Below are 57,474 nucleotides of genomic sequence, written 5' to 3'. Positions count from 1 at the left end.
GATCCCCTCCCCTTTGTCCATAGGACAAGGCCAATCAAGCCTGGGGCGACCGCCCTACGACCCGCCGGCCAGGTTACGCAGATCGGCGCATGCCGGAACGCGGCTCAACGCCATGGCGTTGGACTGCCAGTTGCGAATGGCTCTGCCTTGAACGTCCCGGAGGGCTTATCGTGAGTGCACCCGATATCAAGAGTCAGTCCATGCGGGATGGGAAGGAGCGTCAGTCTTCGGAGTGTCCTCCAGACACGAAGCTGCCTGAGAATTCACAGCAGAACCTCGATGCAAGGCTCGACCATGCCATCGAGGAGACGTTCCCGACCAGTGATCCGATCTCAGTCACCATCACCAAAGGACCAGAGCCTGAGCCTCCTGATCAGTCAGCTGGGGTCTCAACGCCAAGTGGCACACAGGCACAGCAAGAGCAGGATTCAGCCGAGAATGTTCTGGATCAGGTCCGAGAAGCCCTGCACGACGTGTCAGAGCAAGCGTCTGGCGCAGCCCGTGAGGTGTACAGCCGAGGCAAGCGCTACGTCCGACACGCCGGCGAACACTACCCGGAGGCAGAGCGATACATTCGCGCGGGCCGGCAAGCCGTAACGCACCGGGTAACGGAGAGCCCGTTGCTCGCGCTGTTCATGGCAGGAATTGCCGGATATGCGCTGGCATGGCTGATCCATGGTGCAAAGCAAGACCGGCGACCTGATGTGCTGGATCATGCTCGAACCAATCGCGGGTATGCGTCGCACCGAGGGCGACACCCTTCTTAGCGGTGGCGAAGCGGATGAACTACTGTTCCGTGAAGAAGGTCAGCACCACCTTGTCATGATCGCTGAGGAGGCAGACGAAGCGGTTGGGCTTGTCGGACTTGTCGCGCTGGAGATAGGCGTCGCCCATGACTACCATCGTAATCGGCGTATCGCCGACCTTTGTTCTGGCTTTAGAGACGGCCAGTGATTCCATATCGAGCGTGATCTGATCAAGGGAGGGCGAGCGCTCCTTGATCGCGGCCAGTCCCGACAACCGGCAGGCCTCGACCTGCGCTGGCACTTGGGCAGAGGCGAATGAAGACGCGACGAGTGATGTCGCAAGAATTGCGAAAGCAAGCCGCATGGCAGCACCTCGATTGGAGTAGAACGCCGGTCATCGTCGCATCCGGCCTGTCAAAGGAAGTCGGGTGCAGCACTGCCAGTTCCTGCCCTCCGAGAGGATACAACCCACATCAAGCCCATTCCGCAAAACACGGTTAGCATACAGTTAAGGGATGGGGTTCTTGGCACTGTTGGCCAGCCGCCATCACATGATAGGGTAAGGTGGCCTTCGAGACTGCGAACCCATGAGGCAAGTGATGATCCGCGCTGCCTGCCATACGGCCGACAATGCCCTTGCACTTGAGTTTGATGCGACGCCATGGTTTCGCGAGGCCGATCCGCAGAGCGTTCTGCACCTTGCCGCGCAGGATTGGTCCAGCGTCTGGATTGCCGATGCCCTTGAGACGCGGCCGGGCTACGAGGGGCTGCACCAACTGGTCGCGTATGCCGCCACCCGTCTCAGGGACGAGTCGCTGGAAGATCCCACCTGGGATGCCCTCACCTGTGTCGTCAACTCATCTGATGCCCAGCAATGGCTCGCAGAGAACCGGCCGGAGATTGCGTCCGTAGTCGAAGGGCGGCAGTCAGCCTCGTGGGTTGTCGAAGCCGCATGAACCGCTAGCGAGCCTGATCGGATAGGCGGCCGCCGATGCCCTCAGCGCCGCCGCACACTGCCTAACGGCATAGGCCAATTCCCCAGCACGTTGAGGAAAAGCCGGCCCGAGGGCCTAAAGATCACGCGTCCTCGAGGGTAAATCCCGCCTTGAGCACGACCTGATAATATCGGACCTCCCCGTTCTCGATATGCCCGCGGGTTTGCACGACCTCAAACCATTGCAGATTTCTCAACGCCTGGCCGGCACGCTTGATCGCCGTCTGGATGGCATCCTCGATACTGGTTTCAGAGGAGCCAACAAGTTCGACGATCTTGTAGACATGATCCGACATCACATGCCCTCCACATTTCATCCAAGATTACACGTAGGGCAGACGATATCGCCTGCGAGGCCATCCCATTCTCGATTGTCCTTGGCGCCGGATGCGCTTCTGCGCAGAAGCGACGTGCCGTTCACATCCTGCCTCTGCCTCGCTTGCGGTGAACAAGGCCCCACGATTTCGCCAGATGAAGCGGGGACGACAGGCCCACATCCAGCATGAAGTGCTCGGCGCCTCGCGCGCTGGCCTGCGCCTTTGTCCGGCGCACCGGCGTGCCATGACCCATGCCCTCGATGAGGCACAGCTCGACAACCGCCTCCCCCTTTCGGTTCGACCAAGTCCGGTGGCGGTGGCCTGCCAGTGACGCTTGCCTAAAGACGTCCTCGTCGACGCCATGCACGTTTGTCCATTGGCTGAGCAAAGCGGCTGCATTGGCGGCTGCAACGGTCCGATCCGCCGTGCCATGCCAGATCGACACCGTCGGCCGCGGGCCTGTGTGAGATGACGCCGAGCGGACAAGATCACCCCATTGCTGGGCGGTGCGCGCCTGCGGCTTCTTCATGGCAGTCACGACCTGGCGCAGACTGGACGCGGCACCGTAGGGCAGACCGGCGATGATCCCGCCCCCGGCAAAGACCTCGGGATAGGTGGCCAGCATCACCGAGGCCATGGCGCCGCCCGCCGAGAGCCCGGTGATAAAGATCCGACCAGGGTCGATGCTGTGGCTCCGTCGCATGCGGGTGATCATCTGGCGGATCGACAACGCCTCGCCCGAGCCCCGTCGGGCATCGTGGGACTGGAACCAGTTGAAACAACGGTTTGGGTTGTTGGTGCGGGACTGCTCGGCATAGAGAAGGAGAAAGCCGTGCCGCTGGGCCAGCAACGACCAGCCGCTGCCCTCGTCGTAGTCGCGCGCCGTCTGTAGGCAGCCATGCAGCACGACAACCAGAGGCGCTCTGGCGGGTAGCAGCGGTGGAACGTAGATCAGCATTCGGAGATTGCCCGGGTTGGACCCGAAGGAGACAATCTCGACGAGCCTACTCTTCTTAGGTTTGGTCTTGCGCGGCTTGACGATGAGCTTGCGCGAGGTCGCGGTCACCGTGCGAAGGGTCTTCTTCGCCCACCGGCGCTGAGCTTTCAGAAGGCGGGTAATCGGAAGCTTCGGTCGCATGCTCACCAAGTCGGAGGTTTTAGATGCAGGGGGTATCTCACGTAAGGAAACGTAGGCGATCACGGCGACTTCGGTTGAAGCAGCGCCTCGATCCATATCGCACCCATCCTGTGACAGAATGGGATAAGCAATGCTGACATGACCAATCACGCCAGCGCTTAAGGCATCGTTGGAGATATTGTCGAATTGGTGAGCCCGAGCCACAGCGATGGAGCTTGTCACTCTGTCGCTCGAACAAGCCTCTCAGCCGAACAGTAATGGGACCGGACAGTCCGCCGAGGGTCATGCTTCAACCCGGTCAACCATCGGCTGCGTGATCAGGCAGATGCCGCTGTCGGTGCGCCGGAAACGCCGCGCGTCAAAATCCGGATCCTCTCCAACCACCAGACCCTCCGGGATCCACACGCCGCGATCGACAATGACTTTCGTCAGCCGGGCCGATCGGCCGATCTCGACGCCGGGCAACACAACCGCCTGCTCCAGATGGGCGCCGCTGCAAACCCGTGTGCGCGTGAACAGGATTGAGTGCCGCAAGACGGCCCCTGATACGATGCAGCCACCAGACAGGAGAGTGTCCGTTACCTCCGCTCTTTGGTCGTCATGGGTCACCTTCGCCGGCGGAGTGATCTCGGCATTGGTCCAGATCGGCCACTCGTCATCGTAAAGATCCAGACCCGATTGGGCCTGGGTCAGGTCGATGTTGGCGGCCCAATAGGCATCGAGCGTGCCGACATCCCGCCAATAAGCCTCCGCCTCGCCCGAGGATCGGACGCAGGAGGTCGTGAAGCGGTGTGCTATCGCTTTTCCATGCGTGACCAAGTATGGGATGATGTCCTTGCCAAAATCCCGGCTAGAACCCTCCGCGGAAGCGTCCCGCCGGAGCTGGTCGGCGAGGACTCGGGTCGAGAAGACATAGATCCCCATGCTGGCCAGCGCCATCTCCGGGTTGTCCGGCATGCCGGGCGGGTCTGCAGGCTTCTCCAGGAATGAGACGATACGGTCCTGCTCGTCCACCGCCATCACGCCAAACGCACTGGCCTCGGCTCGCGGCACCTCGATGCAGCCGACCGTCACGTCAGCGCCTTGGCTTACATGATGCTGAAGCATGACCTCGTAGTCCATCTTATAGATATGATCACCCGCGAGGATCACGATGAACTCGGGGTGATAGCTCTCGATGATGTCGATGTTTTGGTAGACCGCATCGGCCGTGCCCTCGTACCACATCGTCTCGGAGACGCGCTGGCTCGCCGGCAGAATGTCGAAGCTCTCGTTGCGTTCGTGCCGAAAGAAGTTCCAGCCGGCCTGCAGGTGCCGGATGAGGCTGTGGGCCTTGTACTGGGTGGCCACGGCGATGTGACGGATGCCGGAATTGAGGGCGTTCGAGAGGGCAAAGTCGATGATGCGCGATTTCGCGCCGAAGTACACCGCGGGCTTGACCCGCTTGTCAGTCAGCTCGAGGAGGCGGCTGCCGCGGCCTCCGGCCAAAACATAGGCCATGGTACGGCGTGCGAGCGGGGCAGAGGCAGGGATCTGGGACATCGGCATTTCCTCTCCTGTCTCGCTTGGCTCTTCTCGACCGCTAAGCTTCTATGCTCAAAGATGAGCGGAGGTTCCTCAGGGGCAAGGGCGAGCATCCGCCAGAGCCGGCGCGCTACGCCAACAGGATAAGAAACGAGGTATCACCCGCCCTCGGCTCTTGTGTCAGGATGTGTCGATTTCCAGGCCACGCTCCGAGGCGGCTCCCTTGGTCCACCCGCGAGCGCCTTGGCGTAAACCAGGCGACAATGCAAAGGGCACCAGCTCGATCCCTCTTGTGTCTCGCCGCCGCAGAAGATCGCCTCGGATCGCTCGTCGGAGACGATGAAGCGGCACTGTCGTGCTCGCAGCTTGAGCAGGGTCGTTCGGGTCCGCGGTGAGGGCTCGCTGATCTCAGGCATGACTCTGACATCCGATCCATGGACCAGAGCAACACCATGAGGGCCTGGGTGAGTTCCATGCCGATGCGGGCTATCAACAGCTTGATGGAAACCTAAAGCGGTCGTCCTACGGCAGCTGCGTGCAGATAGCGATGACAGCAATCGCAGCGGACGCTGCGGCGGCCGTCAGCCAAAGATCGATGGCCTGCTGCTGGACGGAGACAAGACGCTTCATGCGGGTGAAATTCAATCAATGTGGTGAGATGCAATAGGGTTCTAGCGGGGAGTACGGCCCAGCCGTTAACCCAGGGACACCGTCATGGTTCCGCGACCGATCGCAATGGTGTCAACTGACCACCATCGCGCTTCGTCACCGGCAGGCTGGCTCCGTCGTCCGGTCACCCCTTTGACATGCCATCGATTAACGCGTCCGAGGCGACGCCGGTCGCTTCCCGATCGGGCCCCTGACTAAAGTCGAAATTCCTGCCGCCGACCCTTTCGATAAGAAGCCTCACCGGCCGCGATGGACCCCATAAGAAAAAGCCGGGCGCGAAGCCCGGCGAAAGTTAAGGTCCGACAAAAATCGAAACCTTCCAGAGGGAACGGCCGATACGGCAGCGCCGGGAGGAAGAAGGCGGTGCCGCATGAAATCAGCCTCAGCTGATATCGGCGGCATCGCACCTTTTTGCAATGCAGCATGCCTCATGAAAGGGCTGCGTTGAGAACATGGCTTGGCGATGGGTCGCTTGACGCTCATCCCGTCACGAGCATCCGATCCCCATCTGAACTCGGACCAGCTCAGAATCTTTTCTGCGCGGGTGCTGTCTTGTTGTCGCCGAAGGTTCACTCTTGCGAAGGCGTTGAACAAGTGTCTGTCGCTCGGTGCGTGCATATCCTCACGGCGTGACCCCTGCCGCTTTGGCCCGACGGCTGACGCCGTCGAATGGTTGTAGTCGATCTGCCGATCATCAAACCCATGGGCCCTCGCCGTGTGAGCCCCGTCGCTCAAGCAGATGCTGAAGCTCGGGCTAGGCCGCCAGCGCAAGGCGTGCGTCGGTGATCTGGAACAGGTAGAACCCGTTGAACCGCACCCCAGCCTGGGCGCCCCGCTCCTCAAAGCCCGCAGGGCTGAGGTCCGACGGACGCAACGCCCGCTCGAATCTCCACTCGCCACGAACAAGAAACCCGGGAACCGGACGGTCTTCTGGCACGGCACAGAACGAGGCAGCTGCCATGCGGTCGAAAGGGCAGCCAGTTCAAACCGGCTTTGAGCGCTGATGACCTTGCCAGGATGCGGGATGGAGGCGTCGCTTCCAGCGCTCGCTGCGCGGCAGGTGAACAGCGGCATCCAGACGCTTGGTCAACCTACGCTCGTTAGACCTCGACAGGACTGTAGTTGACGGTTCGATCATCTCCGCATGCCATGTTGGTTCTACTTCTGGCGCTGGCTCGAGCGCTTGCGCCGGTTCGACAGGTGTGGGCATCTTCTTCCTGACTGCCCGTGCGTTGGATTTCGTACTCTCACCCGAGGCAGGCTGGACGTCATGACTCGACGTTGCGCCCTTTTCAACAGCGGCAGCGGTGGAAGTCGGCAAGTCGACCTCAGCATGCACAGGCGCGTCCGCATGTGCGTCCTTCTCGTCTTCAGAGACAATTCTCAATTCGAACTCCATCTGTCCGCGCTTGGACTCCCCTGATGAGCGCTTGCGGCGGGCGGGCTCAGCGGGCTCCGATTGACTCCACATCGGCGCGACAATGCTCGGCAGAATGCGAGGCGCCGAGATCGGTTCGGCGACTTTTGGCATGGCTTCAGTCTGGAGGATCGGGCGAGCCTCAGCCGCAGGAGGCACAACCTCGAACAGGGGCCGTGGCGGAAGGTGGGGACGCTGGCCTTGCGTGCGGGATTTCTTGATCTCGACCGAAAAGGAGGTTTGCTGACGCTTCATCTGAACAATGACTTTGGACTGGAAACGACTCTGATATGGGGGCTGGGCCGGTAAATGACAGGGAAGGCTCGCCTGGCGGCGCGAACCGTCATCTGCGGTAACCTTTTCACCGACTCGGACTCGATGATGAGGCCTTGCCCGTACCGGCAAAGAGAAGCGCCTCGTGCAATCGCAGAGGCGCTTCCCTTCCAGGGAGAATCGGCCCCCCAGCCGTTCCTTCAAGGACCGGGACAGAATGCCTGAAATCAATCGCATTGGCTGTATCGCAACGGGCACAGGCGCCTGAAAGATACGCCCTCAGAGCCTGGCCAGCAGCAGGCTCAGGCCAATCAGGGCGGCAAAGGCGACGACAAACCGGACGGCGGCCTGCGTGAATGTCGGGGCAGGCGTCGGGGCAAAGACAGGTGCTGCGACCTCTGTCGGCGGCATGATGAAGACCTTCGATGAATTCGGCGAGTTCTGGAAAATGGGCGGAAGCGGCAATCACATCATGTCGCTTCGCCTGCGTGATGTGTCCGATTTCTGCGCTGATGTCTGTAGCTGGCAGGTCACACGGCGGGCCTTGCTGCGCCTGATCGGTGGTCATCGAAAGCAGCATTGCCGAGCGCTCAGGATGGCCTACATCTCAGGTGTGCGTCATTCCCTTGGCACACCAGCGCCCCGGTCGAGGTTTCAGACAGCGCCTTGATCGGGGCGCTTCTGTCTCACGCGCCCTGCGAGGCGGTGTGGCGGTTGTTGGCCTTCACCGGTGGATGGCCGAGCCAGGCACACAGCTCCTCCAGCGACGGAAAGCTGTGCTCGATCTCCCAGAAGGGCGACGGCCGCTGGCTTCGCGGCAGATCCTCGAGTAGTTCGGCCGTCCAGGTATAGGGCTGGCGCAGGCCGCTCCTGACCACGCTGGCGATGACGGCATCGTCGAGATAGAGGTCGTAGGCGCCTGGTGCCAGCTGGATCAGGTTATAGCTCATGGTGCTCATCGCAGGTCCGCTGTCGATCAATCCACCCGCGGCCATTCATGGCGGGCTGACTGTACTGGCCATCACCATCTTTTCAGGTGATTGATCAAGGGCCAAAGTGTCCCGGACAGGGTCAGCGCCTCTGCGGCTGCAACGATCGGGCGAGGTCCCGGATCACGCTGTCCTCGATACTGAGCCCATCGAGCTCCTGTTCGTCCTCCGCATCGAAGGGAGCCTCGGACGATGCCGGCGCCTGAGCCTGCCGGGTTGGGGACGGCTCGACCTCGCGGTCGCGGTGATCGAGGGCGTCGAGCAGGCTGGCGAGGGCGGCATTGGAGATTTCCACCTCCGGCACGGCCGGCCGACCGGTGAGGGCGATCGTGCGGAGGCGATAGCTCGGATCTGCGCTGACCTCGGGACCGCACCAGGCCGGCGGCTGGAACTTGCGGGCCGTCTTGTCGTCCCTGAACGCCATGCTGATCAGATCGAGCGGTCCCGGGGTGAGGAAGCGCTGGATGGTGGTGGCATGCGGGCCGACATCGATGGCGACGCTCAGATATTCGACCTGTCCGGCAGACAGCGCGAGCAGGGTTTCGGCCTGTGGCAGGGAAATCTCGGCCGCGTCCTCAACCGGTCCCGTCGCGGAATGAGAGGCCAGGACCAGATGGCCAGCATCGCCTGTCAACTGCACGTGAGTGCTCCGGTCAGGATGCTCGGGAAAGTAGCCCTGCCGGACGCGGTCGCCGGCCCTGTCCCGCTCGATCAGCCGGGCCAGGGCCGGGGACAGCAGAAAGACACGGGTGGAACTCATCGGTGTCGGCCTCTCATCCTCGGGCAACAGGGACAGATTAGGTTCTTGGGCACGGGCCAGGAAAGGCAACCCGCCCCTATCGTCGACCCAGGCCGACGGTTAGCCATGGTTCCCAAGCGCTTGGCAGCCCATGACAGACGATGATGATCCACGTGTTTGGTCTCTTTGCTCTGACGGGCCGGCGCTTTGCTCCACGCCTTCGTAATCTCAAGGACCGGAAGCTCCATACCTTCGAGAAGCCGGAGACCTACCCCGCACTCCAAGAGCATATCGGCGTGCCGATCAACACCAGTCTGATCATGGAGTACTGGGATGACCTGCTTCATCTGGCGGCCTCGATTCAGACGCGGACCGTCGCACCCTCGACAATCCTCAAGCGGCTAGCGGCCGCTCGCAACCCCAGCCAGTTAGCTCGTGCCTTACGCGAACTCGGTCGCCTTGAGCGCACGCTGTTCATGATCGAATGGTACTGCGATCCTGCACTCCGACGCCGTTGCCAGGCGGGTCTGAACAAGGGTGAGGCAGCCCACAAGCTTAAACGGCGTCTTCTTCCATGAGCGCGGCGAAATCCGGGATCGCTCGTTCGAGAGCCAGGCCTTCTGAGCATCCGGGCTGAACCTGGTCGTGAGCGCCATTGTTCATTGGAACACGGTCTATCTCGGACGCGCCGTGGATCATCTCCGTCGGCAGGGGCGGATCATTCCCACTGATGTGCTCAAACACGTGTCCCCTCTGAGCTGGGAGCATATCAATCTCACCGGCACTTACGCATGGGGCGAGGAGCCTTCGCTGGTCGATGGCTTCCGCCCCTTGCGCCTGCCGCAGCCCTTGGCTCAAGCCGCATGATCCGATTGGGCATAGATGGAGGTTCTTTGTTCGTTCTAGCTTAGCGTGTGTTTGGAAGCAGTTCTTGTTCCGACCCCTCTCTGGTGTCGGATCCAAGGAATTTCGGCGGCCTGCAATGGTACGCTATCTGCTCAAAGACCGGACGGCGGGTGCGGGTGCTCTATCGTCCGCTCGGAGCAGCCTATTTTGCCAGCCGGTATGCTTGGGGCCGCAGGGCTGCCGATGCCTCACAGTTCCTTGACCCAATCGGTCGGGCTCGGCGCACCAAGGCGAAGGTGAAAGCGACTCTCCTCGGAGATGAGGATCCGGACGAATGGGATCTGCCGCCTAAGCCGAAGGGGATGCGCTGGGCGACCTATGAACGGTGGGTGGCCAAGTATGATGCGGCTGAGGAGATGCTAGACACCCATCTCGCCATGGCGGCGGCACGACTGATGAGGCGGCTTTGAGTTTGGTGCAGTGTCAGTCCAACCAAGGCTGAAGCAGCGGCTTGGCGAGTTGCAACTGCCGTACAATCCCTTGGTGGGGAACACCTTTTTGCTGCAGAAAGCCTTGGATCTGCTGCTTGGCCTCCTCCCATGACAGCCCCTGTTGATAGCAGCACTCCAGATACTTTAAAGTTCGCTCACGGTTCAACTCAGGAACCGCGAGTGGCGCCTGCTCATCCAAAAAGCACGGCGCGACCAAATCCTCGCACGTCACGGTGGATCTCGCAGGTTAGAATGCGGTCTCAGCCTCAGGAAAGAAGCGAGACATCCGATGAAGCGGCTGTAGAGAAGGCTGCTTGAGATACGGACATAGTGAAGATGCTCTGCCCGTCCTCGTTCAAGACTACAACGCGATGGTTCTGCGAGGGACTAGACAAGACCGGGTCGAGAGCGACCAACCCATTGCTCATGCGGGCGAACTGCCGGGCATCTTCGTCACTGGGACAATCATAGCCCGAGGCATCTTCGGAGATGCGTTGCGCCCCCTGATAGAGGTCGAAGTAGTACCTTGGCATGAGCAATGTCTCCTCACAGGACGAAGGTTAAGGTCTTTCTTGCTACTTTGACTTAATTTCCTATTGAACGTCAAAGAATGCCCTTCGCTCCAATTGTTCAGCGAGCGCTTGCAGACGGTCCGGGATAGGTTCCTTTATCACATCCTCGTAATGGCTCCGAAGGGAATGGCCGAGGAAGAAGGTGATCCGCTGTTGCTGGACAGTGGGGCCAATCAGCGCTGATCCGGTGCAGTTTCTTTTATCGTCCGGCAGCATGGATCTCCTCCATTGCGCTATCGGTGCACTTCGTCTTGCATATTCCAGCCGAAACTCACGGACCGGTGAACTGGTTTCAGCGAAGCTATAAGAAACCTCGTGGCCAGCCGGGCACTCGCTACGAACTTTTCTTTTCAGCCCCGCTGAAACCAACTCCAGGGCGAGGGCTTTGGGGTTGTGTGATGGGTTGATGTCTCGCTCTGAAATGCCCGTCACCAGCACGCCGACTGGCCTGACTGCTTCTGCGGGTTCCCAACGGCAGCCAATCACGAGGTTCCTTGGACCGAGCCCCTGCCACGGCCCTGAATGGATGGAGGCCACGATACAGACACCACCTGGGAAGCAGACCTCCAGCCGTCAGCCGAATGTCGGAGGTATCCTTCCGCTCGACAATCTGATCCAATCAGCGGGACAACAACCCGGATAAAGCGCGACTAGCGAGTGACTGCGTGTCACCTCGGGCCCTCTCCTCAGGATGGGGCCCGTTTGTTTGAACAGGTATGGGTCGGCGGCAAGTGCACGTTGAGCTCGGAACTCGGGCTCCTAAGCTGCGTTAAGGGTTGGTTGCGTAGCGTATGCGTTCCCCGACCACCTTGCTGGGGCACACACGATGCTCAGACAGACGATTCATGGCTTTCCAAGCGCGTTGACGACACCGTCGCTCGTGCAATTGCCATCCTCCAGCAGCCACCGGACGTCACCGCCAAACCAGAGGCTCCTCCGGTACCAAGCAGTAGCAATTGTCCGAAGACAACCTGAGCGATAGTCAGCGGCCTGAGCAGATTGATGCGCCTCAGGGTGTGGGACGGATCTGCAGTAGTTTGTGATGCTAAAATAGCTCTGAAACTGTGGAGGTGAGCTGATGCTCGTTTGGGCTGCCCTTCCCATCCTGGTGTTCGCGGCTCTCGCCAGTGGCCCCTTTCGCGACAGTGTGCCAGCGGCTGTCGAGGCCTTCGCCCAACTGGCTGCCGTTCTCAGTCTCTTCTTCTTGGTCTGCGCCGTGGAAGCCGGAGGACGCAACAAGGACAGTGGTAAATAGTGGCGCAATCGAGCAGGCAACCGCAGGCAGATTGGCGAGCGATGAGCTTGGGTGGCAATTGCACGCTGGTCTTGGCTTGAAGGTGATTTTCTCAACCAAAATTGAGAATGACCCATGCGCATACGCCTATCGCCGGGAGCAGGCCCATCCATTCGAGAGCCCGCTCCGACCGGTCGTTGCTAGTAGAAGCACTCGCAGGCTTCATTGAATCTATTTCGTATTTCACAAGCACCCTCCTATGAGGCGCAACGCAATATGGCGTTCATGAAGTGCTAACTTACCTGTTGCCTCGGGGTCTTTACCATCTGCACCAACACATCAGGCTAAAGGAGCGGCGTACTTTTCAGAGACTAGCCAGCAAAAGGCTTGCTCCAATGAAGGAGCCGAGCGAGGCCACAAAAAGAGCAGATGCACGCTGAAATGACGGGTCAGAATTGGTCACACCGTTGGGTCCGAAACCTTGCCGTGAACAGTTTCTGAGGTGTGCGGATCAGCCACGGGCCACTCCTGCTGTCGGATAATGTCTTAGGCATATTAACGGAGGCAGGTACGGATTTATTCCATCACGGAATTTTTCAGAATATTTCGATTGCAGCACAGGAATGCAGCCCTACGTTAGAAAGTGGGAGGGCTGACGATGACAGGGTGTGAGGTTGAAGCCGTAGCAGCAGAGTTGGCCAAAGCGGGAGGTGTGTCCTGGCATTCAGGGCAGGAGCGAGGCCCACTGAAGTTGGTCATGGACCGGTACCGGGACCGCGCCCGCCTTGCTATTGCGGCTCTCGATCGCGTCCGGGCCGCTGAGCAGAGTATCTCTCGCGTTCGCATTAGGGGCGAGCAGTCCCGACCAAGCGCACAGGCCGCCCTTGAGCCGGTCTCCAGCGATGTCGTCTCTGAGGGGAGCCTGGTTTTGTACCGCCCTCCGGGAGACAAGAGAGCCTACCCATGTCGCGTTGAGAAGCTCGATGGAAGCCGCGCTTACCTTGTCCCTGAGATCCCAACCTGCACCGGCTGGGTGGATCTTGAAAACCTCGCCTCTCCAGCAGTCCAGTAAGGTGTCCGAGCCATGGTAACTTTCACGAATGGCAAGCAGGCACCTGCTGAAGACGCTGTCGAAATTGATCCGCCAGCCGGATCTTCGGCTGGATCCGCTACAGGTCTTTCGGCGCCAGCGCGTTACTACTTCAATCTCACTGATGGCGACAGCATGATCCGCGACGAGGAGGGCATCACGGCGTCCAGTCTCCAAGCCGCCGTGGTCTCCGCGATGGAAGCCGTCGAAGAGCTTCGGGCCCAGGATCCCTTGAACTCGGATGAGTGGCAGGGATGGCAGCTGGAGATTGTCGATGCCTCGGGTCAGGCAGTGCAGGTCATTCCGCTTGATGCTCTCTCGGCTCATTAGTCAGACTCGGAGCGGCAGCGGCGCGGCTGATGAAGCGGCTGTTGCTGGGAAATTGCCTGACCAGGCATTCATTGCGGCGGAGATTACTGGCTGTTCTGAGTACCTATGTTGCTCTGTTCTGCCGTTGAGCCTCGCGAGTTACTCTCCTACACTCAGTTCCAAAATAACCTTGAATGACAGCGGGGGCTCTCATTGTGCAATCCACACCACGCCAGTGTCTGCCTCGTGTTTGGACTTCTGTTCCTTCCTGCTTCGGCTTTAGCACAGGCGCCTTTAGCCGATTTCCCGGATTTCCCACTGCCTCCCGTTATTGAGGGTCTCATCGGGATGCCTCAAGCCTATACACCTGGGCGTAAAGCTCATCTTGAGACAATCAGGCGTGAAGCCGAGCAGGTGGGGCTTCCTCCTGATGTCGCGGATGCGGTAGTGCAGGTCGAGAGTGCTTATGACCCTGGTGCTGTTGGAGGAGTTGGTGAGGTCGGCCTCATGCAGATCCGTTCTACAACGGCGGCCATGCTGGGCTACAGAGGCACGTTGGCCGGATTGTTTGAGCCGGAGACCAACGTCCGTTATGGCATCGCGTATCTTGGTCGCGCGTGGCAGCTTGCTGACGGTGACCTGTGCCGCGCGCTCATGAAGTACCGGGCAGGACACGGCGAGGAGCGCATGACACCACTCTCGGTGGAGTACTGCCGACGTGTTCGAACCCACTTGGCAGCTATCGGATCCCCTATTGCTGCAGGTGGTAACGCACTCAGCGTTTCAACCTTGGGCTCATTATATGCTTCGAAGCCCGCCCCCAGGGCCACTGCCGATACAACAGCCAAACTCTCCCCATCCAGCCCATCTCACCGGATGAAAAGCGCGGCGGTCGGTATCAAGGTTCTGCCCCCGCAGCGACTAATGAAAGGGTTACGGGTCGCTGCCGCAGTGCCTTCTACCGAAATGCGTTCACTTTCTCTCGCGCAGGAGAAGGAGAAGAGGCGGAAGACGAAAATCCGGCAGATGTGGGCTGCCCATGACGCCCGCATGCAATCCATTTCCGCGAAGTTGAGGCCAGAGAGCCTCCGGATTTCTACCGGAATATGAATATTGCTGGCACCAGCAACGGCGCGGCTGATGAAGCGGCTTTAGCCAAGAGATTTCGCTTCAGAAATCAGGAGGCGTATTGCGTTTCTCCTTTTGGCAGACATCCTAATTGGTCTCCAATAATCGCAGGGAGGACATCTGATGTCCTGTTTCGTTGGTCCACAAGCAATGCTTCTTGGTGCTATCGGGCTTATTGGGTCTTTCGCGACGAGTAATGCAGGACCATGCTCAGCCCAGATTGATGCTGTCCAGGCCCAGGTTGATGCTACGGCCTGTTAGCGCTTGAGCCAGTCGATTGCTGCGGCGAGGCAGAGCACGCCCATGAAGGATCGTGCGGTCTTCTCGTAGCGGGTTGCAACGGCTCGCCACTCTTTGAGCCTGGCCCAGAGCCGCTCGACGACATTGCGGTTGTTATAGATCCAGTCCGGACAGGCCACCGGCGCCTCATTGGACTTAGCCGGGATCGCCGGCTTCGCACCGATGCTCCAGATGTGCTCGCGGGAGCTGTGGCTTGAATAACCGCGATCGGCCACCACCCAGCTGGGCACACTCGGCAAACTGTGAAGCAGCGGAATGGCGTCAGGCAGCTCGTGCGCCTGACCGGGTGCAATGCGAAACGCGATGGCGCGTCCGAGCCCGTCGGCGATCACGCAAGCCTTGGTGCCATAGCCGCCACGAGACCGACCAAGCGCTTCACGATGGTCTCGTTGAGCTTGAGAGCCCCTTTTCGACGAGCCCCGGCGGCCTTCTGATGCGCGCGCACGCTGGTGCCGTCGAGGAAGGTCATCCCGAGCTGGATGCCGCACTTCTGTACCAGGTTGAGCAGGCGCTCCCAGACACCCAGACGGGCCCAGCGGATGAAGGTCTGAGCGGCGCGCCACCACGGCCCCAATTCAGCCGGCACGGCGCGCCACTTGGCGCCGTTCTCATGGCGCCAGAGAATGGCCTCGAACGTCCGACGCAGATCCTGTGGCGGTGTCTTGCCCTTGGGACGGCATTGCTCCACCAGTGGCTCCAGCATGGCCCATTGTGCTTCCGTTAGCATGGCTCCTCCTCAGACAGGACGAGCAAAACGCCTCCAGGTGCAAAGGGTTCAAGTCATAACAGGCCGTAGAGCTACGGCTATAGCGGGGGCTGGCCCGGTAGCGCCCGAAAGCACAGCGGCACTGCTCCATCGAGAGCCCACTCCCGGTTCAATCGCGCGTGCCGCGGAGAGCCTTGGCGAGGGAGCCTCTATTACAAAAGCACTGTCGGCACTGGAGCGGGCGCGGGAGGCTGACCAAGGCGGCAAAGAGGGAAGCTGCGAACAGGCCCTTGCAGAAGCACGTCGCGCGATTGGCCCCTAGTTCCAGCCAAAGCTCAAAGGGCATGCCAGACCGGCAGATAAGCCCCGATTGGTGGTTCCGTTAGGGATGCGTTTACCTTTCGGGCGCAGCCTCTTCCCGTGCCCTATGGCACGGTCGTTCTCCCTGGATGGTCGCACTGGCGGCCCACCTAGAGCGCCAGTCGAATGGGCGCTCTTTCTTTGCGGGATCCAGGGACAAACGTCATTCGTTCTGGGCAGCCTGAGAGGCTGAAGCCCTATGCTTAGCGCTGCGACGTTGGCGTACCTCTAGGCCTCAGAGCGGGGCCTAACGAGCGGCTGAGCCGAACCGACCAACCAACGCGGGCGCATGCTGCAAAGCCCGAAAGCCTCTTATGGCGCTGATCCTTAATCCGCTGACTGGCTTGAGCGTCTCGCTCGCCTCCCAGTCGGACATGCTCACTCAGGATTGGGTGGAACTCGCATAAAGAGTCACACGTGAAAGGCCCACATCAGGAGCAATCCTCCGATCCCTATGATCGCGATCCCGATCATAATGGCCCAGAACCGTCTTCGCCCTGATGGGAAGTCGCCGAACATGGTCGCCTCCAGACCGCATGCATCTCGCGCGTCTACAGTGAGCTAGAATTTAGGCCGAAACGTCTTGATGCGCATCCTCGACCCTCGCACCGGCTTGAGCGTCTTGCTCGCCTCCCAGTCCGACATGCTTGCCGAGGACTGGGTGGAGCTGTGACCCGCCAAGTGTCATCAGCATCATTCTAAGAAAAAGAGAGTCATAAACGCGCAGACGCCAAGTCCGGCAAACAAGCCGATCCATCTGAAGATCGCCTCAGACGGATCGGATGGACGCGGCGGTTTAGGCCCCGCTGGAATGGGATCGTCATCGTCGTCATATATGGCTACGGCCCCCCAGGCTGAGTAGGCGGACTAGAATCCTGATCCAATTCGAAGAGTCGAATCCTCTTCTGGATTATCCACGAAAGGATGCGGCTCATGGGGCTGTCTGATGCTCATCCTCGACCCTCGTACCGGCCAGGGGGGTGGAGCCCGCGTGCTCGATGTTCCCATCCAAATCTGCGAAAAGAGTTATATCGCGAAGGAACATTGCTCCTAATGTCGCGAAGGGACATTATCCTGCTGGTTGTCCACTGATGTGGTACTATGCAGGCCCTCGCTATAGCCGCCCTTTATCTAGGCACTACTCTGGCTGCCTTCGTATTGGCTGTGGATGTACTTGACGTCGTAGATCCCCTCAATAGGTTGATCGCTCACTAGATTGAGCTAGTCTCTCATAGAAATTGCCTCCGCGACCCGGGGAGATCCAACTACTGCTGATAAGGTTTTCAAGTCAGCAGAATGATTCTCCTCACTGCGATATTGCCTATCTTGGCCAGTGTACTGATTGCGGCTGCCACCGGATTCCTGTGCGCCGAATTCGCTCTTGCCCTCCTGAGCGGATTTTGCGCGGCCGCCATTGCGCTGGATCGTATGCTCGACTGGCGCGAAAGACGAAAATAGCTACGCGCTCGCCAGCCTGATCCCTGAAATCTCCCATGCCCCTGACCGACAAGCAGAAGCGGTTCGTCGAGGAATAAATCGTGGACCTGAACGCCACGCAGGCGGCAATTCGTGCGGGGTACAGCGCTAAGACGGCCGAGCAGCAGGCGTACCAGCTCCTTCAGAAAACTTCAGTCTCCGAGGCGATCGCAGCAGCCCAGGCAGCACGCTCTGAGCGAACTGAGCTGATGCAGGATTGGGTGCTCGACCGTCTCTGCGAGGTCACGGAACGGTGCATGCAGCACGAGGCGCTTCTCGACCATGAGGGCAATCCAACGGGCGAATACAAATTCAACGCCTCAGGTGCCAACAAATCGATCGAGCTGATCGGCAAGCACCTCGGCATGTTCAAGGACAATCTCAAGGTAAAGCTCGAGGTCAGCCACGAAGATACACTCTCAGAGCTTGAATGAACGGGAACGGGAGATCCGCCGGTGTCTGAAGGATGACTTCGAGCACTACGCCTCTCGCTGCCTCTGGATCTGGCCGCTGGTCCGCTTCAGCCTGAACAAGGCCCAGCGCTATATCCACGAGGAGCTCGAGGAGCAGCGCCGGCTGATCGGCCGGGTTCGCGCCCTCATCCTGAAGGGACGGCAGCAAGGCTGCTCCACCTCCGTCGGCGGACGCTTCCATCACCGGTCAGCCACTCGAAGGGCCTGAAGGTCTTCATCCTCACCCACGAGGAGCAAGCGACCCTCAACCCGTTCGAGATGGTGGGGCGGTACCACGAAAACTGCCCCGAGCTAGCGAGGCCATCGACCAGCGCCGCGAACGCCAAGGAGTTGAAGTGCGACCGGCTCGACAGCGCCTACGCTCACGCGCATCAGCGGCAAAAGCGAATTGGCCAAGGCGATCCGCTATATGACCTCCCGCTGGAAGGCTCTCACGGTTTACGCCACTGACGGGCGGCTTGAGATGAGCAACAATGCCGCTGAGCGGGCAATCAGACCTTTGGTGAAGCAGGTTTCATTGTGCACTCCATATTCAAGTGTCTGTAAACATTGGAAGCGTACCCGCATCAGCAGCGCGACACGGGCGGCCCTTCCGGGCCATCGCAGTTTTGATCGGCTCTGACGCCAGATCGTCGGCTCGGATTTGATACGGTGCACCGGGGACAACCTGAACAGCCGGAAGCACGCCCGTTTTGATGAGGCGACGTATCGCGTGGTTTGTAACGCCTAACGCCATTGCCGCCTCGGTCATGGTCAGCCATTCGCCGTCTTTCTCCGCGGATCGATAGGCGTGGATTCCGCGAACGCGCCGAACGGAAGAGACGCGGTGCGCCGTCCAGGTTTTACCTTGGCCGGTAGGCAAGCCCATCCGATTGAGCGACGCGGCAATATGCTCGTCAGACCAGCGGCCGGCCATGCTGCGCATGACTGCCAGCGCATCTTCCGCTGTCGCGCAGCCGTGTTCGCCGGTTCGCGGCTTGCGAACACGCAGTTCTGAGTGCTGGCCGCCCCGCCAATGGATCGTGAGCACGACATCACGAACCGTATCGTCGACATCGACAATGATGTCTGCGATCAACGTCCGGAGCAGTTGCTGACGGGCACGCATCGTCACATCAGGAGTGTTCCAGGCCGCTGACAGGTTTTCCGCCATGTTGGCGAAAGCGCCTTGATCAACCTCAATGGTCGATGGGGTTCCGGCGGGCTGGCGCGCCTCCAGATCTTGCACGCGGCGTAAGGCAATTTCCCAGTTTCTCTCCAACTGCGCAGCGATCAAACGATTGTCGGGATCACAGGCAGCATAGCGGCGCTCAGCAAGACCGGCCTCGTAGCGGGCCTGCTTAAGCTCCAGATCGAGGATCTGGCGTTGATCATCTTGTCGTTCCCGGTGCATTCGCTCCGCCTCGAACGCGGCCTCAATCGCCAAGGGTTCTACCGCGCGCAACAGTTCACGCGCAACAGCCGCGTCCACCCTGGGGCCACCGAAGGTCATGCACCGGGGCAAGCCCATCATCAGGTTGGGCTTGTCGCAGCGATAGACAGGTCGACTTTGCGGATTACCGGTATAGGCCACGCTCAGTCGCCGCCCGCACCGTCCACACGTCATAACGCCTGACAGCAGTGCCTTGCCGCCACGGCCGGATTTTACCCCGTCGGCGCGACCATAGTTGTTGAGCGCCAACTGCTTCTGGTTTCGCTCGTATTCCTCCCAGCTGACGTACCCTTCGTGATGATCCTTGATGAACACTTCCCAGGTCCCGACCGGCTTGCCGTGGCCGTAGCTCCGGCGGGCCCTCCCATCGACAATAGAGGTCCGCTTTTCGCTTTTCCCGTAAACGTACACGCCCGCGTAAAAGGGGTTCTTGAGCACGCCGATCACGTTGCGATAGCGGATCGGCAACCAGGTAAAGCTGGTCATGCGGCCCTCATCCGAAGGCCGTGGGAAGTGGATCTGATCAGCCGTCATCGACAATAACACCTGTCGCGCGCTGCCGAGTTCGCGGAAGCGGGCGAAGATGAGCCGGATCACCTCCTGCAAGCGCAGATCAGGGTCGAGCCCCAGACCTGCTTCGCGGTGCCAGATGTAACCGAACGGTACTGACAAGCGCAGCTCGCCCCGACGCGCTTTCGACTTGGCGGCCTCGAGCATCCGTGTCCTGAGCACGCCGAGCTCAAACTCGCTGATGCTGCCTTTCATACCCAAAACCAGGCGATCGTTGGGCTGGCAGGGGTTGTACACGCCGTCATGGTCGATGACGCGGGCTTCGACAAGTCCGCACAACTCCAGCAGATGATGCCAGTCACGGCCATTGCGCGCGAGCCGCGATGCATCCAGGCACAACACAGCGCCGACCTTGCCCGCGCACAACCATGCAACCAGGCGATCGAAGCCCGGGCGCGCCACCGTCCCGCTCGCCGATCGGCCCAGATCATCGTCGATGACCTCAATGTCGGCGAAGCCGTGCTGGCGTGCAAGATCGACGAGATCATATTGGCGCCGCTGGCTCTCCAGATTGGTCATGACCTGGGATTGCGTCGACTGGCGCACATAGACGACGGCCTTGCGCCTCAGCAGCACCGTCGGGATCAGATCAGACTTCGTCATCGCCCAACTCCTCGACGACGAGGCCGGCGGCCTGCATCAGGATTTGGGCAAGAAGCAGTACTGTCTTCGCCCGCTCCGCGTCGCGCATCCCGTCCAATCTGCGGGGTTCGAATATCAGGCTCATCTGCCTGCCCGCGATCGGAGCTGACACGTTGTTCTGTTTCATCGACTTCCTCCCATGCGAATCTGATTGCGCTCGGGGAGTTTGGGGAAGCAGCGGTCGGCATGACCAGTCTCTTCAGATCGGACAACGCTGCGAGATCAATCTGTGGCGGGCCAATTCTCATCTTGGCGCAAGCGATGGGATCTAACATCCAGCCCGGAATCGAGACGACAATGCCAGATGGGCCTTCCACCTGGAGAAACCGGCCAGTCGCCCGCTCCTCGACCCGCCGCACGCTGACCTTTCGGCCAAAGTAGGGATGCCAACGATAATGAACCTCACGCTCTTCGCCGACATGGGCAGAATGAACGGGCGATGGCACTGGGCCGGAAAAACTATCTCTTCAGCGGTTCCGATGCCGGTGGCGATCGCGCAGCGGTCATCTACACCATCGTCGAAACCTGCAAAATGAACGGCATCAACCCGCAAGCCTATCTTGCTGACGTCATCGAGCGCATCGCCGATCACCCGGCCAACAGGGTCGACGAACTGCTTCCATGGAACTGGACGCCACGGTCTTAGTGGTGCATCCGGTAAGTCATCCTGCCTTGGGTAGAAGAGCAATACCGGGTGAGCGGCGTGGGCGATGCCGCCGGCGCCTGCCCCAGACAAACGGATGACGGTGCGCATTCCAGTAGACCGTCGAGCAGTGGATCGCATCGACGATCTCCTCCCAGGTCTCGGACGAAAGCAGATGTCATCAGACTTAAAACAGAACGACACGTTGAGAGGGAGGATTCCATGCTCCAGAACATTCGCAGCATCCTGATCGGGATTACGGAAGAAGGCGACGCCGAGGAACGCTCGTCAGCCCTGACTTATGGGCTCGCGCTCGCCCGGCAGGCGAACGCCCATGTGACTGTTCAGGCCGCGTCGCTTAAATTGACCGTAACGCACGCCTTCATCAGCGCTTTTGCCGAAGGGCTGGTGGCCGCCGAGAATCGCCGGCTGGATGGGCTTGCCCGCGCCGTTGCGGACTCGTCCCAGCGCGCCGCGGCGGCATCGGGCCTGGCCTGCACTGCGCAGGCGCCGCAGCTTGCCTATCCGGATCTCATCAGGAGCTTCAGCTCCCTCGCCCGCGCCCATGACCTGACGGTTCTGGACGCCGAACCGATTGCCCTGGCCCTTGATCGGGGACTGATCGAGGCCGTGCTCACCGACAGCGGTCGGCCCCTCATCGTCGTGCCGCAGGGACGGGACACTTTTGCGGGTGACCGGATCGTCGTGGCATGGGATGGCAGCGCCAAGGCGGCGCGGGCCCTCAATGACGCCCTGCCGTTCCTGCGGGCCGCCACTCAGGTCGAGCTGATCAGCGTCACGGGCGAGAAGGAGCTGGGGCACACGGTACCTGGCGCGGAGATCGCGCGGCATCTCACCCGCCATGGCGTCACGGTGAATGTCCTGGCGCTGCCGGCCATGAATGGGGATGTCGCCGAGACCCTGCGCAACCATGCCCACCTGACACGCGCCGACATGATCGTGATGGGCGCTTATGTCCATTCGCGCCTGCGCGAAACGATGCTCGGCGGGGCATCGTCAAGTTAACGCGGTGGTGACGAGATGCTGGCATACGCGCGGGCATGAACCTGACCCGTCATCCTCGCTATGCCCGCCACCGGTTCCCTGCTGAGGTCATCAGCCACGTTGTGTGGCTGTATTTCCGGTTCCCCTTGAGCCTGCGCATGGTTGAAGAGATGCTCGCTGCCCGAGGTATCCTGGTCAGCCACGAGACGGTACGGCAGTGGGCGATGAAGTTCGGCCAGGATTTTGCCAACCAGATCCGCAGGCGTCATCCGGCTCCTGGCGACAAATGGCATCTCGATGAGGTTGTGATCAGCATCGCTGGTAAAAAGCATTGGCTCTGGCGTGCCGTGGACCAGCATGGAGTCGTACTCGACATCCTGGTTCAGAGTCGGCGCAACGCGGAGGCGGCCAAGCGCTTGCTGCGCAAACTGCTGAAGCGTCAGGGCCGGTCACCGCGCGTGATGATCACGGACAAGCTGGCCAGCTATGCCGCCGCGAAGAAGGCTGTCATGCCGGGTGTGGAGCACCGCCAGCGTAAAGGCTTGAACAATCGAGCCGAAAATAGTCACCAACCGACCCGTCGGCGCGAGCGCATCATGAAGCGCTTCAAGTCAGCTGGGCAGGCCCAACGCTTTCTCTCGGTTCATGACCAGGTTGGGAACCTCTTTCGCCGTCCGTCAAACACCAATGCAGCTGACCATCGCGCATTCCGGGCGCAAGCCTTTATGACTTGGAGTGATGTGACCGGCGTTGCGCCGACCTTCTGATCCGCGGATGCAGAGCCGGCGTTCCGACCTCAACTCGTTAACTTGACGATGCCGTTTTGTTTGTCTGGTTGATATCACTTGTTGGAGGATGGTTTTTTCCGCGGGCAGCGTTGACTGTCGCATGATAGGGTCGGAAGCCTCGGTCTTGCCATGTTGCTTACGCGGTCAATCGGCACTCTGAGGATCAGATGTAGATTCTTAGACTTGATTTGACGGACAGTGTCAGAGCGAGTTGCACTCTGGCAGCCTGTATTATGGCTTGGGGCTCCGGCGTGCCCTCAAGCCCTGCGCCCGCGGCGCACCGCTAAGCGGCTGTGGGGCTTGACCACCCGCATTGTCCAAGCCGAAGGCGACCACGCCAGAATGGCAGGCTCTCAACTCGGCTTGTTCGCGCAGAACGAGACTTGGCCCATCACTGTCTGACAAGTCAAATCCTGACTTTCACAGCTTAGCTGCGCGAACGCGGTCATTCCCATCCACGCGCTCTGCGCAGTGTGGCCGACCGTCTCCTGAACGTGGCCTGCGCCATGCTGAGACACGGTACGCTCTTCAATCCCGAGGCCGCCCAGACACTTCCTTTCACCACATAGTTCCAGATCGACACTGTCACTCAGAACCGGCTTGCTAAAAGGTGGGGTGCTCCATCAAAGACAGCTACTTTCGAGACGAGGTCGATCCCGCCGGCCTTCGTACGTCGCATCTCGTATCCGACGGCTGCGCGGTATACGGCTGGAAGTTGAAGTGCAGGCAAAATTCGTGCTTATAAGGTCTTGGTCACCTGACACCCTCTGCGCGTGCGGCGCGGCGCCTGACCTGTAACCACCCGTTACGACCAGCGAAAGCCGATCTCGTTGAAGCACAGATCCTTCATATATGGACTGAAGTGGTGGAACACACCTGAAACGGTGCGGCGGATCCGATCATTGAAGCCTTCCGCCGAGTTGATGTGAACCGGAACACGGACATATTCGCGATCCTTATGGTGGACGGTGTCGTGGCCTGCAAACATACTGCCCAGGAACACGGACGCCTTCCATTCATCGCTCTTCAGATGTGCGCTGGGCTCCACAGCCTCTGTGAGAACCCGATCAGGCGCGACTTCGGACAGATCCTCGATCACTGATGCCCGCACCTCACCAGACGGCGCACCGACCTCTGATCAGGTGGCATTTGCATGGTCACAAGCACGGGTGCTTTCAACGTCTCAGGTTGGCCTTTACGTCCACGGCTTGGTGGAGAATAGTTCATCTCCCGCCGCAGCTCGCCATATAAATGCGCGCTGTCCTACGACATCCAGATTCAGACACCAACCGGCCCCTTCGTGCAACAAAGGGACCAGCTGCCATCCGCCTATTCGCTCTGTCGGAAGTTGCGAATCCTGTCGAATAGGACGGCGAGTACAATGGCGCCGCCGATGAAGGTGCCCTGCCAAAAGGCGTTGATGCCGAGCAGTCCGAGACTGTTGCGGATTACTTCGATCAGAGCGGCGCCGATAAGCGCGCCGGAGGCGGTACCGACACCACCAGCGAGATTGGCGCCGCCAATGACGGCGGCGGCGATCACTTGCAGTTCCATTCCAGCGCCGATGTTGGTGGTGACCGCTCCAAGCCATCCGGTTTGGATGATGCCGGCGATCCCCGCTGACAAGGAAGATATCATATAAACGGCGACCTTGATCTTTCGCACAGGGATACCCGTGAGCGTCGCGGCATGCTCATTATCGCCGATAGCAAAGACATAGCGACCGAATCGGGTCCAGCGCAGTAAAAAGCCGGTGAAGAGCGCCAGCACGATCATATAAAGCACTGGATTCGCGATACCGAGGAGCCAAGCTCCGCCGCCGAGCGCCAGGAGCTTATCGTGATCGGGCCCGAACTGGAAGACCACCGTGTTGTTGGATGCGACCATCGCAAGGCTGCGTGCAATCGATAACATGCCGAGCGTGACCACGAATGGTGGAAAGCCCAAATAGGCGATCAGGATTCCGTTGAAAGCCCCGATCAGAAGGGCAGTACTGATCGAGGCAGCGATGCCGACCTCGATGCTGTAGCCAGCATGCATGACAACTGCAAGCACCATGCTGCAAAGGCAAAGCACGGATCCGACTGACAAGTCGATGCCACCGGAGATGATGACTAGCGTCATACCAAGTGCAATAATCGCAATGAAAGTGACGTTGCGAGTTATGTTGTACAAATTCTTGGCGGTTGCGAAAGAATCGGTTGCAAAGGACAGGAAAATGCAGGCGAGTACAACGGCGATCAGAACCCAGAATGTCTGGCGACCCAGGATCGCTGTGAGCCAGTTCTGCTGCTTTTGCGCGATTGTTTGATCGAGGATGATTGTCATTGTTTCGTCCTAATGCCGACGAGCCGTCTCGATCATACTTGTTCGATGGCGCCGGTGATAAGTCCTGTCACTTCTTCAGGCGAACTCGCAGCGATGTGTTTGTCTGCAACTTTTTTGCCGCGCCGCATCACAATGACCCGGTCGGCGACAGTGAACACATCCGGCATGCGATGGCTGATGAGAACAACTGCAATGCCGCGGTCCCGCAAGTGGCGGATCAGGTTTAGAACTTCGGCAACCTGACGAACCGAAATTGCCGCTGTTGGCTCGTCCATTAGCACGATCGTGGCTTCTGAGAGCATGGTGCGGGCGATCGCCACCGCTTGCCGCTGGCCGCCCGACATCTGCTTGACGAGATCACGCGAACGCGTTTCCGACTTCAACTCCCGAAAGATTTCGCCGGCGCGCCTGTACATTGTCCTATAGTCGAGCACACGCAAGGGGCCGAAGGCGCGGCACATTTCGCGTCCGAGGAAGACGTTCGCGGCAGCCGTTAGATTGTTACACAAAGCCAGGTCTTGGTGGACGATCTCGATACCATGCTGTCGCGCTTCCACGGGACGGTGAAGGACGAGTTCCACACCGTTCAGGGACATCGTCCCGTGGCTCGGTCTAAAGTTGCCTGCGATCATTTTCACCAATGTGGATTTGCCGGCTCCATTGTCACCCATGAGGCCAACAACCTGTCCCGCTTCAAGTGACAGTGAAACATCATTGACCGCTTGGATGGCACCGAAGTGTTTGGAGATATTGGTGAGTTCGAGAACCGCCACCAGCCTCTAGCCTCCCGGCACTTGCAGACTCGCTGCTGCTCCAGGTCCGCGCCGAGCTGGCTGCGATCCTGCTTTCCTGATTGTTCCAAGACGTGCGAAGAGGTGCATTTAGGCAAAACGCCGCGACAGCGTCAATCAACAGTCAGATCAATCGATCCTTTCCCGAAAGATCCGAGTCGTATGCCAAATACCCGTTGACGAGTGAGACGCATGAATATCAGCTGCGAGTGGGAGGTAGAGCATGCTGATCCTTGTCACCGGCGCAACGGGCAAGGTCGGGCGGCACTTCATCGCTAGGATCCTTGGGGATCCGCGCTTTTCCAAAGCACGCATTCGGGCGCTTTGTCATTATCGCCTGCCCGGTGAAACCGACCGCATGGAGGTGGTCCGCGGCTCGATTGCCGAGCGCGGTGTGGTGATGACCGCGCTCGCCGGCGTCACACATGTCGTGCATCTCGCCACCTGCAAGGAGACGCCTGACGACATTATGGACGTAGCCGTCAAGGGTCTTTTCTGGCTGCTTGAGGAGTTTCGTGGGAGTTCATCTGCCCGCCAGTTTATCCTGATTGGTGGAGACGCTGGGATCGGTCACTTTTATTATCGCCAGGATAGGCCGGTCACCGAGGATGCACCGCACCGAGCGTATCCGGGATGCTACGCGCTGTCGAAGGTTCTAGAAGAGGTGATGCTGGAGCAGTTCGGCATCCAGTATGGTAGCAACGGATGCTGCCTTCGTGCGCCGTGGATCATGGAGAAGGACGACTTCAAGTATACGCTGTCATTCGGAGACGACGTGTTCGGAGGACCTGACTGGAAGACTCTTGTCCCCGAGGCAGACGCAAAACGCTACGCCAAGGAAGGTACCGTTCCATTGTTGCGCGACGCCGATGGGCGCCCGCTCAAGCGCAACTTCGTGCATGTCGATGATCTGGTCTCGCCGATCTTAGCGGCGATCGACAATCCACGTACGAAGCGGCAACTCTTTAACATCTGCATGGATCAGCCGGTCGATTATGGAGAGGTCGCGGCCTACCTCGCCCGGACGCGCAGCCTCGCTTCCGTTGATATACCGAGCCAGTTCCACTCGACCTGGATGGACAACAGCAAGGCCAAATATCTGCTCGAATGGCAACCCAAATACGACATGGAAATGCTGATCGACTCAGCTTGGCAGTACGAACGTTCACGGACAGTTCCTCGCATCGTTTGGTATCCAGGCTGATGTTGTGTGGCGGACACGTCGTGTCCGTTTGTTTCAAGGGAGGAATCAATGAGAAGGACATTGTTGCTCGCTGCCGCCGTTTTAGCACTCAGCGCCGGACAGGCGCTGGCCAAGAAGCAGTTGGTCATCGTCGTGAAAGGCCTCGATAACCCATTTTTTGAGGCGATCAACCAAGGTTGCCAAAAGTGGAATAAAGAAAACGCGGGATCGGAGTATGAATGTTTCTACACCGGTCCCGCATCAACCTCCGACGAAGCTGGCGAGGCGCAGATCGTCCAGGATATGTTGGGCAAGGCCGACACCGCTGCGATAGCTATTTCGCCTTCGAACGCGAAGCTGATTGCCCAGACCCTCAAGACATCCAATCCGACGATCCCGGTAATGACGCTCGATGCTGATCTGGCCGCTGAGGACTCGGCACTGCGCAAGACCTATCTGGGAACCGACAACTACCTGATGGGCGCCCGCATCGGCGAGTACATCAAGAAGGCCAAGCCCAAGGGTGGAACGGTGTGTCTAATCGAAGGCAATCCGGGCGCTGATAACATCCTGCGCCGCGCCCAGGGCACGCGAGATACGCTGAGCGGCCAGAAGGGACTTGCAGCCCTGAAGGGAGAAGGCGGCTGGACCGAGGTCGCGGGCTGTCCGGTCTTTACCAATGATGACGGCGCCAAGGGTGTTCAGGCAATGACCGACATCCTCGCAGCCAATCCGAAACTCGATGCGTTCGCGATCGAGGGTGGCTGGCCGCTGTTCGGCGCACCGCAACCCTACCGCGATCTGTTCAAACCGCTTGCCGCCCGCATCGCCAGCAACGATTTCGTCATCTCGGCGGCCGACACGATCGGTGCCGAAGTTGCGATCGCGCGCGAAGGCTTGGTTACGGCGCTTGTCGGCCAGCGACCGTTCGAGATGGGCTACAAGGCGCCGTCGGTGATGCTGAACCTCATCGCGGGCAAGAAAGTAGAGGATCCGGTGTTCACCGGACTCGACGAATGCACGAAGGATACGGTCGACACCTGTATCCAGAAGTAGATTTGCCGATCAAAGGGTCCGGCCTGTGGGCGCTCCGATTGACCAATACGAGTGCCTAGGCCGCGACCCCGATCCAGCTGCGTGCAGCAGATGGCTGGCATCGTCAAGTTAACGAGTTGAGGTCGGAACGCCGGCTCTGCATCCGCGGATCAGAAGGTCGGCGCAACGCCGGTCACCTCACTCCAAGTCATAAAGGCTTGCGCCCGGAATGCGCGATGGTCAGCTGCATTGGTGTTTGACGGACGGCGAAAGAGGTTCGCAACCTGGTCATGAACCGAGAGAAAGCGTTGGGCCTGCCCAGCTGACTTGAAGCGCTTCATGATGCGCTCGCGCCGACGGGTCGGTTGGTGACTATTTTCGGCTCGATTGTTCAAGCCTTTACGCTGGCGGTGCTCCACACCCGGCATGACAGCCTTCTTCGCGGCGGCATAGCTGGCCAGCTTGTCCGTGATCATCACGCGCGGTGACCGGCCCTGACGCTTCAGCAGTTTGCGCAGCAAGCGCTTGGCCGCCTCCGCGTTGCGCCGACTCTGAACCAGGATGTCGAGTACGACTCCATGCTGGTCCACGGCACGCCAGAGCCAATGCTTTTTACCAGCGATGCTGATCACAACCTCATCGAGATGCCATTTGTCGCCAGGAGCCGGATGACGCCTGCGGATCTGGTTGGCAAAATCCTGGCCGAACTTCATCGCCCACTGCCGTACCGTCTCGTGGCTGACCAGGATACCTCGGGCAGCGAGCATCTCTTCAACCATGCGCAGGCTCAAGGGGAACCGGAAATACAGCCACACAACGTGGCTGATGACCTCAGCAGGGAACCGGTGGCGGGCATAGCGAGGATGACGGGTCAGGTTCATGCCCGCGCGTATGCCAGCATCTCGTCACCACCGCGTTAACTTGACGATGCCAACAAAACAGGCCGCTTACGGAGCTTGATCCAGATCCCCGGAACAAGAGAATAGGGCCATTACGGTTTGCTTTAAGCATTGGCATGTGAGGGCCAGCCCAATGCTGGCCCACTTGGATTCACTCGAACTGCGCCATGTTGGCCTTGGTGACCAAGGCAGCCCCTGAGTCGACCAGCGACTCGACCTTCTCGCCACGGAGCGCCTTGACGAGTGCGTCCACACCCAGTTCAGCCATCTTCGCAGGAAATTGCGCGACAGTGGCATCCTCAATACCTGCGGTGAGCATTTCTGCCTCGCCGCAGCAGAAGTCAAAACCAACGAGGGTGATCTTATCACCAGCGATGCCAGCATTCTTAATGGCCCGCGCCGCGCCCGCCGCAGGTGGGCCACAAGCGGCATAGATCGCCTTGAGGTCCGGATTTGCCGTTAGCAGATCTTCGGCAACGCTGATCCCGAGTTCCTCCGTGCAGTTGGTTGCTCCGCGACCAGCGATTTTGACTTTCACGCCCTGCAGCCCGTCGAGCATTCCCTTGACCCGATCGTCAAGCGAGGGCACGCCGGGAACACCCTCGAGTATGCCGAGCGTATCACCATCCTTCAGGACCGACTTCAGGTAGGTGCCAGCGATCTGACCGGCATTGTAGTTGTTCGTGGTCGCCAGCGCCGTCCGCTTGTCCCACCCAGGAATGTTGTTGTCCATCAGGACAACCTTCACCCCAGCGGCGACGGCTTTGTCGAGTGCGGGTGCGACGGTCGGATCAACGGGAGTCACCGCGATACCCTGCACGCCCTTGGTGACCATTGACTCGATCAAGGCAATCTGCCCCTCGATGTCTGTGGCCGACGCGCCTTGACCAAAGATGATCTCTACACCGGGATGTGCTGTAGCATAGGCCTTAGCGGCATTCTCCATCGTGGCGAAGAACGGCACGGGGAACTTTGTGATAAAGCCGATTTTGATGGTGCTATCGGCTGAGGCTGGCCCAGCAGTCGCGACAGCGATTGCTAGGCTCGCCAGCATGAGCTTCGATTTCATCTTGCACCTCCCGATCTCGGATCGCTCCGCAATAGAACGATCCTGCTATTCACCGCCCAGGTCAGGGTGGCGAGTCTCTCACGCTTCAGCTCCGACGATCAGTGAGACCAAATCCCGTTGGTTTGCCCGGTCAGGCTTCAGTTCTCCGACCTTGCGCCCCTGGCGGAGCACCACCGCGCGGTCGGCGAGCTCCATGACATGCTCCATGTTATGGGTGATCAGGATTACCGCGTTGCCCTCGGCGCGCAGCTGCGCAATTAGGTCGAGGACTTTTCGAGACTCGCGCAGGCCCAGCGCCGCGGTAGGTTCATCCAGAATGACTAGCTTCCGCGCGAATACAGTCGCTCGCGCGACGGCAATCGCTTGGCGCTGCCCACCCGACATGAGAGCAACTGGTGCATCAGAGTTCAGGAGTTTGACCTTCAGTCGATCAAGGACCGCAGCGGCGTTACGATCCATGGTGGTGTTGCTAAGAAAGCGGAGCGGCCGTGGAAGCCAGTCAGGGAAAGCGATCTCGCGACCGCAATAGAAATTCTGTGCCGGGGTCAGATTGTCAAAAAGCGCAAGATCCTGGTAGACGGTCTCGATGCCGGCATGTCGGGCAGCCCTCGGTGACTGGAGCGAAACGGCTTCGCCGTCGAGGAGAATTTCCCCCTCATCGAGCGTGTGGACGCCGCTGATGCACTTGACCAGGGTGGTTTTCCCGGCACCGTTGTCTCCCAGCAGGGCCAGCACCTCTCCGCGACGGGCCTCAAGACCGACGTCCTGCAGTGCATACACCGCGCCGAAGCGCTTGTGCGCATGGCGTACGGTCAGAACAGGGTTGCTTGCAACGGGGCTCATTGAGCCCTCCTTGCTTGCAGCACCCGTGCTCGGGCCTCAAGATGATTGCGCAACATATCGGCTTCGACTGCGATTACGATGATGAGCCCGACGGCGATCATCTGGAAAAACACGTCGACGCCCAACAGATTGAGCGCATTTCGGATGATACCAATCATCACTGCTCCGATGAGCGCATGGCCGATATGGCCGCGGCCGCCGAGGAAGCTCGCTCCGCCGATGATCACAGCGGCAATGGTATCGAGTTCGAGCAGGTTCCCATAGAGCGGGGAACTGGCTGCGGTTCGGCCAGCAAGCACCACGGCACCTATTCCGGCGCACAACCCGGAGATAACGTAGATCGAGACGAGCACACCCTTCGTTGGTATTCCCATTTCCAGAGCCGCTTCGGGTGCGCCACCGACGGCGTAAATCCAGCGACCCCAAACCATCGCCTTGGTGATCACGAGGGCCACTGAGGCTACGGCGAGCACGACGAAAAAGGAATTCGGCAAGCCGAAGGTCGACCCGCCGCCGATCATCGTGATGACGTCGGGCATGCCGCGCATCGTGGTGTGGCCAATCGCCAGTTCTAGCGCGAGGCCGCGGCAGATAATCAGCGTGGCAAGAGTGATGATGAATGGATGCGGCAAGCGCCCGAAGACGTAAACGATGCCATTGATGGCACCGACGGTGGCGCCCATGAGGAGCATTGCCAGGATAACGAGCGGAGCAGAATCGACCACCCGGAACATGAGCCCACCGACGACGGTGGCAAGAGCGAGATTGGAGCCAACCGAGAGATCGATGCCTCTCGTGAGGATGACGAGCTGCTGACCCATCGCCACAATGGCAATGACCGCTGTTTGAGCAACGACATTACCAAGATTGCCAAGCTTCAGAAAGTTAGGAGTGAGCAGGCTGATTGCCGCGATGAGCAGAATCAGGATTAGCAGAGGGCCGAAGCTCAGAAGCCGGAGTCCAATTGAGACGGCATCAAATCCTTCTGCCGGCCGTTCACTGATCCATGAGCTGGATCCTGTTCCCGCCTGCTCTTTCGTTACGTCCGCCACGGCCGAGTCTCCGCGAAGGCATGTTCCTTATAGAAAAAAACCCGCCAGCGACGCTCGTCAACTTGTTTTTTATGTATTAAAAGTCAGCTTTCCGCGGGCCATCGTGATGAAAACGGACAGGGTATTCAAGCGGGCCTTCAATGAGACCCTCGACCTCGTCTCAAAGCTCGAAGATGGAGGCTGGATCCCGTCCGAGAGCACCCTGAGTGCCCAGCTAAATGTCAGCCGGACCACGGTACGGAAGATTCTGGCTGCGCTGAGTGCACATGGGGTCGTGACTGGCAGCGCGCCCCGACGGATTGTCGCCACTGCCGGCGCTGAGAGTCATCGTTTTCCGGAGGCGGAAACTATCCCTATGGCGGAGCAAGTGGAGAAGCGCTTCATGGAATGGATGCTCAGGGACAATGCATGCCCTGGCACAGCCATCAACGAGCTTGAGCTGGCCAGACAGTTTGGCGTGGCAACGACCGGCATTCGCGAGTTTCTTAACCGCTTCCAGCGCTTCGGGCTGATCGAGAAGCGTCCAAACGCCGGTTGGGTGTTCAAGGGATTCACGGCCCGGTTCGCGCTCGAACTCTTCGAAATCCGGGAGATGTTCGAGGTACGGTCGGCGAAGGCCTTTGCCGCTCTGCCTGAAGACTCTCCTCTTTGGGAGCAACTCAAGGCGCTCCGCCAGAAACATATCGCTCTGCTGGGGGAACTCGATCAGCGCTTTCACGATTTTTCCGACCTCGACAGCCGCTTCCACCGCCTCATCACTTCGGCGTCGCCCAACCGGTTCATCGACAGCTTCTATGATACCATCACTCTCGTTTTCCACTATCACTATCAGTGGAACAAGCAGGACGAACGACAACGCAACGAAATTGCCATTCGGGAGCATCTGACGTACATCGAAGCACTGCTCAGGCGCGATACTTCCGCCGTCGAACTTGCGTGTCGAGCGCATTTGGCTTCAGCCAAAGTGACCCTCATTCGATCAACGTCTGGGCATGACAAAGTGACAAAGGAGGCAACCCAGTGATGGACTTGCTTCGGAATCGATGCTGTTGGCGAATGCCTCATGCATCCGTTGGAAGCGCCATGAGGGCGATAAACGCGGATTGCCGTGTTCGTGCGAGCGGCGTGCCCGCGAACCATGCATCAAGCCGAATCAGGTTCATGGCCGCCGGGCGCCTCTCATACTGGCTGGCGTTGTCACGTTAACCCGGACATGAGATCAAGCGGTGTAGATGGTCCGGCATGACCAAGCGCATTACCTACAAACGCCATCGCTTTCCGCCTGAGATCATCGCCCATGCGGTCTGGTTGTATTTCCGGTTCCCATTGAGCCTGCGGCTGGTCGAGGAGATGCTGTTCGAGCGCGGCATCGTCGTGTCCTACGAGACCGTCCGGCGATGGGCGCTGAAGTTCGGGCCGGCGTACACCCGCCGTCTCAGGCGCAAGACGCCAAGCCGCCGCGACATCTGGCACTTGGATGAGGTCGTAGTCACGATCTCTGGCAAGAAACACTGGTTGTGGCGGGCGGTGGATCAGGACGGATATGTGCTCGATGAGGTCGTCCAGAGCCGACGCGACACCAAGGCCGCCAAACGCTTGCTGAAGCGTCTCTTGCGCAAGCAGGGCGGCACCGTTGCATTAACCTCGGCCGTCTAGCGAGGAGCGGTTCATCAAGGATCCGCTCCCGTGTCTCTGTTCAAGCGCCGTCGCTTCCCGGTTGAGATCATCTTGCTGTGCGTGCGCTGGTACTGCAAGTACGGCATCAGCTATCGCGATCTCGCCGAGATGATGTCCGAACGCGGTGTCGCTGTTGACCCATCCACGATCTTCCGTTGGGTTCAGCGCTATGCTCCGGAGATGGAGAAGCGGATGCGACCCTATCGGGGACCTCGCTCAGGCTCCTGGAGAGTGGACGAGACCTACGTCCGCGTCGGCGGCAAGTGGACATACTTGTTCCGCGCGGTCGACAAGTACGGTCGGTTGATCGCCTTCATGCTGTCCGATCGCCGGAATGCCATCGCCGCTTACCGTTTCCTGCGTAAGGCCCTCAAGGCGATGAGTCACCACCCACCATCCTCCATCACGACGGATAAACTGGCGTCGTATCCCAGGGCGATCCTGCGCCTTCAGAACGAAGGGTTGCTGCCGAACGATGTGGTACACCGAACCTCGAAATATCTGAATAACATCCTTGAGGCGGATCATGGCGCGCTCAAGCGCGTGATCAGGCCGACACGCGGCTTTCAGACCATGAAAACCGCCGCCGCGACCCTGACGGGTTTTGAAATCATGCGCATGATCCGCCGCGGCCATTGCATCCATCGGGAAGGTCGCGCGACAGGCGAAATCCGTCTCGTCAATCAGCTCTTCGGTCTTGCCGCCTGAGCGGCCCGTTGAACTGGGTCCGTTATGCCGTTTTCAAGTTACTGCAACGGTGCCGATTTGCCTGGATGCGCGCCATGCCAAGGCAGCGCTGTCGCTGCAGATGAACAAGACCGACCCGAATGATGCCCTTGGGCTGGCGCAGATCGTGCGCACGGGATGGTACCGGGAGGTCACCGTCAAGAGCCTGGACAGCCAGGTGGTCCGCAGCTTCCTCAGCTCACGCGCTCGCTTAGTGGAGGTGCGCGTGGACCTGATCAACCAGATCCGAGGCATGCTCAAGCCCTTTGGTCTGGTCGCTGGCAAGGGAGGCCGTCAGCCCTTCATCGACCGCGTGCGCGAACTGGTGGCCGATGGGCCACTGAAGGATGCTGTTGAGGCCCTCCTGACAGCATTGCAGGAGGTCAGCCGACAAATCGGCATCCTCTCCCGCCGCCTCATGGGACTGGCGCGCCAGGATCAGGCGGCCCGACGCCTGATGACGGCTCCCGGTGTCGGCTCTCTGGTCGCGTTGGCCTATATCAGTGTCATCGACACACCAGACCGGTTCTCGAGCTCGTCCAGTGTAGGGGCTTACCTTGGCCTGACCCCACGACGGCATCAGTCAGGCGAGATCGATCGAAGCGGTCGGATCTCCAAGTGCGGCGATCCGTTGCTGCGCACGTATCTGTTTGAGGCGGCCGGAATCCTGCTGAACCGGGTCTCGCGCTGGTCTGCGCTGAAGGCCTGGGGCACCCGGCTCGCCAAGAAGGTGGGCGGCAAGAAGGCGACCGTTGCGGTCGCGCGTAAGTTGGCGCTGACGTGCTAGACAATGGTGCAAAGTTTGCGATCAGCTTTGTTCATACAGTCGCTCGCGAGGCGCTTCGGCGTCACACGACAGGTCCTAAGTTAAAGCCTTCAACCGGCTCTGAACGAACCAGGCCGATGAAGGACGAGGACCGCAATGGCCAAGCTTTGCAAAAGGCGCCATCCTCTGCGCCTTGAGGTCGGCTTCGAGGTCAGACGGGGCAGTCAAGAAGTCCTGGGACGCGCCTACGAGCGCCTCCTGCCCCTGCGCACCTGTTCCCTGCCATCACGGGCGCAGGCCGCCATGTCCAAGGGAGCGTACGATGAGAACTCCGCACCTGAGAGCCGTTTCGGCACCGCAGACCCTGCAGGTCGCCCTTTACGCCCGGGTCTCTACCGACCAGCAGGCTGAGCATCACACCATCGACAGCCAATTGGCGGAACTGACCGCGCGAGCAGAGCAGGATGGCCACGACTTGCGGGATGATCTGCGGTTCATCGACAACGGCCACAGCGGCGCCAGCCTGATCCGTCCCGCGCTGGAGCATCTACGCGACCTCGTGGCACTGTCGGCGATCGACCTGATCTACGTCCATGCCCCGGATCGCCTGGCTCGCAGCTATGCGCATCAGGTTCTGCTGATCGAGGAGTTCGCCCATGCCGGCACCCAAGTCGTTTTCCTCAATCACCCGATCGGGACCACGCCCGAAGACAGCCTGCTGCTGCAACTGCAGGGTATGTTCGCCGAGTATGAGAGAGCCAAGGTGCTGGAGCGCAGCCGGCGTGGCAAGCGCCATCGCGCCCAGACCGGTGCCGTCAGCGTCCTGTCCCGTGCGCCCTTCGGCTACCGCTACATCACGCGTGAGGCTGGTGGGGGAGACGCACGCTACGAGATTGATGAGGAGGCCGCCCGGATCGTGCGCCAGATCTTCACCTGGGTCGGGCACGAACGCTTGACGCTGGCGGGGGTCTGCCGACGCCTGCACGACAGCGGACTTCCGAGTCCGACTGGGCGGCGACACTGGAGCCGGGCGATGATCCATAGCATGCTGCTCAACCCCGCCTATGCGGGACAGGCGCTTTATGGTCGCCGCCAGAGCGTGCCGTGGCGGCCGCCGCTTCATCCGCCGCGCGGCCACGATGGCCTGCCGCGACGGCCCTGGCGGCAAGTGCTCGCCACGCCCGAACGACATATCAGCATCGCGGTGCCAGCGATTGTCGGCGAAGAACTCTTTGCGAGTGTCGCCGAGCAGTTGGAGGAGAACCGCAGACGCAGTCGCGAGCGGCTTGCGGGCGTCCAGTATCTGCTGCGCGGCCTGCTGGTCTGCCAGAAGTGTGGCTATGGGTTCACCGGCCATCACCATCGCGGGCAGTGGCGCTACTATCGCTGTTGCGGCACCGACCGCAGCCGTTTCCACGGTGCGTTCCGGTGCGATGCCCGGCTGGTCGCCACGGAGTTGCTCGATGAGGCGGTGTGGACCGAGGTCTGCCGGCTGCTCGACGATCCGGCCCGGGTCATCGCGGAGTATCAGCGGCGCCTGGACGCGGTGCAGGCCACGCCGCATCGGCTCGAACTTGATGCCCTTGGCCGTCAACGGGCCAAGGCCCGCCGCGCGATCGAGCGACTGATCGACAGCTACACCGAGGGGCTGATCGAGAAGCCTGAATTCGAGCCGCGCTTGGCCGCGTTGCGCCGCCGGACAGCCCGGCTGGAAGCCGAAGCCAAGGCTCACCAGGAAGCCGATGAGCAAGTCCGCTCGCTGCACCTCGTGATTGGCAAACTCGACCTGTTTGCCGCGCTGGTGCACGATCGGCTCGCGGGGGCGGATTGGACGACAAGGCGCGACATCATCTGTACTCTCGTCAAGCGCATCGAGGTTGCCGATGATGTGGTTCGGGTGATCTTCCGGGTCGATCCTGGCGTCTCAGGTCCATCTGAGGCAGGCCGAACTTTGCACCATTGTCCAACACGTCCTGATCCTGCACCGGATGTGGCGTGACAACACGGACTTCCGGTGGTCGCGCCAGGAAGGGCAGCCCGCATGAGATAGACACCCAAAGAGATCCGCCTGATCTGGCGGTACGATGTCCCTTGTCGGGACGAGGCAGCAGCCATCGCGTGGGCACCGTTGCGGCCTGAAACCTGAACCTCAGGGAGCAGATTGACCGCGTATGCAACATGGCGAGGCTGAGGCTTCCGACCCCATTATGCGGCGGTGTCTGCCGACCGCGGAGAGAACCATGACCCGACAGGTGATATCAGCCGAACTAACGGAGAAGGCCATTCAAAGGGCTTGACCAGAATCCCCGGAATAAGAGAACGGTGCCCTGGATCTGCTCGTGTGATGTCGATGCAAACACCCGTTCTGAAGTCATTGTCATTCTGTCTCGGACGGGCCGGCACCCAGACCTCAACGTTAGCCGTTGCAATCACTTCCTCAAGTTATGTTCGTAATAAGGTCAGGATAGGTCGGCAGCGCAGCGGAACCCCATATGGGCCGTGCTCGAATCCGGCGTGTTGAGAGTTCGCGCCGACAATCGGTAACGCGAGCAGTAGCTCTCGTGGCAAAGGTACGAGCCACCGCGTATGACTCTCGCGCCATTCTCGCTCTCGGGTGGCCCCTTCGGATCCAGGCGTGTCTCGGGCCTCTCGACAGCGTGCCAATCGGAACTCCACGCGTCAGCACACCATTCCCAGACATTGCCGACCACGTTGTAGAGCCCATACCCGTTAGGCTCGAATGTCTTGACTGGCGCTGTTGTAAAATACCCGTCCGATCCCGTATTGAGATGAGGAAAGTTGCCCTGCCAGATGTTGCAGCGATGGCGTCCGGCCGGCACCATATCATTGCCCCACGGGAATCGGGTCTGGTCGAGCCTGCCCCTGGCAGCCTTCTCCCATTCGGCTTCGGTCGGTAGCCTCTTGCCCGCCCAGGCGGCGTAAGCGTTCGCATCGTTCCATGAAACGTGCACGACAGGATGGTCCGACCGGGTATCAACTGAAGAGCCCGGTCCCTCGGGCGCACGCCAGCATGCACCTTTCACGGCAAGCCACCAGGGCGCTTGCGAAACCGTTCCGTCGATCACCTGATGTTGCGCCCTCGGATGCACTGCCGCGTAGAAGACGTATGACCAACCGTAGCGCTCCGCGTCCGTGACATATCCTGTGCCGCGCACGAACTGGGCAAATCTCCGGTTCGTCACAGTTGTCGCATCGATCAGGAAGTTCGAAACCGTGACAGTCCGGACCGGCCCCTCACCGTCCTGCGGGTAGTCTTCTGAATCGGCTCCGCCCATGCGGAAGGCGCCAGCCGGAATGAGAACCATCCCGGCGTGATTCACCGCCTTCCTGTGGGTGTTCGCCTCCTGGCACGCCTGCTCTTTCAGAGATGCGCGGGTTGGCGGAGAGCAGCAATCCTTTGTCATCAGCTATGCTTTCAGTGCTGAGGGCGGGCGTTGAGCACCGCGAACCGATGAGACCCGGAACCTAGCTCGAACTTCGCCCGGCCTCTATCGCGATCGTCAGTCCAGCCAAGAGGCGTGGTCTCCTCACCATCGCGAAGGATGCTGACGGCACCTTTCGCCACGAGTTCGACAATTGCCAAGGTATTGGCCGGCACCTCGAAGGCATAGCTGATTCCGTCCTGCGATCGGACCCATTCGGATGCGATCCATCCTCGTGGCGACAGGAAACGGGCGGCGCAGCGATCGACGCCGGGGCCGGGCGTCGGTCGCAGGCGGATCTTGCGGAAAGCTCCGCCGCTTCGATCGTCGTCAATCCCGGCCATAGCGCCAAACAGCCACTCCCCGACCGAACCCAGGGAGTAATGGTTGAATGAGTTCATCTTCGGCGACTGGAAACCTTTTTCGCCCGTCCATCCGTCCCACCGTTCCCAGATTGTCGTCGCACCGTTCGCGATCGAATAGCCCCACGACGGGTAGGACTCGTTCAATGCCAGCCGATAGGCCAGGTCAGAATGCCCGTGCTGCGTCAGGATCGGGCAGAGGTGACGCACTCCTAGAAAACCAGTGGTGAGATGACCTCCCCTTCCCTCAATGTTCTCGACGAGATGTGCGACAGCGCGCGGCACAAGATGGTCGGGCATCAGATCGAAGGCGAGCGCCAAGAGATAGGCTGTCTGAGTGTTTCCTTCGAGCCGGCCATCCTTGGCCATGAAACGGCGCTGGAAGGCTTCGCGGATGCGCGCGAAGAGCGCGTCGTAGAAGGCGGCATCCTCCGGAATCTTGAGGATTGTCGCGGCGCGTGCCATGAGCGCGGCCACGTGTGCGTAATAAGCCGTCGCAACGAGAGCTTTCGGCGTCTGCTCGCCGAGCGACAGCCAGTCACCGAAATTGGCATGACAGGCCTCGGTACGGATGCCGTCCGGATTGTGGCGGCGGATATAATGCAGCCATGCGGCCATGCCTGGATACGCCCGAGCCAGAAGACGTTCGTCACCATATCGCTCGTAGAGGGTCATCGGCACGATGACCCCTGCATCGCCCCATGCCGGCGCACCATCCTGCGGCAGGGGTCCGCGCGGAGCCACGTCCGGGAAAGCGCCTTCCGGCGATTGCGCGTCGAGAACATCGATCATCCATTTTGTGAAGAACGCTTGGACGTCCATGTTCCAGCTTGCGGTCCGCAGGAACACCTGCGCATCGGCGAGCCAGCCGAGACGCTCGTCCCGTTGCGGACAATCGGTTGGCACGGCGAGGAAGTTGCCGCGTTGTCCCCAAAGAATGTTTGCATAGAGCCGATTGACAAGATCGCTTGACGTCTCCAGGGACGACGTCTCCTCCATGGCGTTGTGTATCACGCAGCCCTCGATAGCCTCGAGCGGTGGCGCGTCTGCAAGCCCGTGCACCGCAACGTAGCGAAATCCGTGCACGGAGAAGGTCGGCTCCCAGACCTCCTCTCCCTCACCGGTGGCGACGTAGATATCTTCTTGACGGGTCGAGCGCAGGTTCTCGACATAGAGCGTCCCATCCTCGTGTAGGACCTCTCCATGCCGAAGGCGGATCACACGGCCGCGTTCTGCGCGGATGCGCAGGCAGGTACGGCCGACCATGTTCTGCCCGAGATCGAATACGAAGCTGCCGTCCGAAGCCGCCTTCACACTCTTGGCTGCAAGACGGCGCATCACGCGGATCGCCGGTCCCCGGGCGCCATGGATCGATCGGGGCGGCGTGGCTCCGAGTTCAGGCTCATGCCAAGTCCGGTCGTCGAAGCCAGGCCGGTTCCATCCCGGCATCATGAGGCGCGCGTCGTAGTGCTCGCCCATGAGCACGTCGGAATAGATGTGCGGGCCGCGGCTGTACCGCCACGCATCGTCCGTCGAAATCGCCAGTCTGGTGCCATCCACGAAGGTGATGACGAGGAATGCGCTGAGGGCGGGCTTGACACCGTAGATGTTGGCTGGGCGCTTGCGGTTGAAGCCGAGATAGCCGCTGTACCACCCTTCGCCGAGAAGTGCAGCGACAACGTTATCACCTGCCACGAGATGATCGCTCACATCGTAGGTCTGATATTCCAATCGGGTGTGATAATCCGTCCAGCCTGGCGCGAGGACATCCTCGCCCACCCGGCGGCCGTTGATCAACATCTCGTAGACGCCCAGCGCGGTGGCATGGAGGCGCGCGGAGGCAACTGGGCGGTCGAGAACGAAACTGCGTCGAAAATGCGCGACCGAGAGCGCCTGAAAGGGGTTGTCGTAAGCCGCAAGACGCGGCGTCTCGTATTCCTCGTCGGCACCCAATGAGCGCTCGGAGATCCAGCCCGCCGGCCAGGGTGCGCCCATGAAGCCGGTCTCGAAGAAGGCTAGGTCGGCCCAGCCGGACACGACTCCACGTTCGTCCCAAACTCGTACTAGCCACCAGTAACGAGTGCACGCCTGAAGAGGTTCTCCCTGGTAGACGTGATCAAGGGTTTCATCGCTCTCGACGCGGCCTGTGTGCCATGCGAGACCATGCTCATCGGACAGCGCCTCGCGGGTGGTTGCAACGCGGATTTCATAAGCCGATTGTCGCCGATCGCGCCCATCACCCGCAACTGACCAGGACAGGCGCGGTGCGACCTCATCCAGTCCCATAGGATCGACCAAGTGCTCGCATCGCAAGCGTTCTGGTCGAAGGGCGGAACATGTACTGCGAACACTTTCCATCTGCGGCCCACCATCAACCCTTGACGGCGCCTTGCAGTAAGCCGCGGGTGAAATATCGTTGCCCGAAAAAGAAGATTACAAGGATTGGCAGTGCAATCAGGGCGGCCGCCGCTCCGACGCGGTTGAATTCGAGCGTGAAGTAATCGACGAAGTTCACGAGGCCCAGCGTGACCGTCTTCTTCCCGGGGGACTCGAGAATGATCGATGCGAACGCGAACTCCGCCCAACAGCCGACGAAGTGCCACAGGGCTGCGGTGACGAGCGAAGGCACGGCAAGCGGCAGAACCACTTTCATCATAGTCTGTAAGCGGTTTGCTCCGTCGATCACAGCTGCCTCTTCGAGTTCCACTGGAATCTCGCGCAGGCCGGCGGTTATGATCCATGTGGCGAACGGTAGTCCGAATGCTGAATAGATGATGATCAGCGCCCAGGGCGAGTCGTGCAGCCCGAGATAAACCATCAAGCGATAGGTGGGGAGCAGGAGGGCCGCGCCTTGGAACATGCGGCTGATGAGCAATCCACCGAGGATCAAATCCCGGCCTGGGAACTTGATCCGCGCGAATGCGTAGCCGGCGATCGCCCCGAAGAACACGACCAAGATGGTCGACGCCACCGAAATGAAGAAGCTGTTCGTAATGAGCTTGCGCCAATCGAGCAGCTGACTCGATTGAGTGCCGGCCCGAAACAGATCGCTGTAAGCGCTGAGCGTGAAATGCTCGGGCAGGATAGTTATGGGCAGCCGGGTCAGCTCGCCCGCAGACTTGAAGGATGCAAGGATGAGCCACAGGATAGGGAAAGTGATGTAGAGCGCAATCACCAAGGCGCAAACGCCGAACAGCCCATACACGATGGGATGGGTTTTCATCATGAACGCTCCTTGCCGGCCCAGGACCGCCGCATCACGACGAGGTAAACAGCGACGAGCGCGGCAAGGCAGACCAAATTGACGACAGACATGGCTGCCGCGACACCCCAGTTAAAGAATTCGAAGCTCTGCTGGTAAATGTAGGTCGATATGATCTGGCTCGAATTGGCGGGGCCGCCGCCTGTCATCACCCATGGCAGAGTGAATTCGGCGGTCATCCAAATCATAGCAATAACCGTGATCGATGTGAACGGAAAGGCGATGTGCGGCATTACCACGTAGCGGAAGCTCTCCCACCGATTGGCGCCGTCGATCCGGCTCGCTTCCAGCAGTTCACTGGGCACGCTGCGGATCGCGGCCGTCAGCACAAGAGTTACCAGCGGAACCTTGCGCCAGATGACCACCGCGACCAGTACCCACATGACCAGGCTGGGATCTCCCAAAAAGGATATGGGACGCTCCGTAAGGCCCATATCCTTCAGTGTCTGACCAACAATTCCCACCTGCCCATGCAGCATCCATTTCCAGGCCATCGCCGTGACCACGTCAGGAAGAATCCAGGGCAGCAGGATTAACGCACGCAGAGCTGCCGTGACAGGCCCATTCATCGCCAGGAAACAAGCAAGCGCCAAGCCGAGCGCCACGCAGCCGATTGTGCCGCCGAAGATCCACACGGCCGTATTCTTGAGAACGTGGACGAACATCGGATCGGCAAACAGATTGTAGAAATTGACGAGGGTGCCAAAGCCAAGCTCCTGCCCCATGACATAACGCGTAAAGCTCAGGCGAAAGACATCATAAGCAGGTCCGATAACGAACCCGAGCACCGCGAGCACAACCGGGAGAACCATCGCATAGGCGAGCCAGCGATCGTCCTTGCATAGCGAATTGCGGCGCCTCCATCCGGCGCGCTCCGATGCCGATAGATAACTGCGGTCGAAAAACCGATGAGACGCTTTGGCCATCACCGCATTGTCAGTCGCCGAGGTCGTTCTGTCAGCCACGGGTTCGCCCATCGCCAGCATTCCGCACCGTTCTCATTCGAGCCTCATGAATGGGACGTTCCGTCCCGATTGGAAGGATCGTTCACCGAGCCTCGCTCACGCGGCCCGGGGCACTCGCCTTCAGCGCAATCCGTTGATCTGCTGCTGTGCGATGGCTTGGGCATTGGCGAGGGCATCCGCAGCTGGGCGGCGCCCGAGGATGGCCTCCTGGATCGCAGCACCAAGCGCGGTCTCGACCTGCGTGACGCCCACAAAGCGCGGCATCGCCTCGGCGCCCGAAAACAGCGTCCCTGCCTTGTAGGCCTCGATCCAGTTCGGCCACCGCTTGGCGAGATCTGGAGATTGCCACGCTGCCTTGCCGGCCGGAATACGTGAGAATTCCGGATCGCCGTCCCACAGTCCAAGTTGCTGGTCCTGCGACCAGAAGTCGACGTATTCGAGCGCCGCCTCGGGATGCTTCGTATTAGCCGAGATGAACAGGATCGCCGACGGATCCATCAAGGCACTGACCGGCGGGAACGATCCGCTCGGCTTGTCCGGTCGAGGGAACGCAGCACCCGTCCAATTCAGATTGTCCGGCGTCCCCCAGGGAGTATTGAGCCATGAAAACGCAACCCACATGGCCACCCTGCCCTGCGCAAAGAGCTGTGCGGTATCGCGGAAATTGGTTTCGGCCATGGACGCGGGAGTGGGAGTCGAACCATCTTTGACGAGATCGACGTAGAGCTGGAGCGCATCCACTATGCCTCGATCCGTGAGCGTCACTTTGTTGGTCGCCGGATCGTAGATACGGCCACCATTTGCATATGCGACTGCCTCGAAGATGTTGATGTCGCCCGGCGATGTCGTCGCAGGGAATGCGAAGCCCGGGCGATCCGGCTTTGTGAGCTTTTTCGCGTAGTCGCGAAGCTCAAACCACGTCCGAGGCGGCCGATCAAATCCCGCCTCTTTTAATGCATCGATGTTGTAGGCCAGGAAGGGCGCCATGTCGACATAGACTGGCAGTCCATAGAGCTTGCCGTCGTAGATCCCGCTATTCAGGATTTCAGGAACCATGCGGTCGCGCCAGCCGGCGAGCTTGTTCCCGGCCAGCGCTTCGAGGGGCCGGATCGCCTTGAAGTTAACAAGTTCAGGCACGTCCTGGCCGAAGCCGACCATCACATCGGGGAGCTGGCGGGTCTGCAGGGCCGCCTGAATCTTCTGGCGCCGCACCTGGCCATTGAAGTAGGAATACTGAAGCTCGACGCCCTTGTGGTCCGCCGTGAACTGGTCGTTCTGCTTAGCCCAGAACTCCACCTCCCGGGGCGTACCGCCGAACTTCCAAACGGAGAGAGGACCCGTGGCCGCTCGAGCCTGCCTCGAAGAGGCCCAGGTAAGAACGCCCGCCGCCGCAAGTCCGGCAGCGGTGCTCATGAACCGGCGACGTGTGATGCCCATTCAACAAATCCTCCCAATGCCCGTTTGCTACCGGTTTGATTATTGGCGTCATGATGACCTATGATATACGTGTGTCAAGCGTGCCAGGGGACATATTTTGCGCATCCAGGAGGGAGTCTGAATTGAGCGGAATGATGCACGAGACGAAACCGGTGATCAGCGCACCTTCGGAGGCGCCGCCACAGCCGCACCGCCGGCCAGACATCATCCTGATCATGTCGGACGAGCATGCTCCGCATTTCTCGTCGGTATACGGCAATACGCACATTCACACGCCAAACCTGCAGCGCCTCGCGGCCGATGGGATGACCTTTGACGCCGCCTATTGCTCTTCGCCACTCTGCGTCCCGTCGCGCATGTCCTTCATGACAGGCCGTTACGCCTCGCGCATCGAATGCTGGGACAATGGCTCGCCACTCCGCAGCGATATCCCGACTTTGGCGCATGTCATGCGGGCTTGCGGTTATGAGACAATCCTTGTTGGGAAGATGCACTTCATCGGGCCGGACCAACTGCACGGCTTCGAGCGCCGCCCCGTCGATGACAACCGTGTCTGCAGCACCGCGATCGAGTCCCCCACCTGGGACGATCCCAACGCCACCATCGCCCAAGCTCGCAGCCGGCTGACGACGGCAGGCGTGGCGCATACGCCGCATCTTGAGCAGGACCATGATGTCATGACCGAAGCCCTCGCGTGCATCGACCGTGTCGCCGCTGCGGGGCTCGATCGGCGACCAGTTTTTCTGTGCATTTCGTTCAACGCGCCGCATTTCCCGCTCAAGGTTCCCGAGCGCTATTTCTCGCTCTACGACGGCAGCGCCATTGATGTGCCTGCGGTTACAGGCGACGAGCTTGCGGCGCAGCATCCATTCCATAAACGGCTCCGGCGCTATTTCGACATCGAGGGTGTCAGTGACGAAACCGTCGCCCGAGCGCGTGCCGCCTACTTCGGGTTGGTCACCCACCTCGACGAAATGATCGGCACGGTTCTCAATCGGGTTGATGGCGCGGCGCGGGACGGCTTCAATCCGCTCCTGTGCTACGCCTCCGATCACGGCGAGATGCTAGGTGCGCACGGCCTGTGGTGGAAGTGCTGCTTCTTCGAGGAATCGGCCCGGATCCCTCTCATCATGCGCTGGCCCGGCATCGTTTCGCACGGACGATGTGATACTCCGGTTTCGCTACTGGACCTCACCGCCACCTTCGCCGACCTTGCCGGGGTTGGCGACGATCCGCTCAGCGCACCTTTCCTGCAGGATGCCGACGGAGCAAGCCTGAAATCGTTTTTGACCGGTGGGACTATCAACCCGGATCGCGCCGTCATTTCGGAGTACTGCGCCCACGCCGCGGACCGGCCGATCCGGATGATCCGCCAGGGACCCTGGAAATACATTTATTATCACGGGGAGCGGGACGAGCTCTTCCGCCTCGACACGGATCCCAGCGAGCGTACCAATCTCGCCGAACGGCCGGAGCACGCGAGTACGATCGCAAAGCTCAAGTCGCTCGTCCTTGACGGATGGTCGCCCAACGACGTGGACCGCCGCGTGAGGAGAAGCCAGCGCGAGCGTCAGGTCATCGCCGCAGCGGGTAGCGGGGTGTTCACATGACCGTCGATGCGGCAGAGGCGAGGCAGGAGCCAAGGAAGCCGATTACCCTGAAGGATGTCTCCGATGCGGCGGGCGTTTCTCTCATCACTGTATCGCGCGCCCTGCGCCAGCCCGAAGCCGTTCTGCCGGCGACCCGTAAGCGCGTGATGGACGCGATAAAGTCGACCGGATACGTTCCAAATCTCATGGCGCGATCGCTGGTATCGAGCCGTTCCAACATCGTGGGACTCGTTGTGCCGACGGTCGGCGGAAGCTCGCTCTTCGCGGACTTGGCAGAACAGCTCGCAAAGGAGCTGCAAGAACACAGCAAGCAGTTGCTGCTCGGGGTTTACAACTGGTCCGAGTCCAAGGAATACGAGATCGTGACAGCCTTCCTGGGCCGGCAAGTCGATGCCCTCGTACTCACCGGCTTCTCCCACTCGGCCAGTCTGCATGAGCGTGTGCGGCGGTTCGATGGACCGATCGTTGAGATCGGCAGCATTAGGACAGCACCGATCGACATGGCGGTCGGATACGACAACTTCGCCGCCGCGTACGATATGACGACCCACCTGCTGAAGCGGGGCTATCGCCGCATCGCGGTGGTTCACGGCTCAACCACGCATAACGATCAAGCCCTCGAGCGATACGATGGCTATTGCGCAGCCATGAAGGACGCAGGTCGTAAGGTCAGCCACCAGCTGACGGTAGCGGTGCCGACGCCAACCACCATCGAGCAGGGACGGACCGCCATGTTCTCTCTGCTCGATTTAGCGCAGCCTCCCGATGCGGCCTTCTTCCAGACTGACAATCTCGCGCATGGTGCCATGATGGCATGCCTCTCCCGCGGCGTCTCTGTCCCCGGCGACGTGGCGATTGCCGGATTTGGCGACCTCTCGATGTCAGCTCTGCTCCCCGTGCCTCTGACAACGGTTAAGGCGAGGATCGATGCCCTAGGACGTGAGGCCGCCAAAGTTCTCCTAGCCCGCTTCGCGGGCCAGCAATCATCATCCACCATTCACGATGTAGGCTATGAGCTTCTGATCCGCGCCAGCACCTGAGTTGCTCCGGATTTCGGGCGACTGCTGCATCCGCTCAAGTTCATCTAGGCTCACCCGACCCGCCGACAGAAACCAAACCAACCGAAGAGATCACCTGATGTCCGATGCTTCGACCTCTCAGACCCTCGAACACGGAGTGCGAGTTCATCGGCTCGACGGAACGGACGTCACGCTTCTGTTGCTCGGCCATGCGGATGGCTTGCCGGAGATTGCCTATTGGGGTCCGCGACTTCAGGCCATTCCAGATCTCAACGCTCTTGCCATTGCCATGTCACGGCCGATCGCCCAGGCGGCTCTCGACAAGGACTATCCCGGTGCGACGCTTCTCCCAGCCGTCGGGCTCGGGCAGTTCCGGGCCACTGCTTTTGCGGCACATCGGCAGGGGCAGGACTGGACCGCATCCTTCGTGGTCCAGGAGATCACGGCATGCAGCGATGGGTTGCTGATCAAAGCTCACGATCCCGTTGCGCGGATCGGGCTCGAGATGGAACTCTCGCTTCCCGCAACGGGCGATGTGCTCGCCTCGCGGGTCGCGATCCTCAATCAAGCCAGCGAAGCGCTTGCGGTTGAACGGCTCGCCGCAGGTGTGTTTCTTCTACCGGCGGAGGTCGAGGAGGTGATGGCGTTCGGCGGCGTCTGGGCGCGGGAGTTTGCGGCTGAACGCTTTACGCTACCGGAGGGGCAATGGGCCACGGAGAACCGCCGCGGACGAACCTCGCACGACCGCCCTCCGCTCCTCTTTATTGGCACACAGGCCTTCGGCGAAGATCACGGTCTTGTCCACGGAATCCATCTTGGCTGGAGCGGCAACCATCGCATCACGGTCGAAGTTCTAGAAGACGGTCGGCGGCTCGCGATAGCCGAGCCCCTGTTCCATCCGGGCGAAGTCATCCTGGGCGCTAACGAGCGTTTCGTGACGTCATGGGCCTACGCCACTCTTTCGTCTCGAGGCCTTGGCAAGGCGAGCCGGCATTTTCATGCCGCTGCCCGTCGTATCGCTCCCTGGTCGGGCGGCGCCATGCCTCCGAGGCCAGTCACGCTCAACACGTGGGAAGGCAATTACTTCGATCACGATGTGGACTCTCTCAGGGCGCAAGCGACGGCCGCGGCCCGGATCGGCGTCGAGCGCTTCGTCCTGGATGACGGCTGGTTCGGACGCCGCGACGACGACACGTCGAGCCTTGGCGACTGGGTTGTCGATCGGCGCAAGTATCCGGACGGGCTCACCTCCTTGATCGAGCATATCCATGGTCTCGGCATGGAGTTCGGTCTGTGGGTTGAGCCCGAAATGGTGAATCCGGATTCCGACCTCTTTCGTGCGCATCCGAATTGGGCGCTCCGGCTGCAGGGGCGTCCGCTCGACACGGGGCGCCACCAGCTTGTTCTCGATCTTACGCGGCCGGAGGTTGCGGACAATCTCTTCGAAAGCCTTCACAGGCTGCTCTCCGACCACCGAATCGATTATCTGAAGTGGGACATGAATCGTGACCTGCTCGCCGCTGGCGATGCGGCGGGGCGCCCCGCCTATCACAGGCAGGTGGAGGCGTTCTATGTCCTCATCGATCGATTGCGGGCCGCACATCCCGGTGTGGAGATCGAAAGCTGCGCCAGCGGCGGCGGGCGGATCGATTTTGGCGTTCTCGCTCGCACTCATCGGTTCTGGGCATCGGATTGCACCGATGCCCTGGAACGCGTTTCGATCCAGCGTGGATTCTTGCGCCTCATGCCACCCGAGCTCATGGGCGCGCATGTATCGACCCAGCCTAACCATCAGACTGGCCGCAGTCACGGCTTGGACTTCCGGGCCGCCGTTGCACTCCTCGGCCATTTTGGCATTGAACTCAATCCGCTTCACCTCTCGGAGGAGGAGGCGGCGACATTGGCCTCGTGGGTTGGCCTGCACAAGCGCTTGCGCCCCATCCTGCACGCCGGGCAGGTGGTGCAAGCGCCTGTCCGGGACGGTCGGTCCATGGTGGGTGTGGTGTCGCAGGATGGCGCTGCGGCGGTCTATGTGATCGTACAGGAGGGCGTGCGCCGCCGTCGCCTGTCGCCACCGCTCACGTTCCCAGGCCTGGATCCAGGGCGCAGCTATCGCATCAGCGCCCCAGCTCCTCAACGTCTGGAGGGTCTGCGGTTTGGCTCCGCGCTTGCGCCGATGTGGACAGATGGCCTCGTCCTTCCTGGCGCGCTTCATGCGGGCGCCGGTCTGGTCCCTCCTCACCTTCTTCCTGAATCGGCGCTGGTGCTCACCGCCGAAGCGGTGTGATCATCACTTGCACCCGAGGTTCAACATGCTTGGCGTTTGCTACTATCCAGAACACTGGCCGGAAGACCTGTGGCGGGAGGATGCCCGGCGCATGGCCGAACTCGGCATCACCTATGTGAGGATCGGCGAGTTCTCCTGGAGCCTGATCGAGCCGGAAGAGGGTCGCTTCGATTGGGCTTGGCTCGATCGCGCCGTAGAGGTTCTCGGCAGCCACGGCTTGAAAATCGTGATGGGCACGCCGACTGCAACGCCGCCGAAATGGCTTATCGACCGTAATCCCAACATCCTCCCAGTCGACGCTTCGGGACAGGTCCGGGGCTTCGGCTCACGTCGTCACTACTCGTTCTCGTCGAAGACCTACTGGGCAGAGAGCCGACGCATCGTCGAAGCGTTCGCCCGCCATTATGGACGCAACGAAGCGGTGGCCGGCTGGCAGACCGACAATGAATACGGCTGCCATAACACCGTCTTGTCCTGGGGCGCGGAGGATCTTGCCGCATTCCACAGCTGGCTGCGCCGACGTTATCAGACGCCCGACGCACTGAATGACGCCTGGGGCAATGTTTTCTGGTCTCAGGAGGTGCGGAGTTTCGACGAGATCGCCCTCCCTAATCTCGCCGTCACCGAGACTAATCCGGCAGCGCGCCTTGATTTCCGGCGTTTCGCCTCGGAGCAGGTTGCGGACTACGATCGGATGCAGGTCGAGATCCTGCGGAAGCATTCACCGGGCCGGTTCATCACCCATAACTTCATGGGATTCTTCCGCGAGTTCGATCATTGGGCCTTCGACCACCTCGACCTTGCCTCGTGGGACTCGTATCCGTTGGGTTTCGTCGAACAATTCCCTTTTTCGGAAGCCGAGCGCGAGCGTTGGGCACTGACATCTCATCCGGATATCGCGGCCTTCCATCACGATCTCTATCGCGGGGTTGGCCGCGGACGGTTCTGGGTAATGGAGCAGCAACCCGGGCCCGTGAATTGGGCTTCCTGGAATCCCGTTCCGCACCCGGGCATGGTGCGCCTTTGGACATGGGAGGCCTTCGCCCATGGAGCGGAGGTCGTCAGCTATTTCCGGTGGCGGCAAGCCCCTTTTGCCCAAGAGCAGATGCATGCCGGCTTGAACCGCCCGGACCGGACGCTCTCACCTGGCGGGAAGGAGGCAACGCAGGTCGCGCGTGAGCTCGAGTCGCGGGGACCGCTTCCGGACACGCAGCAGGCGCCCGTTGCACTCGTTTTCGACTACGAGGCCGCGTGGATCACGGACATCCAACCGCAAGGACGCGACTTTTCATATGGGGAACTCGCCTTCCGCTGGTATGAAGGCCTCCGCCGCCTCGGCCTTGACATCGATATCGTTCCGCCCGGCCAACCGCTCCAAGGCTACCGCGCTGTCGTCGTTCCGAGTCTGCCCCACATTTCGGAGGCAGCGCTCGCTGCGTTCCAGGCAACGGAAGCCCCGATCCTGTTCGGGCCGCGCTCGGGATCGAAGACCCGCCACTTCGCGATCCCGCCGGAACTCCCGCCGGGCCCGCTGCAAGCGCTCCTGCCCCTCAAGGTGATTCAGGTCGCCTCGCTCAGGCCAGGCTTGAGCGCAGCGGTTCGCGGCAAGGTGCAAGGCTCGGCCGAGCGGTGGCGCGAATGGGTGGAAACCGCATTGGAACCGGTTGCGCGATTTTCCGACGGCTCGCCATCACTCGTCGAATACGGGAACCGCTTCTATCTCGCCGCATGGCCCGCTGCCGATCTCCTGCGGTCAACCTGTCAGCTTGTGCTCGGCGAGCGAGCGGGGCTCGCCCTGTCAGATCTTCCCGAGCATATCCGGCTGCGTCGGCGTGGTGACGTTCTCTTCGCGTTCAACTATGGGCCCGAGGCGTGGAGCGACGCAGCTGGTCGGATCGCAGATGGCGCAACGGTCGCTCCATACGACTGGGTTTCATCCGGCTGAGACGAAATCGAGGACCTATTTCCACGGGCGTGGTATTGGCGCTTTGCTGCCGCGCATTTTTAATGACGAACCGGATCCGCCCTGCCGAAGAACGCCCCAGGCGCATGATCGGCTCAAGCCGAATCCCGCCTGATGACGGACCAGGGCAACTCGAATACCTTTGAGCGTGAAATGCGCTTGCCCGCGATCAGATCGGCCAAGTGATCGGCAAGGTGTGAAAACGATGCCTCTTGCGGACCGATGGTAGTCAGCCTCGGGTACGAGAACAAGCCCTCGTCGATGTTGCCGCAGCCCACCACCGCGATATCGGCCGGAACCTTCAGCCCCGCGGCTTGAAAGCTGTTGAGCGCGGTGACCGCCGCAAAATCCGATTCAGCGATAAGAGCGGTCGGCCTCTCGCTCACTTTCAGGAGATTGAGCACAGCTTCATGCGCCGACCGTCTCGACTGCGCGCCGTCGACCATGAGCGTCTCATCGAAAGGAAGACCGGCCGCCCCGAGAAACGCCAAGTAGGCGTTCACGCGCGTTCTCTCGCCGAGTGCGGCGTGCTGCATATAGGCAATGCGTCGATGCCCGTCGCAGTACAGGGTCTGAAGCACTTCGCGGATCGCCGCCGTCGCATCTTGCCGGAACACGGAAAATCGGTTCGGTCTCACGATGGGATGGAAGATGATCAGTGGCTTGCGGGTGGCAAGCCGCAGCGTCAGTGCTTCCACATCCTCGGCGGCAAGATGCTGGAGTTCAGCGATCAAGCCATCTGCCAACCCGCTCTCGATCTCCAGAAAGATCCGCTCCACCGCCTGATAGTCTCCCCCTGCAACAATGATCGTCGACAAGCCACGTGCTCTAGCGGCTGCCTGCACATCGCTCGCGATGCGGTCGCTATACGGAACGCCAAGGCGAGGCAGAATGAGGCAGATGCGCCCCGCCTGCCTGCGGCGCAGCTGCCGCGCCGCACTGTTCTGTACGTATTGGAGATCGGCAATGGCCTTGAGGATTCTCTCCCGCGCGTCGGCCCCTACCCGCTTCAGGCCGAGGCTGTCACCACTGAGGAAGTAAGAAACGGCGGCCGTGGAGACGTTCGCATGGCGCGCGACATCTGCCATGGTGGGAGAGATTCCTCTCGGCGAGTTCGCCTTTCGTGCTCGTCGTTCGCTCACGATCCACGGCCTATGGGTTGGTTCAAAATGCTCCTACGAGGCGGCCGCGAGACCGGCTCCCTCACGGGCTACGATCTCGGGAACCTCTTCGCCTGCCGCAGCGATGCGCTCAAGAAGGAGCCGTCGGAGTTCTGCGCGAATAGAGGCGTACGCGGGCGACTCAATAAGATTACTGAGTTCATATGGATCGGCATCAAGATCATAGAGCAGAGACTCAACGTAGCAGCCGCTCGCCATCTGGTTCCAACCGTCCGCCCCTGGCGCCTCAACCTCGTATTTCCAGCGCTGCGTCCGCAGGGCGCGCGCGACATGACTTTCGCTGACCTGGATGAAGACATTGTCCGACGTCGAGGCCTCCTGCGCCATTCTGAGAACTGAGTGCCCCTGCATGGCAGCCGGTACCTCGATACCAGCCGCATCCAATAACGTCGGCGGCAGATCAATGAGGCTCACGAGACCATCGAAAGCACCGCGATTTGCAAATCCTGGACCATGGAAAAGTGTCGGAACCCGGATGGAGGCCTCGTGACAGGAGCGCTTGTACTCGTCGTTTCGCGTCTTAAAGTGGCAGCCGTGGTCGGATGTGAACAGGATGACCGTGTCGTCAAGAAGCTTAAGACTGTACAGTGCCTCGACAAGGCGACCAAAGGCTTCGTCGAGCCGTTTCACCATGCCGAGATACCCGGGCAGGTGCTCGCTGGTCGAGCCGCCGAGGGTTGCCAGGTCCTGCGGCACGACGAGCCGCTCGCGCATGCTTTCCTCGTAGCCGATCGGTGCTGGGTAATCATCGGTCTGGTTCTGATGGTGCGGCTCAAGATAGGAAAGGAATAGGAAGAATGGATTATTCTTCTGCTGATCGATGTACCGGATCGCAGCATCGGTAAGCGCGTCGACGCGGTAGCCCGGCAGCTTCACCTCGCTACACTCGGCATCATACATGACGGTGTCGAAAGGGTATGAGGTAAACTCGAGGAGGTTGCTCGCCAGCCAATCCTGATAGCCTCCCCTCTCCTCGGGCGGCACGGGCTCGTTGTCGGCAAGGTGCCACTTCCCGATATATCCTGTGCGATATCCCGCATCGCCGAAGTAATGGGCCAGCGTCCGCTCAGAGCGCGGCAGCGAGATGCTGTTTCGGTAGCAGCCTGTCTGCGTTGGGTAGCGGCCAGTCTGGAGGGCCGAGCGAGCCGGACCGCAAACGGGCTGGCATGTGAAGGAATTCTTCACGAACAGACCGGTCCGCGCCATCCGGTCGAAGTTCGGCGTCAGCCCCATTGGATTTCCATGGGCGCCTACCGTATCCCACCGCTGCTGGTCCGTCAAAACTACGATTACATTTGGATGCTGCGTCATTGCTTTTATCCTTTTTGGTTCACTTCATCCCAGCGAGCATGACGCTGCGCACGAGATAGCGCTGCGTGAAGAGGAAGAGTGCGAGGCTCGGCAGGAACAGCAGGACGCCCCCGGCCGATGTCAAGTTCCATTGAGTGAAGGTTTCCTGCGTGAAAAGGGTCAGACCAGTCGTAATCGGCCGCATCTCCGTTGTGCTGACGACGACGAGAGGCCACAGAAACTCGTTCCACTGGAACACGAAGGTGAGGAGCGCGAGGGTCGCCAGAGCTGGTCTGACTTGCGGCAGGACAATCTGCCAGTAGATGCGCATCTCCGAACAGCCATCGATCCGCGCTGCATCGAGAAGCTCGCTGGGAATTGGCGCAATGAACTGGCGCATGAGAAAGATGCCATAAGCGCTCATGGCAAACGGCATGATGAGCCCGGGATATGTATTGAGCCAACCGAACTCAGCCGTGATGATATAAAGGGGTATGAGTCGGATGAAGAACGGGATCATCAAGGTCGACAGCACTGCCCCGAACAAGATCTTCTTGCCTGGGAACTCCAGCTTCGCGAACACGTAGCCGACAAGCGGATCGAAGATCAGGTGCAGCAGCGTGATCCCACCTGCAATGATGAGGCTGTTGAGGATGAACCGTCCGAAAGGAGCGCGCTCCCAAATAGCGACGTAGTTCGAAAACTGTAGCTTCTCGGGAATGAGAACCGGCAGGCCGGACATCAACTCCGCATCGCTCTGCAGCGATAGAGACAGCATGTAGGCAAACGGCACGACGCACAAGAGCGTGCATAGCCCGAGCAACAGATAGGACAGAATGGGAGTCAATCGCGACATGCGGGCCTCAGTACTTGATCTCGCGGCTGCCGAGCTTGAACTGCACCGCTGTGATGGCGAGGATCAGCAGGAACATCATGAACGACAGGGCCGAAGCATAGCCGATATTGAGCTCGAAAAAGGCTTTCTTGAAGACGAAGAAGCCGAAGAGTTGGGTTGCATCGGCCGGTCCGCCATTGGTGATGAGATAAGCGGGGGCCAACTCCTGTAAATGGGTGATCATGCTAATCACCACGACGAACAGGGTTGTTGGCATGAGAAGCGGCAGGGTCAGGTAGCGGAACTGCTGCATGGGCGTCGCGCCGTCGATCGAGGCTGCCTCATAGAATGTCGTGGGGATCGACTGTAAGGCAGCGAGGTAGATCAACATCGCGTATCCGGCGTCCTTCCATACTGTGATCCCCATTAGGGTGGGAAGCGCCGTATCGACATCCCCAAGCCAGTTCTGGGGCGGGAGGCCGAGCGCGACCAGGGCGCCATTCAGGATGCCCGTGTAAGGGTCGAGGATGCTTTTCCACATCAGGGCGATAATGACGTAGGAGATGATATAGGGAAAGAAGATCACCGCCCGGAAAAAGGTGCTGCCTCTGATGGGGCCGTTGAGCAAAGCCGCAAGCCCTAGTCCCGTGACAACTGTCGCTCCTGTTGCTCCGAACGCATAGATCAACGTCACCACGAGCGACTGACGCACGCGCCGATCGCCTATCGCCTCGACGTAGTTGGAAAGGCCAGCAAAGCTGCTTTCCCCGATCAGAGGTTGACCCCGGAAAAGGCTTGCCCAGAACTCCAATGCGATCGGATAGAAAAAGTAGATCAGAAAATAGAAGATTGCCGGAATTAGAAGCAGATAGGCGGTGATGGCCTGACGTGTTTTCAGAGTCATGCTTCTGGCCATGACCATCTCCCGGGTCGAGGGCTGATGAGCGGCACTCGTTCCATGCAAGATGCCGATGGTCGCTCCGGACAGGGTCGCCGGCCGGAGCGATCACAGCTTACTTCTGCGAGAGGACGGCGTTCGCCTCTTCGGTGAAGCGCTTCAGCGATTCCGTTGCCGGCACCTTCTTATAGACCGTTGCATCGAAGGCGTTCTGCAGCAGCTCGTTCACACGAGCCCACTTGCCGGTCTGACGCAGGTCACCGTCAGGCTCCTGAGCGTAGGGCAGGCACTGGCTGAAGGGAGCAATGATCTTGTCGGCTTTGACGTCTGGATGCTCAGCCCAGGACTTGCGCGGCATGGTCATGCCGGCTTCCTTCGTTGCCGCAAGTTCGGTATTGATCGATACGAACCGCTTCAGAAGCTCCCACGCCTTATCGGGATGTTTCGCAGCCGCGGGAATCATCATGCTGACTCCGCCGAAGAACGTCGATTGTGTCTTGTTCTTCAACGCAGGCGCAACTGACCAATTTAGTTTCGGGTTACCCTGCATGATGGGTGCTACGTCCCACGGACCCGTAATGATCATCGCAGCGCGGTTGGCTGTGAAAAGCTTTTGTGGCCCTTCGTAGTCGGCACCCGCGACCGGCACCGGCGCGGCTTTGTCGACTTGGATCAGATCGGAGAGGAACTGCAGCGCCTCTGCGGCTTCGGGCGTGTCGAGGGTTACTTTGTTCGTGGCTGAGTCATAATATTTCGCGCCGTTCTGCAACAGCCATGACCAGTAATAGTAAAAAGTCGGATTCGGTGCGAACCCGAATCGACCGGGCTTAGTGGTAGCCTTCGCGACTTCCCGGAACTCCTGCCAAGTAGACGGCGGCTTCGAGAAGCCCGCTTCCTTCAGCATGTCCTGATTATAGAGAAGAGCAGCGCATGTCAGGTGCAGCTGAATCCCGTAATACTTCCCCTGGAACTTGTTGCGGTCGACCGTGTAGCCCTGCCAGTCGTCGGGGAAGCCGATCTGCTTGCCATCTCTTTCGACATAGTCGTTGAGCGGACGTAGAAGGCCCTGCACGGCGAATTCCTGAACCCAGCCGTTCGGCTCGGCAGTCAGATCCGGCGGGTTCTTGACCGAGAAATCCGCGATCAGCTTCGTACGCATGTCCGGCCACTGGAACTTCTCCCAGCGCACCGTCCAACCGGGATTGTCAGCCTCAAAGGCTTTGATGGCATCTGCATATGCCTTGTACCCGTGACCGGCATTCCAGTAGACCGTCAGGGTTTCGGCACTTGCGGCTCCGATGCTGCCGGCGGCCACACAACTCAGGAGGCTGGCGACAGCCCCCGTAATAAGGCGCTTCTTCATCTGTTCCCTCCAGTCATTGCTGGCTTTATGCCTCACACCCTGCTTTCGGGGCGCCAGGTTAATCGATTAATCCAGAGGCTTGGCTCTGTGTCAACTGAAGCAATTCCACGGGGACCGCATTCGTCGCTTCAGCGTCGAGTGGCGTACATGCCTGTGGTCCTGAATTCCGTCGGACTGACGCCGAACGTCCGACGGAACGCCTTGGCGAAATAGTTCGCGTCGTGGAACCCACTCGTGGTCGAGATGGCCTTGATCGACAGATTGCTGCTCTCGAGCAGCCGCGCGGCCCGTAGCATTCGCTGCTCCAGTACATATTCCC

Annotated in this window: 52 protein-coding genes and 5 pseudogenes (1 of these 57 running past the window's edge); 24 read left to right on the top strand and 33 right to left on the bottom strand. The window is 60.3% G+C overall.

The genetic code is table 11. The annotated features are described in order from the left end of the window. Positions 1-786: 786 nt before the first annotated feature. Positions 787-1,110, bottom strand: coding sequence for a hypothetical protein (locus BB934_RS44340; RefSeq protein WP_099515902.1), 324 nt, complete (start codon positions 1,108-1,110; stop codon positions 787-789). 235 nt (positions 1,111-1,345) lie between these two features. Here BB934_RS44340 and BB934_RS44335 point away from each other — a divergent pair, with 235 nt between their 5' ends. After that, entirely contained in the window at positions 1,346-1,702 is a 357-nt protein-coding gene (locus BB934_RS44335) for a hypothetical protein (protein WP_099515901.1), read from the top strand. A 121-nt stretch (positions 1,703-1,823) separates the two neighbouring features. On the opposite strand, the gene BB934_RS44330 is transcribed toward BB934_RS44335, so the two are convergent. The 6 genes from BB934_RS44330 to BB934_RS50370 all read right to left on the bottom strand — a co-directional run bounded on the left by BB934_RS44330 (position 1,824) and on the right by BB934_RS50370 (position 7,489). Next, positions 1,824-2,036 carry a dodecin gene (locus BB934_RS44330; protein WP_099515900.1) on the bottom strand — a complete coding sequence of 71 codons (213 nt, stop codon included), beginning with the start codon at positions 2,034-2,036 and terminating at the stop codon, positions 1,824-1,826. Positions 2,037-2,157: 121 nt separating this feature from the next. Next, positions 2,158-3,195: an extracellular catalytic domain type 1 short-chain-length polyhydroxyalkanoate depolymerase gene (locus BB934_RS44325; RefSeq protein WP_237050914.1), complete on the bottom strand. Its 1,038-nt coding sequence runs from the start codon at positions 3,193-3,195 to the stop codon at positions 2,158-2,160. A gap of 282 nt (positions 3,196-3,477) precedes the next feature. Beyond that, positions 3,478-4,737: a glucose-1-phosphate adenylyltransferase gene (gene glgC / locus BB934_RS44320; RefSeq protein WP_099516140.1), complete on the bottom strand. Its 1,260-nt coding sequence runs from the start codon at positions 4,735-4,737 to the stop codon at positions 3,478-3,480. 140 nt (positions 4,738-4,877) lie between these two features. Beyond that, entirely contained in the window at positions 4,878-5,276 is a 399-nt protein-coding gene (locus tag BB934_RS51395) for a GcrA family cell cycle regulator (RefSeq protein WP_418294847.1), read from the bottom strand. Positions 5,277-6,370: 1,094 nt separating this feature from the next. Then, positions 6,371-6,919 (bottom strand): hypothetical protein, encoded by a 549-nt coding sequence (locus BB934_RS44305; RefSeq protein ID WP_210422191.1) that lies wholly within the window; start codon positions 6,917-6,919, stop codon positions 6,371-6,373. A 438-nt stretch (positions 6,920-7,357) separates the two neighbouring features. After that, on the bottom strand, positions 7,358-7,489 hold the full coding sequence (locus BB934_RS50370; RefSeq protein WP_257792399.1) for a hypothetical protein: 132 nt from the start codon (positions 7,487-7,489) through the stop codon (positions 7,358-7,360). Here BB934_RS50370 and BB934_RS48205 point away from each other — a divergent pair. Beyond that, positions 7,488-7,748, top strand: coding sequence for a hypothetical protein (locus BB934_RS48205; RefSeq protein WP_157934710.1), 261 nt, complete (start codon positions 7,488-7,490; stop codon positions 7,746-7,748). The two genes, BB934_RS50370 and BB934_RS48205, sit on opposite strands and share 2 nt — an antisense overlap. A gap of 16 nt (positions 7,749-7,764) precedes the next feature. On the opposite strand, the gene BB934_RS44295 is transcribed toward BB934_RS48205, so the two are convergent. Both BB934_RS44295 and BB934_RS44290 read right to left on the bottom strand, forming a co-directional pair. Next, a complete protein-coding gene (locus tag BB934_RS44295; RefSeq protein ID WP_099516139.1) occupies positions 7,765-8,028 on the bottom strand; it encodes a hypothetical protein in 264 nt (87 codons plus the stop codon). Between the two features lie 121 nt (positions 8,029-8,149). Beyond that, positions 8,150-8,827: a CYTH domain-containing protein gene (locus tag BB934_RS44290; RefSeq protein WP_099515895.1), complete on the bottom strand. Its 678-nt coding sequence runs from the start codon at positions 8,825-8,827 to the stop codon at positions 8,150-8,152. A gap of 149 nt (positions 8,828-8,976) precedes the next feature. Here BB934_RS44290 and BB934_RS44285 point away from each other — a divergent pair. Then, positions 8,977-9,673 (top strand): annotated as a pseudogene (locus tag BB934_RS44285) (Tn3 family transposase); the annotation flags it as partial. Positions 9,674-9,756: 83 nt separating this feature from the next. Continuing rightward, positions 9,757-10,122 (top strand): hypothetical protein, encoded by a 366-nt coding sequence (locus tag BB934_RS44280; RefSeq protein ID WP_099515894.1) that lies wholly within the window; start codon positions 9,757-9,759, stop codon positions 10,120-10,122. Positions 10,123-10,135: 13 nt separating this feature from the next. Here the strand turns inward: BB934_RS44280 and BB934_RS44275 are convergent, their stop codons facing one another. The 3 genes from BB934_RS44275 to BB934_RS48200 are packed head-to-tail and all read right to left on the bottom strand — an operon-like array spanning position 10,136 to position 11,153. Further along, positions 10,136-10,375, bottom strand: coding sequence for a hypothetical protein (locus BB934_RS44275; protein ID WP_099513402.1), 240 nt, complete (start codon positions 10,373-10,375; stop codon positions 10,136-10,138). Between the two features lie 34 nt (positions 10,376-10,409). Continuing rightward, positions 10,410-10,676, bottom strand: coding sequence for a DUF6894 family protein (locus BB934_RS44270; RefSeq protein WP_099515893.1), 267 nt, complete (start codon positions 10,674-10,676; stop codon positions 10,410-10,412). Between the two features lie 60 nt (positions 10,677-10,736). Then, the gene (locus tag BB934_RS48200; protein ID WP_157934383.1) at positions 10,737-11,153 is read right to left on the bottom strand and encodes a NepR family anti-sigma factor; all 417 of its coding nucleotides are present in this window, start codon (positions 11,151-11,153) and stop codon (positions 10,737-10,739) included. Between the two features lie 640 nt (positions 11,154-11,793). Here BB934_RS48200 and BB934_RS48195 point away from each other — a divergent pair. The 3 genes from BB934_RS48195 (at position 11,794) to BB934_RS44250 (ending at position 14,458) form a co-directional block, all read left to right on the top strand. Continuing rightward, the gene (locus BB934_RS48195) at positions 11,794-11,970 is read left to right on the top strand and encodes a hypothetical protein (protein WP_157934709.1); all 177 of its coding nucleotides are present in this window, start codon (positions 11,794-11,796) and stop codon (positions 11,968-11,970) included. Positions 11,971-13,033: 1,063 nt separating this feature from the next. Further along, complete coding sequence (locus BB934_RS44255) at positions 13,034-13,369, top strand: DUF6894 family protein (RefSeq protein ID WP_237050912.1); 336 nt, start codon at positions 13,034-13,036, stop codon at positions 13,367-13,369. A gap of 225 nt (positions 13,370-13,594) precedes the next feature. Next, positions 13,595-14,458, top strand: coding sequence for a transglycosylase SLT domain-containing protein (locus tag BB934_RS44250; RefSeq protein WP_237050910.1), 864 nt, complete (start codon positions 13,595-13,597; stop codon positions 14,456-14,458). Positions 14,459-14,733: 275 nt separating this feature from the next. Here BB934_RS44250 and BB934_RS44245 read toward each other — a convergent pair. Next, a protein-coding gene (locus BB934_RS44245; protein WP_099515890.1) for an IS5 family transposase occupies positions 14,734-15,503 on the bottom strand; the annotation gives its coding sequence in 2 pieces (ribosomal slippage) (positions 14,734-15,182 and positions 15,182-15,503; 771 coding nt in all). A 1,877-nt stretch (positions 15,504-17,380) separates the two neighbouring features. On the opposite strand from BB934_RS44245, the gene BB934_RS44240 reads away from it, so the two are divergent. The 3 genes and pseudogenes from BB934_RS44240 to BB934_RS44230 form a co-directional block, all read left to right on the top strand. Continuing rightward, entirely contained in the window at positions 17,381-17,752 is a 372-nt protein-coding gene (locus BB934_RS44240) for a terminase small subunit (protein WP_157934708.1), read from the top strand. Then, the gene (locus BB934_RS44235; RefSeq protein ID WP_099515888.1) at positions 17,745-17,999 is read left to right on the top strand and encodes a hypothetical protein; all 255 of its coding nucleotides are present in this window, start codon (positions 17,745-17,747) and stop codon (positions 17,997-17,999) included. Before BB934_RS44240 ends, BB934_RS44235 begins: the two co-directional genes overlap by 8 nt. A gap of 153 nt (positions 18,000-18,152) precedes the next feature. Then, a pseudogene (locus BB934_RS44230) lies at positions 18,153-18,293 on the top strand (IS66 family transposase); the annotation flags it as partial. A gap of 30 nt (positions 18,294-18,323) precedes the next feature. On the opposite strand, the gene BB934_RS44225 reads toward BB934_RS44230, so the two are convergent. Together BB934_RS44225 and BB934_RS44220 are read right to left on the bottom strand one after the other, a co-directional pair. Beyond that, positions 18,324-20,396, bottom strand: a complete 2,073-nt coding sequence (locus BB934_RS44225) for a recombinase family protein (protein WP_099515887.1) — start codon at positions 20,394-20,396, stop codon at positions 18,324-18,326. Next, positions 20,383-20,562, bottom strand: a complete 180-nt coding sequence (locus BB934_RS44220; protein WP_099513339.1) for a hypothetical protein — start codon at positions 20,560-20,562, stop codon at positions 20,383-20,385. Before BB934_RS44220 ends, BB934_RS44225 begins: the two co-directional genes overlap by 14 nt. Positions 20,563-20,868: 306 nt before the next feature. On the opposite strand from BB934_RS44220, the pseudogene BB934_RS44215 reads away from it, so the two are divergent. From BB934_RS44215 to BB934_RS44205, 3 genes and pseudogenes are all read left to right on the top strand, one after another. Continuing rightward, positions 20,869-21,081: pseudogene (locus BB934_RS44215) on the top strand (transposase domain-containing protein); the annotation flags it as partial. A gap of 219 nt (positions 21,082-21,300) precedes the next feature. After that, the gene (locus BB934_RS44210) at positions 21,301-22,104 is read left to right on the top strand and encodes a universal stress protein (RefSeq protein ID WP_099515886.1); all 804 of its coding nucleotides are present in this window, start codon (positions 21,301-21,303) and stop codon (positions 22,102-22,104) included. Positions 22,105-22,139: 35 nt separating this feature from the next. Beyond that, the gene (locus BB934_RS44205) at positions 22,140-22,850 is read left to right on the top strand and encodes an IS6 family transposase (RefSeq protein WP_099515885.1); all 711 of its coding nucleotides are present in this window, start codon (positions 22,140-22,142) and stop codon (positions 22,848-22,850) included. Between the two features lie 826 nt (positions 22,851-23,676). Here BB934_RS44205 and BB934_RS44200 read toward each other — a convergent pair. The 3 genes and pseudogenes from BB934_RS44200 to BB934_RS44190 form a co-directional block, all read right to left on the bottom strand. Further along, positions 23,677-23,982 carry a transposase gene (locus tag BB934_RS44200; RefSeq protein WP_099515884.1) on the bottom strand — a complete coding sequence of 102 codons (306 nt, stop codon included), beginning with the start codon at positions 23,980-23,982 and terminating at the stop codon, positions 23,677-23,679. A 218-nt stretch (positions 23,983-24,200) separates the two neighbouring features. Continuing rightward, a complete protein-coding gene (locus BB934_RS44195) occupies positions 24,201-25,199 on the bottom strand; it encodes an ABC transporter permease (protein ID WP_099515883.1) in 999 nt (332 codons plus the stop codon). A gap of 32 nt (positions 25,200-25,231) precedes the next feature. Further along, a pseudogene (locus tag BB934_RS44190) lies at positions 25,232-26,039 on the bottom strand (ATP-binding cassette domain-containing protein). Positions 26,040-26,213: 174 nt separating this feature from the next. On the opposite strand from BB934_RS44190, the gene BB934_RS44185 reads away from it, so the two are divergent. Next, the gene (locus BB934_RS44185) at positions 26,214-27,194 is read left to right on the top strand and encodes an NAD-dependent epimerase/dehydratase family protein (protein ID WP_099515881.1); all 981 of its coding nucleotides are present in this window, start codon (positions 26,214-26,216) and stop codon (positions 27,192-27,194) included. Between the two features lie 48 nt (positions 27,195-27,242). Further along, positions 27,243-28,229: a substrate-binding domain-containing protein gene (locus tag BB934_RS44180; RefSeq protein ID WP_099515880.1), complete on the top strand. Its 987-nt coding sequence runs from the start codon at positions 27,243-27,245 to the stop codon at positions 28,227-28,229. Positions 28,230-28,378: 149 nt separating this feature from the next. Here the strand turns inward: BB934_RS44180 and BB934_RS44175 are convergent, their stop codons facing one another. The 4 genes from BB934_RS44175 to BB934_RS44160 form a co-directional block, all read right to left on the bottom strand. Beyond that, on the bottom strand, positions 28,379-29,089 hold the full coding sequence (locus BB934_RS44175) for an IS6 family transposase (RefSeq protein ID WP_099515879.1): 711 nt from the start codon (positions 29,087-29,089) through the stop codon (positions 28,379-28,381). Positions 29,090-29,258: 169 nt separating this feature from the next. Continuing rightward, entirely contained in the window at positions 29,259-30,176 is a 918-nt protein-coding gene (locus BB934_RS44170) for a sugar ABC transporter substrate-binding protein (protein ID WP_099515878.1), read from the bottom strand. Positions 30,177-30,254: 78 nt separating this feature from the next. Continuing rightward, on the bottom strand, positions 30,255-31,019 hold the full coding sequence (locus tag BB934_RS44165; protein ID WP_099515877.1) for an ATP-binding cassette domain-containing protein: 765 nt from the start codon (positions 31,017-31,019) through the stop codon (positions 30,255-30,257). After that, positions 31,016-32,071, bottom strand: a complete 1,056-nt coding sequence (locus BB934_RS44160) for an ABC transporter permease (protein ID WP_237050904.1) — start codon at positions 32,069-32,071, stop codon at positions 31,016-31,018. Before BB934_RS44160 ends, BB934_RS44165 begins: the two co-directional genes overlap by 4 nt. Before the next feature lie 106 nt (positions 32,072-32,177). Between BB934_RS44160 and BB934_RS44155 the strand changes: the two genes are divergently transcribed. From BB934_RS44155 to BB934_RS44135, 5 genes and pseudogenes are all read left to right on the top strand, one after another. After that, positions 32,178-33,095: a GntR family transcriptional regulator gene (locus BB934_RS44155; protein WP_099515876.1), complete on the top strand. Its 918-nt coding sequence runs from the start codon at positions 32,178-32,180 to the stop codon at positions 33,093-33,095. Positions 33,096-33,313: 218 nt separating this feature from the next. Further along, positions 33,314-33,697: pseudogene (locus tag BB934_RS44150) on the top strand (IS6 family transposase); the annotation flags it as partial. 60 nt (positions 33,698-33,757) lie between these two features. Beyond that, complete coding sequence (locus BB934_RS44145) at positions 33,758-34,456, top strand: IS6 family transposase (protein ID WP_099515875.1); 699 nt, start codon at positions 33,758-33,760, stop codon at positions 34,454-34,456. Positions 34,457-34,505: 49 nt separating this feature from the next. Beyond that, positions 34,506-35,261: an IS110 family RNA-guided transposase gene (locus tag BB934_RS44140; RefSeq protein ID WP_237050902.1), complete on the top strand. Its 756-nt coding sequence runs from the start codon at positions 34,506-34,508 to the stop codon at positions 35,259-35,261. A gap of 301 nt (positions 35,262-35,562) precedes the next feature. Further along, on the top strand, positions 35,563-37,239 hold the full coding sequence (locus BB934_RS44135) for a recombinase family protein (RefSeq protein ID WP_099515874.1): 1,677 nt from the start codon (positions 35,563-35,565) through the stop codon (positions 37,237-37,239). A gap of 460 nt (positions 37,240-37,699) precedes the next feature. Here BB934_RS44135 and BB934_RS44130 read toward each other — a convergent pair whose 3' ends face one another. The 5 genes from BB934_RS44130 to BB934_RS44110 form a co-directional block, all read right to left on the bottom strand. Continuing rightward, the gene (locus BB934_RS44130) at positions 37,700-38,665 is read right to left on the bottom strand and encodes a formylglycine-generating enzyme family protein (protein ID WP_099515873.1); all 966 of its coding nucleotides are present in this window, start codon (positions 38,663-38,665) and stop codon (positions 37,700-37,702) included. Between the two features lie 11 nt (positions 38,666-38,676). Continuing rightward, on the bottom strand, positions 38,677-41,403 hold the full coding sequence (locus BB934_RS44125; RefSeq protein ID WP_099515872.1) for an alpha-L-rhamnosidase: 2,727 nt from the start codon (positions 41,401-41,403) through the stop codon (positions 38,677-38,679). 13 nt (positions 41,404-41,416) lie between these two features. Continuing rightward, positions 41,417-42,271 carry a carbohydrate ABC transporter permease gene (locus BB934_RS44120; RefSeq protein WP_099515871.1) on the bottom strand — a complete coding sequence of 285 codons (855 nt, stop codon included), beginning with the start codon at positions 42,269-42,271 and terminating at the stop codon, positions 41,417-41,419. Next, positions 42,268-43,293 carry a carbohydrate ABC transporter permease gene (locus BB934_RS44115; protein WP_099515870.1) on the bottom strand — a complete coding sequence of 342 codons (1,026 nt, stop codon included), beginning with the start codon at positions 43,291-43,293 and terminating at the stop codon, positions 42,268-42,270. The genes BB934_RS44120 and BB934_RS44115 overlap by 4 nt, the downstream gene beginning before the upstream one ends. A 99-nt stretch (positions 43,294-43,392) precedes the next feature. Beyond that, on the bottom strand, positions 43,393-44,709 hold the full coding sequence (locus BB934_RS44110) for an ABC transporter substrate-binding protein (protein WP_099515869.1): 1,317 nt from the start codon (positions 44,707-44,709) through the stop codon (positions 43,393-43,395). 134 nt (positions 44,710-44,843) lie between these two features. Here BB934_RS44110 and BB934_RS44105 point away from each other — a divergent pair, with 134 nt between their 5' ends. From BB934_RS44105 to BB934_RS44090, 4 genes are all read left to right on the top strand, one after another. Next, a complete protein-coding gene (locus tag BB934_RS44105) occupies positions 44,844-46,319 on the top strand; it encodes a sulfatase family protein (RefSeq protein WP_162299287.1) in 1,476 nt (491 codons plus the stop codon). Then, a complete protein-coding gene (locus tag BB934_RS44100) occupies positions 46,316-47,359 on the top strand; it encodes a LacI family DNA-binding transcriptional regulator (RefSeq protein ID WP_099515867.1) in 1,044 nt (347 codons plus the stop codon). Before BB934_RS44105 ends, BB934_RS44100 begins: the two co-directional genes overlap by 4 nt. Positions 47,360-47,456: 97 nt before the next feature. After that, a complete protein-coding gene (locus BB934_RS44095; protein WP_099515866.1) occupies positions 47,457-49,625 on the top strand; it encodes an alpha-galactosidase in 2,169 nt (722 codons plus the stop codon). A 25-nt stretch (positions 49,626-49,650) separates the two neighbouring features. Continuing rightward, positions 49,651-51,570, top strand: a complete 1,920-nt coding sequence (locus tag BB934_RS44090) for a beta-galactosidase (RefSeq protein ID WP_099516137.1) — start codon at positions 49,651-49,653, stop codon at positions 51,568-51,570. A 113-nt stretch (positions 51,571-51,683) separates the two neighbouring features. On the opposite strand, the gene BB934_RS44085 is transcribed toward BB934_RS44090, so the two are convergent. The 6 genes from BB934_RS44085 to BB934_RS44060 all read right to left on the bottom strand — a co-directional run. Continuing rightward, entirely contained in the window at positions 51,684-52,676 is a 993-nt protein-coding gene (locus tag BB934_RS44085; protein WP_099515865.1) for a LacI family DNA-binding transcriptional regulator, read from the bottom strand. An 87-nt stretch (positions 52,677-52,763) separates the two neighbouring features. Continuing rightward, positions 52,764-54,080: a sulfatase family protein gene (locus tag BB934_RS44080; RefSeq protein ID WP_099515864.1), complete on the bottom strand. Its 1,317-nt coding sequence runs from the start codon at positions 54,078-54,080 to the stop codon at positions 52,764-52,766. 19 nt (positions 54,081-54,099) lie between these two features. Continuing rightward, positions 54,100-54,915 (bottom strand): carbohydrate ABC transporter permease, encoded by an 816-nt coding sequence (locus BB934_RS44075; protein ID WP_099515863.1) that lies wholly within the window; start codon positions 54,913-54,915, stop codon positions 54,100-54,102. Between the two features lie 7 nt (positions 54,916-54,922). After that, the gene (locus BB934_RS44070) at positions 54,923-55,810 is read right to left on the bottom strand and encodes a carbohydrate ABC transporter permease (RefSeq protein ID WP_099515862.1); all 888 of its coding nucleotides are present in this window, start codon (positions 55,808-55,810) and stop codon (positions 54,923-54,925) included. Positions 55,811-55,907: 97 nt separating this feature from the next. Next, positions 55,908-57,107: an ABC transporter substrate-binding protein gene (locus BB934_RS44065; RefSeq protein WP_237050900.1), complete on the bottom strand. Its 1,200-nt coding sequence runs from the start codon at positions 57,105-57,107 to the stop codon at positions 55,908-55,910. Positions 57,108-57,283: 176 nt separating this feature from the next. Beyond that, on the bottom strand, positions 57,284-57,474 hold the 3' end of the coding sequence (locus BB934_RS44060) for a helix-turn-helix domain-containing protein (protein ID WP_099515860.1). 697 nt of this gene lie beyond the right edge of the window; 191 of the gene's 888 nt are visible here — the last part of the coding sequence; its start codon lies off the right edge, out of view — the gene reads right to left on this strand; the stop codon is at positions 57,284-57,286.

This window comes from Microvirga ossetica, from assembly GCF_002741015.1.
GTDB classification, from domain to species: domain Bacteria; phylum Pseudomonadota; class Alphaproteobacteria; order Rhizobiales; family Beijerinckiaceae; genus Microvirga; species Microvirga ossetica.
This window is presented reverse-complemented; position numbering and strand designations above follow the sequence as displayed.

Bases quoted from the DNA above. Each gene is read 5' to 3' on its own strand.
- BB934_RS44135 (WP_099515874.1), top strand. From the start codon at position 35,563: ATGAGAACTCCGCACCTGAGAGCCGTTTCGGCACCGCAGACCCTGCAG.
- BB934_RS44130 (WP_099515873.1), bottom strand. From the start codon at position 38,665: ATGACAAAGGATTGCTGCTCTCCGCCAACCCGCGCATCTCTGAAAGAG.
- BB934_RS44210 (WP_099515886.1), top strand. From the start codon at position 21,301: ATGCTCCAGAACATTCGCAGCATCCTGATCGGGATTACGGAAGAAGGC.
- BB934_RS44225 (WP_099515887.1), bottom strand. From the start codon at position 20,396: ATGACGAAGTCTGATCTGATCCCGACGGTGCTGCTGAGGCGCAAGGCC.
- BB934_RS44175 (WP_099515879.1), bottom strand. From the start codon at position 29,089: ATGAACCTGACCCGTCATCCTCGCTATGCCCGCCACCGGTTCCCTGCT.
- BB934_RS48195 (WP_157934709.1), top strand. From the start codon at position 11,794: ATGCTCGTTTGGGCTGCCCTTCCCATCCTGGTGTTCGCGGCTCTCGCC.
- BB934_RS44165 (WP_099515877.1), bottom strand. From the start codon at position 31,019: ATGAGCCCCGTTGCAAGCAACCCTGTTCTGACCGTACGCCATGCGCAC.
- BB934_RS50370 (WP_257792399.1), bottom strand. From the start codon at position 7,489: ATGCCGCCGACAGAGGTCGCAGCACCTGTCTTTGCCCCGACGCCTGCC.
- BB934_RS44100 (WP_099515867.1), top strand. From the start codon at position 46,316: ATGACCGTCGATGCGGCAGAGGCGAGGCAGGAGCCAAGGAAGCCGATT.
- BB934_RS44085 (WP_099515865.1), bottom strand. From the start codon at position 52,676: ATGGCAGATGTCGCGCGCCATGCGAACGTCTCCACGGCCGCCGTTTCT.
- BB934_RS44335 (WP_099515901.1), top strand. From the start codon at position 1,346: ATGATCCGCGCTGCCTGCCATACGGCCGACAATGCCCTTGCACTTGAG.
- BB934_RS44270 (WP_099515893.1), bottom strand. From the start codon at position 10,676: ATGCCAAGGTACTACTTCGACCTCTATCAGGGGGCGCAACGCATCTCC.
- BB934_RS44090 (WP_099516137.1), top strand. From the start codon at position 49,651: ATGCTTGGCGTTTGCTACTATCCAGAACACTGGCCGGAAGACCTGTGG.
- BB934_RS44070 (WP_099515862.1), bottom strand. From the start codon at position 55,810: ATGGCCAGAAGCATGACTCTGAAAACACGTCAGGCCATCACCGCCTAT.
- BB934_RS44170 (WP_099515878.1), bottom strand. From the start codon at position 30,176: ATGAAATCGAAGCTCATGCTGGCGAGCCTAGCAATCGCTGTCGCGACT.
- BB934_RS44105 (WP_162299287.1), top strand. From the start codon at position 44,844: ATGCACGAGACGAAACCGGTGATCAGCGCACCTTCGGAGGCGCCGCCA.
- BB934_RS44180 (WP_099515880.1), top strand. From the start codon at position 27,243: ATGAGAAGGACATTGTTGCTCGCTGCCGCCGTTTTAGCACTCAGCGCC.
- BB934_RS44205 (WP_099515885.1), top strand. From the start codon at position 22,140: ATGAACCTGACCCGTCATCCTCGCTATGCCCGCCACCGGTTCCCTGCT.
- BB934_RS44185 (WP_099515881.1), top strand. From the start codon at position 26,214: ATGCTGATCCTTGTCACCGGCGCAACGGGCAAGGTCGGGCGGCACTTC.
- BB934_RS44095 (WP_099515866.1), top strand. From the start codon at position 47,457: ATGTCCGATGCTTCGACCTCTCAGACCCTCGAACACGGAGTGCGAGTT.
- BB934_RS44290 (WP_099515895.1), bottom strand. From the start codon at position 8,827: ATGAGTTCCACCCGTGTCTTTCTGCTGTCCCCGGCCCTGGCCCGGCTG.
- BB934_RS44075 (WP_099515863.1), bottom strand. From the start codon at position 54,915: ATGTCGCGATTGACTCCCATTCTGTCCTATCTGTTGCTCGGGCTATGC.
- BB934_RS44255 (WP_237050912.1), top strand. From the start codon at position 13,034: ATGGTAACTTTCACGAATGGCAAGCAGGCACCTGCTGAAGACGCTGTC.
- BB934_RS44110 (WP_099515869.1), bottom strand. From the start codon at position 44,709: ATGGGCATCACACGTCGCCGGTTCATGAGCACCGCTGCCGGACTTGCG.
- BB934_RS44080 (WP_099515864.1), bottom strand. From the start codon at position 54,080: ATGACGCAGCATCCAAATGTAATCGTAGTTTTGACGGACCAGCAGCGG.
- BB934_RS44340 (WP_099515902.1), bottom strand. From the start codon at position 1,110: ATGCGGCTTGCTTTCGCAATTCTTGCGACATCACTCGTCGCGTCTTCA.
- BB934_RS44295 (WP_099516139.1), bottom strand. From the start codon at position 8,028: ATGAGCTATAACCTGATCCAGCTGGCACCAGGCGCCTACGACCTCTAT.
- BB934_RS48205 (WP_157934710.1), top strand. From the start codon at position 7,488: ATGATGAAGACCTTCGATGAATTCGGCGAGTTCTGGAAAATGGGCGGA.
- BB934_RS44305 (WP_210422191.1), bottom strand. From the start codon at position 6,919: ATGCCAAAAGTCGCCGAACCGATCTCGGCGCCTCGCATTCTGCCGAGC.
- BB934_RS44195 (WP_099515883.1), bottom strand. From the start codon at position 25,199: ATGACAATCATCCTCGATCAAACAATCGCGCAAAAGCAGCAGAACTGG.
- BB934_RS44330 (WP_099515900.1), bottom strand. From the start codon at position 2,036: ATGTCGGATCATGTCTACAAGATCGTCGAACTTGTTGGCTCCTCTGAA.
- BB934_RS44120 (WP_099515871.1), bottom strand. From the start codon at position 42,271: ATGATGAAAACCCATCCCATCGTGTATGGGCTGTTCGGCGTTTGCGCC.
- BB934_RS44155 (WP_099515876.1), top strand. From the start codon at position 32,178: ATGAAAACGGACAGGGTATTCAAGCGGGCCTTCAATGAGACCCTCGAC.
- glgC (WP_099516140.1), bottom strand. From the start codon at position 4,737: ATGTCCCAGATCCCTGCCTCTGCCCCGCTCGCACGCCGTACCATGGCC.
- BB934_RS44325 (WP_237050914.1), bottom strand. From the start codon at position 3,195: ATGCGACCGAAGCTTCCGATTACCCGCCTTCTGAAAGCTCAGCGCCGG.
- BB934_RS44115 (WP_099515870.1), bottom strand. From the start codon at position 43,293: ATGCTGGCGATGGGCGAACCCGTGGCTGACAGAACGACCTCGGCGACT.
- BB934_RS44125 (WP_099515872.1), bottom strand. From the start codon at position 41,403: ATGGAAAGTGTTCGCAGTACATGTTCCGCCCTTCGACCAGAACGCTTG.
- BB934_RS44220 (WP_099513339.1), bottom strand. From the start codon at position 20,562: ATGAAACAGAACAACGTGTCAGCTCCGATCGCGGGCAGGCAGATGAGC.